A 57,343-nucleotide genomic window follows, 5' to 3' on the forward strand; every position below is an offset into this window, starting at 1 on the left:
TGCGCCGGGAGATGTCGATGGCGGCGGCCACGAGCGCCGGGTCGCCGCGCATGAGCGTGACGCCCGCGGCATGCATGGCGACGTCGGTGCCGGTGGCCATGGCGATGCCGATGTCGGCGGCGGCCAGCGCGGGCGCGTCGTTGATGCCGTCGCCGGCCATCGCGACCACCGCGCCCGTGCGGATTTTCAGGTCGCGGATCGTGCGCGCTTTGTCGTCGGGCAGCACTTGCGCGTGAATCTCGTCGATGCCGAGCTGCGCCGCCACCGCGCGCGCGCTGCCCGCGTTGTCGCCGGTCACGAGCACGCTGCGGATGCCCATCGACTTCAGGCGCGCTACCGCTTCGCGCGCGGTGGGCTTCACCGTGTCGCCGAAGGCGAGCAGCGCAAGCACCGCGCGGGGCGAAACCGGCTCTGCGCTCGCATGGTTCGCTGAACCCCTGGAGTCGCCCATCAGCCAGGACACCGTATTGCCCTCGGATTCGAGCGCCTGCGCGCGCGCCGCGAGCGCGGGCGGTACGGCGAGTTCGAGTTCCTTGAGCCAGCGCGCGCTGCCGATCGCCAGGTAGCGGCCATTCACCTCGGCTTCCACGCCGCGTCCGGGCACCGCGCGCGCATGCGCGGCGGCGGGCAGCGTCACGTTCGAAGCCTCCCCAGCGCCCCCAGCTTCCGCGGATTGCGCGCTGAGTGTCTTCACTGCGGCCTTCACCACAGCCTTCGCGAGCGGATGATCGCTGTGCTGCTGCACGGCGGCGGCGAGCATGAGCGCTTCGTCGCGCGCGATCTCGCCGGCCGTTTCGAACGCCGTGAGCGAGGGCTGGCCGAGCGTGAGCGTGCCGGTCTTGTCGAACGCCACGATGCTCACGTCATGCGCCGTTTCCAGCGCTTCGGCGTCCTTGATCAGCACGCCGTGGCGCGCGGCCACGCCGGTGCCGGCCATGATCGCGGCCGGCGTTGCGAGCCCGAGCGCGCAGGGGCAGGCGATCACGAGCACGGCCACGGCGTTGAGGATCGCGGTTTCGGCGCTCGCGCCCGCGAGCAGCCAGCCGCCTAGCGTGATCGCCGCGATCACGAGGATCGCGGGCACGAACACGGCGCTCACGCGGTCGACGAGACGCTGGATCGGCGCCTTCTCGGCCTGGGCGCTTTCCACGAGGCGGATGATGCGCGCGAGCGTCGTCTCCGCGCCGATGGCGGTGGTGCGCACGGCCATCAGCCCTTCGCCGTTGATCGAGCCGGCGGTGAGACGGTCCTCGGGGGCCTTCGGCACGGGCAGGCTTTCGCCGGTAATCAGCGATTCGTCGACGTGGCTGCGGCCTTCGAGCACGACACCGTCGGTCGGCACGCGCTCGCCTGGCCGCACCACGACCACCGCGCCCACGCGCACTTGCGCGAGCGGGACTTCGTGCTCCACGCCGTTTTCGCGGATGCGCGCGCGCTCGGGGCGCAGCGCGTTGAGCGCGCGGATGGCGTCGGTGGTCTGGCGCTTCGCGCGCGCTTCGAGCCACTTGCCGAAGCGCACCAGCGTGATGACGACCGCCGATGCCTCGAAGTACAGATGCGCGGTGCTGCCGGGGTGCGCGAGCATCGCGTAGACGCTCACGCCCCACGCCGCGGTGGTGCCGAGCGCCACCAGCAAGTCCATATTGCCGGCGCCCGCGCGCACGGCCTTCCAGGCGGCGCGATAAAAGCGCGCGCCAAAGCCGAACTGGACGATCGAGGCGAGCACGAGTTGCGCGGCGGCCGGCAGCATCCAGTGCCAGCCGAGCCAGTGGCCGAACATCGGCACCACGAGCGGCGCGGTGAGCGCGGCGGCGATCAGCACGTCGCGCAACTCGCGGCGCGCGGCGGCCTCGGTTGCGGCGGCGCGCGAGGAGGGGCTGCGCGATGGGGCGGCGCCGGTTGCGCTTGCGTCTGGTGTGGCGTGGGATCCGGTGGAACCGGCGGTTGCGGCGGCGGGCGCGTCCTCGACCAGCGGCGTGGCCTCGTAGCCGGCCTTCTGCACAGCGGCCACGAGGCGCTCGCGCAGGTCGCTATCTAGCGGCCCTTCGAGCCGCACCGTGGCGTTTTCGGTCGCCAGGTTGACGGTGACGCCCGCCACGCCCGGTACCTTCGCGAGCACCTTTTCCACGCGGTTCGCGGAGGCCGCGCAAGTCATGCCGCCGATGGCGAAGCTCGCGGTCGGCGCTGCGTTTGTCTCGGCGGAGGCGGTCCCGGCGCTGGCGTCCACGACGGCTTCGGCTTCATAGCCGGCCTTTTCCACGGCCGCCACGAGTTCAAGCGCGAGTGCTTCCGCCGTGCTTCCGCCTGCTTCGGGATTGGCTTCGACGGTGGCCTTTTCGGTGGCGAGATTGACCGACGCGCGCGTCACGCCTGGCACCTTCGCGAGCGCCTTCTCGACCCGCATGGCGCACGACGCGCAAGTCATGCCGCGGATTTCGAGTTCGGCCACGCGGTGCCCGGCACGCTCGCCGGTTTCTGCAACGAGGGGATCGTTCATGGTGATGATGCGCAAATGCGATAAGTATTCGACGTTACGCAGTATCTACGTTCCCATGATGGGAAGGTCAAGGGCAATACTCGCGGCAAGGCAGAATTCCATCCGGCAGACTGTTCAGGGGCGAATACGGACGATACGATACGACTCGGCGGCATTGGCACCATGCTGCGCGCATCGGACTGCGGCCCGGGGGGGCCGGCGCGCAGCGTCGGAAGCCGGTCGACGTCAATTCATGGACCGCCTGCTTCGCACATAATCAAGAAATGAAAAAAATACGCCGCACCATTCCTTTGTTCCGCGCCTGCGCCGCACTGGCCGGTGTCGCCCTCATTGCCGGATGCGCGTCGGCGCCTCAGGGCGCCGGGTCGAAGGGCAATGGCTGGGTCAAGGACGAAGTGTCCGACTCCTATGTGTTCGGTTATCCGCTCGTGCTGATGGATATCTCGCGCGAAGCCGCCACGGGCAACGCGCCGGGCCAGGCCGCGCTGAATACGCTGCGCCACGCGCAGTCGCTGCCGCCGGTTGGCGCCACGACGCCGCCCGAACCCAATCTCGACACGCTGGCCTCTTCCGGCTGGCTCGACGTAAGCCGCGAGCCCGTGCTCATCGCGCTGCCCGACACGCACGGCCGCTATGCGGATGCGCGCGCGCTCGACATGTGGACCAACGTGCTCTGGTCGACGGCGGCGAAAGGCAATGAGCGCGTGAACGGTCTGAAGGCGCAAACGATTGCGTTCGTGCCCGCGGGCTGGAAGGGCACGCTGCCCGCGCGCGCGAAGCGCGTGGACGTGACCACGCGCTACGTCTGGTTCCTCGCGCGTATCGAGACGCGTGGCGGCGGCGACCTTGCAACCGCGCGGCGCGTGCAGCGCGGCATTCGCGTGGCGCCGCTTTCCGCATGGAACGGGAGCGGCAAGCGCGTCGCGCAGGCAGATCCGCAAACGGGCGCGGGCCTCGCTGGCGACCCGGTGGCGGCTGGCACCCCGGCTGCGCAGATTGCTGCGCTCGACGCCAACGGCTTCTTCAACCGTCTCGCGCTCGCGCTGGAAGACAACGCGCCGTCGCCCGAGGACCCGCACGCGCTCAAGATTCTCGGCGACATCGGCGTGCATCCCGGCGATTCGGTACAACTGCCGTCCGGCACGAAGGATGCCGCTGGCGTGAGCACGGGTTTCGCCGACGGCCGCGCGCGCGTCGCCACGCCGCCTTCGAATCTGCTCGCCGGCAACGGCTGGCTGTGGGTGGGCGACGACGCGGGCAACTACGGCACCGACTACGCGCTGCGCGGCTACGCGGCCTACGCGTCGCCGGGCCTGCCCACGATCCGCGACGAAGCGCGCGCCCGCGTGGCCCAGGACAGCGACGGCCACACGCTGAACGGCGCGAACCGCTACGTGATCCATTTCAGCGCAAAGCAGTTGCCGCCGGTGCGCGGCTTCTGGTCGATCACGGCCTATACGCCCGAGGGCGCGCTCGACAGCGACGCGTCCGTGCGCGTCGCGTTCGGCGACCGCAACGGCGCGCGGCGCAACCGCGATGGCTCGCTCGACGTGCAGGTGAGCGCGGAGCGGCCGCGCGGCGGCGCCAACTGGGTGCCGGTGCCGAAGGGCGACTTCCGCCTCGTGCTGCGCATGTACGCGCCGAAGCCCCAGGCTACGGACGGCTCCTGGCAGCCGCCGGCGGTCGAGCGCCAGTAAGCGGCTAGAGCCGCAATAGCAGCAATAACGGCGGATCCGCCGCCCTCCGGGCGTGCCAAAACGGCGGCGCCGGCGTGCGCCGCCTCCACACCAGCCCCTGCATCCTTCCGACGTTTTGTCGACGCGCGATGGATCATCGGGCCTATACTTTCGGCTGTCGGACCCTCCGGCATTCCATCCGGTTTCACTATCCGCGGCGGGCCTTTCGCCGCGTCATTGGCCAGCAAGCATGGCAAGCCTCAACAAAGAATCGCTGACGACTTCATTGCAATCGGTGCGCGCCGTGGCGCGCGCCCCGCGCACACGGCGCATCTTCACCGGCATCGCGATTTTTCTCGTGGTGTTCGGCCTGCTCGGCTTCTTCGCCGCGCCGCCGCTGATCCGCCACATTGCCGAACAACAGTTGAGCAAGCAGCTCGACCGGCCCGTCTCGATCGCGCACATCGGGCTCAATCCTTACACGCTGCGGCTCGAAGCGGACCGCGTGCACATCGGCGAGCGCGGCGGCCAGGGCGACTTCTTCGACGTCGAAAAGCTCGTCGTGCAGGCGTCGTGGTCGTCGATCTTCCGCGCGGCGCCCATCGTCGACGAAGTGCGGCTCGACTCGCCGCGCGCGACCATCGTGCGGCTCGACGCGCAGCGCTTCAACTTCTCGGACCTCGTTGAGAAGTTCTCGAAGCCTTCCGAAAAGCCCAGCAGCAAGCCCGCGCAATTCGCGGTGTCGAACATCCACATCGAGAACGGCAAGATCACCTTCGACGATCGGCTGCTCAACGAAAAGCATGTGATCGACCGCTGGTCGCTGGGCATTCCGTTCATCGCCACGCTGCCTTCGAAGACCGATATCTTCGTCCAGCCGATGCTGCGCGCGCGCATCGACGGCGACAGCACGCTTGCCATCGACGGCAAGACCAAGCCGTTCGCCGCGTCGCGCGAGTCCGAGGTCGAACTGCGTCTCGCCGATCTCGATCTGCCCAAGCTGCTCACTTATGCGCCCACCAAGTTGCCGGTGACGCTCAAGAGCGGCAAGCTCTCCACCAACCTCAAGCTCGATTTCGTGATGTCGGGCGAGAAACCCACGCTGCGCGTTTCCGGAACGACCGACCTCAACGACATCGACGCCACCGACAACGCCAACGCGCCGCTGTTCGGCGCGCGCAGCCTGCATGTGGCGGCGGCGTCGCTCGAGCCGTTCAGCAACGTTTATCGCTTCGACACGATCCGCATCGACGCGCCCAAGGCCTGGATCGCGCGCGACAAGGCCGGCGTGCTCAGCGTCGAGAAGCTGGCGGGCGCACCGGCGGCGAAGGCCGAGGCAGCCAAGTCCAATGCCACGGCGCCGTCTCCCGGGAAGGGCGCCGCGAGCGCCGTCGCGGCGGTGCCGCCCGCGGCGTCGGGCGCCCAGGCCGAGTCCGCGGCAGAAACCAAGGCGCCGCCGCTCGATCTGTCGATTCGCCAGTTCGCGATCGTGGATGGCACGGTACATGTGCATGACGAAGCGGCGTCGAGGCCTGTGGAACTGGATCTCGACAACGTCACCACGACGCTCGCGAACTTCTCGACCGTCGCCAAGGCGCCCGCCGACTACACGCTCGCGTTCGGCGCGCCCGACGGCGGCACGGCGCAGGTCTCGGGCCGCTTTGGTCTCGCCGCGAAGAACGCCGACGCGAAAGTCGTCCTGCACAACTTGACGCTGCCGCAAGTGCAGCCGTATCTCGACGGCGTGAGCGCCGCGCAGATCCTCGACGGCAAGCTGAGCCTCGACTCGACCATCAAGGCCGATTGGGCGCAAGAGCCGGCCGCCGTGAAGGTGGAGGCGAGCACGCTGAATCTGGAGGCGCTCAAGCTCGCCGCGCGCGGTTCGAAGGCGCCGATCGTGGCGCTCGCGAAGGGCACGGTGCAAGTAAGCGCGGTCGATCTCGCGGCGCGCACTGCGCAGATCGCGTCGGTGGATACGAGCGGTCTCGCCGTCAACGTCGAACGCAAGAAAGACGGCAAGATCGATCTACTGGAGCTTGCGCAAGGCCGCCAGGCCGCGCCTGAGCGCACGGCGATTCGCGCGGCGCAGAAGTCGGTGAAGGAAGGCCCGGCGTGGCGCTACAAGATCGATGCGCTGAACGTGAACGGCGGCTCGATCAACTTCACGGACAGCACGACGCCGCGCCCGGTCACGCTTGCCGTCGCGCCGCTCGACCTCAAGGTCCAGCAGATCAGCGACGACATGAAGCACGCGCTGCCCATCGACCTGAAGGCGACGATCAACAAGAAGGGCACGCTCGCGCTCAGCGGCGACCTGAACCCTACGCCGCTCACGGCGAAGTTCAAGATCGACGCGAACCGGCTGGACGCCGCCGCGTTCGAGCCGTACTTCGGCAGCCAGCTCAACGCGGTGATCGCGAGCGCGCTGCTCAACATGAAGGGGCAGCTTGCCGTGGAGCAGGGCAAGGCGCTCAAGGCGAACTATCGCGGCGACGCGGCGCTCGTGGACGTGCGCATGCTCGACAAGGCGACCTCCGACCCGTTCGCGGGCTGGCGTTCGCTCGCGCTCTCGAACCTGAAGGCGAGCTACGACGACGCGCGCGGCACCGACGTGGACGCGAGCCGCGTGACCTTCAGCGGCTTCTACGGGCGCGTGCTGCTCGACGCGCAAGGCAAGCTCAATCTCAAGGACGTGGTGGCGCACGAGAGCGGGCAGGCGCAGTCGCTCACGCGCGACACGAGCGGCCACGAGCCGGTGCCGCTGTCGCCCCAAGCGGCTAGCGCGCCCGTTGCTGCGGCTTCCGCGCCCGCGCCTGCTTCCGCGCCGGCGACGGTCACCGCCGCGCAGCCGCCGAAGCATCCCGTGCGCCTGCATTTCGGCGAGCTCGTGCTGCAAAACGGCCGCGTGACTTATACCGACAACTTCATCAAGCCGAACTACAGCGCCAACCTCGTGCAGATCCAGGGCACGGTGGGCGCGTTCGGCACCGAGTCGACCACCTCCGCGCCCGTCGACGTGTCGGCCAAGCTCGCGGCGAACGGGCCGATCGCCATCAAGGGCTCGGTGAATCCGCTCATCGCGAAGCCGGCGCTCGACATCACCGCGAGCGCGCACGACATCGAGCTCACCAATCTCACGCCGTATTCGGCCAAGTACGCGGGTTATCCGATCACGAAGGGCAAGCTCAACGTCGACCTGCACTACCAGCTCGCGAACGACCAGCTCTCGGCCAACAACCATATCTTCATCGACCAGCTCACGTTCGGCGATCACGTCGAGAACGACACCGCCACCAAGCTGCCCGTGCGTCTCGCGATTTCGCTGCTCAAGAACCGGCGCGGCGAGATCGACGTGAACATTCCGGTGTCGGGCTCGCTTTCGAACCCCGAGTTCAGCCTTGGCGGCCTGATCTGGAAGGCGGTGCTCAACCTGATCGCGAAGGCCGTGACCGCGCCGTTCACGCTGCTCGCGAACGCGTTCGGCGGCGGCGGAGAGGAGCTCGGCTACGTGGAGTTCCCGGCAGGCTCGGCCGAGCTCTCCGACGCCGACAACAAGAAGCTCGACACGATTGCGAAGGCGCTCGACGACAAGCCGTCGATCAAGATCGACCTGATCGGCCGCGTGGACCCGGCCGTGGACACGCCCGCGCTGCGCGAGAAGTATGTGGACCGCCTCGTGCGCAGGCAGAAGGTGAAGGACACCGTAGGCAATGGCGAGAGCGTGGATATCTCGCAGGTGCAGGTCGATCCGAAGGAGTACGAGAAGTACCTCACGAAGGCCTATAAAGATGCCGACTTCAAGAAGCCGCGCAACATGGTGGGCCTCACGAAGACGCTGCCCGTCGACGACATGAAGCAGGCGCTCGCCGATCACGCGCCCGTGGACGACGCCACGCTGCGCGATCTGGCGCAACGGCGCGCGCAGGCTGTGCAGCAGTACTTCGAAGGCAAGGTCGACTCGAGCCGCGTGTTCGTGGTGGCGCCCAAGCTCGACGCGAAGGGCATCGACGACAAGGGCGCGACCACGCGCGTGGACTTCGGGCTTAAATGACGGTGCGCATGCGGGGCCTGGTTTCCAGCCCCGCATGCTTTTCACGCCGCAGGTTTTTACGCCACGCGTTCTCGCGCACCCTTCGCCCCGAACGCATGCTCTTCGATCACGCGCGCGAGTGTGGTGAACGCCGGCGCGATGTTCTCGTGCGCAACGCACGCATAACCCGTTAGCAATCCTTTGCGTTGCTGCTTGCCCAGGTAATACGACGCCAGCGGCCGCACGATCACGCCTGCCTCATACGAGGCCGCGGTCACCATGCGGTCGTCGCAATGCTCGGGCAGACCCAGCACGAAGTGCAGGCCCGCTTCGTCGCCCATGACGGGCAGCGCGTCGCCGAAGCGTTGCGTCACGGCGTCGATCAGCAGTTGCCGCCGTTCGCCGTAGAGCGTGCGCATGCGGCGCACGTGCGAGGTGAGATAGCCGTCCAGGATGAACTCGGCGAGCACGGCTTGCTGGATCAACTGGCCTTCGCGATAGAGCTCCGACACGCCGGTGCGGAACACCTCCACGAGCCGCTCGGGCACGACCATATAGCCCACGCGCAAGCCCGGAAACAGCAGCTTGCCGAGGCTGCCCACATAGATCACCCGGTCCGAGTCGTCGAGCCCTTGCAGCGAGGCGAGCGGGCGGCTGCCGTAGCGGAACTCGCTGTCGTAGTCGTCCTCGATGATCCACACCTTGTGCTGGCGCGCGTATTCGAGCAGCGTGCGGCGGCGCGCGAGGCTCATCACCATGCCGAGCGGGTACTGGTGCGAAGGCGTGACGAGCGCGATACGCGGCGGATGGCGCAGGTCCGACTCGCGCGGATTGAGCCCTTCGCCGTCCACCGGAATGGGCGCGAGCTTGATGCCGGAGGCTTGCAGCACGCTGCGCGCGCCCCAATAGCAGGGTTCCTCCACCCACGCGCGGTCGCCGACGTCGGCAAGCAGACGTACCGCAAGATCAATCGACTGATGAATGCCGGTCGTGATGATGATCTGATCGGGTGTGCAGCGCACCGAGCGCGCCACGCGCAAATAGTCGGAGAGCGCGCGGCGCAAGGGCCGATAGCCGCCGCCCGGCGCATAGGTGAGCAGTTCGGGATTCACCGATTTCCACAGCCGCGATTGCAGGCGGCTCCAGGTGCGCGAAGGAAACTCGGCTACGTCCGGCACGCCAGGCATGAACGCGCCCCATTGCCGGGCGGAAACGCCGGCCTCGTCGATGAGGCGTTGCCCGCGCATCGACATGTCGCCGCGCGGGCTGGGCTCGGGCACGGCGCGGGTCGCTGCGTTCGGGCGCGCGCCCACGGCGGCCGAGTCGGGGCGCGTGTCCGCGACATAGGTGCCGCTGCCGGTGCTCGAGAGCACGTAGCCTTCCGCGCTCAACTGGTCGTAGACGTGCAGTACCGTGTTGCGCGCGATACCGAGGTCGCCCGCGAGCAGGCGCGAACTGGGCAGCTTCGTGCCGGGTGCGAGCTGGCCGCTCAGGATGGCTTGCTGCGTGAGTTGCAGCAACTGACGGTAGACAGGCTCCGCCGAGGCCTTGTCGAGTTGGGCGGCGAGCCAGTCGGACAGGATGACCATGGCAAAGTGGTTCCATCGATAATAATGAAATGGCTCCATTCAATAGAGCCGGGAGCGTCTATAGTAATCCGCACGTTAGATTCGGTTAAGTTCTATGTGAGAATCAATTTAGCCGCGCCGGATCTGACCAAGAAATAAAACGCAGCAAGAATCTGCATGGAACGCAGCCAGTAGGAGACAGAACGATGAAGACATCGGAGGCGATCGTCAGCTTTCGGGGCGTGCGCAAGACGTACGACGGCGAAACACTGGTGGTCAAGCAGCTCGATCTGGACATTTACCACGGCGAGTTTTTGACGCTGCTCGGGCCGTCCGGCTCCGGCAAGACCACCTGCCTGATGATGCTGGCGGGCTTCGAATTCCCCACCGGCGGTGAGATTCGCCTCGACGGCAAGCTGCTCAACAACGTGCCGCCGCACAAGCGCGACATCGGCATGGTGTTTCAGAACTACGCGCTGTTTCCGCACATGACCGTTGAGCAGAACGTGGCGTATCCGCTCGGCGTGCGCAAGGTGCCCACGGCTGAGCGCGCCGCGCGCGTGAACGACGCGCTCAAGATGGTGCGCATGGAAGGCTTCGCCAAGCGCTATCCCGCCCAGCTCTCTGGCGGCCAGCAGCAGCGCATCGCACTTGCCCGCGCGCTCGTGTTCCAGCCGAAGCTCGTGCTCATGGACGAGCCGCTCGGCGCGCTCGACAAGCAACTGCGCGAACATATGCAGTACGAACTGAAGTCGCTGCACGAAAAGCTCGGCGTCACGTTCGTCTATGTCACGCACGACCAGGGCGAGGCGCTCACCATGTCCGACCGCGTGGCGGTGTTCGACAAGGGCATCGTGCAGCAGCTCGACACCGTGGACCGCCTCTATGAGTCGCCGTGCAATGAGTTCGTGGCGAACTTCATCGGCGACAGCAACCGGCTGCGCGGCAAGATCGCGGCGGTGGACGGCGAATTCTGCGAAATCCATCTCGCCGACGGCACGCGCCTCAAAGGCCGCAATGTGGCGGGCGCGCAGGCCGGCGCGGACGCGGTCGCCTGCATCCGGCCCGAGCGCATGAAGCTCGCGTCCCGCGCTGGCGGCAACGGCTCGAACGCGCTCGCGGGCGAGGCGCGCAGCCTCATCTATTTCGGCGACCACGTGCGCATGCGCTGCGGTCTGCCTCACCAGGACGAGTGCTTTGTGAAGGTGCCGCTCGGCACCGAGGCACTCGAAGCCTTCGCGCCCGGCCAGCCGGTCGCGCTCGAGTTCGCGCCGGAGCATCTGCGCATCTTCGCGTGAACTGAAGCACCGTAGCGCCGAAGCGCGCGAAAACAAACCATCCAGGATCCAGGAGAAGGGGACTACACCATGAAGCAAATCGGCAATTTGCGCGTTGCAGCGGCTGCGGCCGCGTTCGCACTTTCGTGTGGCGTGACGCACGCCGCGGAACTCACGGTCGTGAACTTCGGCGGCGCGAACGGCGACGCGCAGAAGGCGGCCTTCAACGGCCCGTTCCAGACTGAGAGCGGCAACAAGGTCACGGTGGTCGAGTACAACGGCGAGCAGGCCAAGGTCAAGGCCATGGTCGAGGCGAAGCACGTGAACTGGGACGTGGTCGAAGTGGAGACCGGCGATATCGCGCGCGGCTGCGACGAAGGTCTCTATGAGAAGCTCGACTGGTCGAAGCTCGGCAACAAGGCCGATTATCTGAAGGCGGCGGTGCAGCCGTGCGGCGCGGGTTTTTTCGTGTGGTCCACGGCGCTCGCCTATAACGCCGACAAGCTGAAGGCGGCGCCCACGAGCTGGGCCGACTTCTGGGATGTGAAGAAATTCCCGGGCAAGCGCGGCATGCGCAAGGGCGCGCGCTACAACATGGAGTTCGCGCTGATGGCCGACGGCGTTGCGCCGCAAGACGTCTACAAGGTGCTCGCAACGAAGGCGGGCCAGGACCGCGCGTTCAAGAAGCTCGACGAACTCAAGCCGAACATCCAGTGGTGGGAAGCAGGCGCGCAGCCGCCGCAGTTCCTCGTGGCGGGCGACGTGGTGATGTCGACGGCCTATAACGGCCGCATCGATGCCGCGCAGCGCGAAGGCAAGAACCTCAAGGTCGTGTGGAACGGCAGCATTTACGACCTCGATTACTGGGCGATTCCGAAGGGCTCGCCGAACAAGGCGCAGGCCCTGCAGTACATCGCGTACACGCTCTCGTCGAAGCCGCAGCAAGAGTACGCGAAGCACATCGCCTACGGTCCGGTGAACGCAGCGGCGATTAAGGCGCTCGACGAGAAGACGCTCGAGAACCTGCCGAATTCGCCGAAGAACGGCAAGACCGCGATCCAGGAGAACCTCACGTTCTGGACCGATCACGGCGACGAGCTCGAGCAGCGCTTCGGTTCGTGGGCCGCGAAGTAAGCCGCGACGATGCGATAACGGAGGAAGGCCGCATGCGCCGCCACGGGGCGGCGCATGCGGTATGGCGCCTCGGGGCAAGCGCTCCCGGGGCGACTGCAGGAGACTGAGTTGACATCAACGACAACCGCGAAACACGCAGCCGATCAACCTCGCAACGGCGGAGGCAACAGCGCAGCAGACGCAAGCGAGTCGGTTGCGCGCCTGAAGCGCGAACTGCGCCTCGCGCAGGCCAAAAAGCGCACGATGGCGCTCTTGCTGATTGCGCCGCTGGCGATCTTTTTGCTGCTGATTTTCGTTGTGCCGATCGCGGCGCTGCTCACGCGCGCCGTGCAGAATCCCGAGGTGGCGACCGCGCTGCCGCATACCGTGGCGGCGCTGAGCAGCTGGGACCGCAAGAGCGCGCCGCCCGACGCGGCCTACGCGGCACTCGCGCAAGACCTCACCGCGGTGCAGGATGGCGACGCCATGGGCGCGCTCGCCCGCCGCCTGAACGTGGAGATCGCGGGCTACCGCTCGCTCGTGGCGAAGACCGCGCGCGCGATGCCGCTCGCCGACGACGACGGCCACCCGCTCAAGCTGACGCCCGCGCAAACGCGCGCCAAAATCGTCGAGCTCGACGACCGCTGGAACGACGTGACGTACTGGCAGGCCATCGCGAAGAACAGCGGCCGCTACTCGCCGTTCTATCTGCTCGCCTCGCTCGATCACAAGCAGGACGCGTTCGGCAGCATCATTTCCGCCGACCCCGACCAGCAGATCTATCTCGCCGTGTTCGGCCGCACCTTCGTGATCAGCGTGTTCGTGACGCTGTTCGCGCTTGCGCTCGGCTATCCGCTCGCGTACTGGATTTCGACGCTTCCTGAGCGCCGCGCCAATCTCGTGATGATCCTCGTGTTGATTCCGTTCTGGACGTCGATTCTCGTGCGCGTGGCCGCGTGGATCGTCATTCTGCAGAGCGAAGGATTAGTCAACAAGGCGCTGATCGGCACGGGCATCATTTCCACGCCGCTCACGCTACTCTTCAACCGCGTGGGCGTGTACATCTCCATGACGCACATTCTGCTGCCGTTCATGGTGCTGCCGCTCTATAGCGTGATGAAGTCGATTCCGCCCACCTACCAGCGCGCGGCGGTCTCGCTCGGCAGCCATCCGTTCGCGGCTTTCTGGCGCGTGTACGTGCCGCAGACGTATCCGGGCATCGGCGCGGGCGTGCTGCTCGTCTTCATCCTCTCGATCGGCTACTACATCACCCCCGCGCTGCTCGGCGGACCCGCCGACCAGATGGTGAGCTACTACGTGGCGTACTTCACGAACGTGTCGATCAACTGGGGCATGGCGTGCTCGCTCGGCGCGCTCCTGCTCGCGGCGACCACCGTGCTGTACTTCGTCTACGGGCGCTTCACGCGCACGCAACTGAGCCTCGGCTAACGGAGGCCACCGACATGAAATTCGCCAAGCCTCTGTTTGCGCCGCATACCTCGGCCATCGAACGCGTGTGGTACTTCACGCTGCGCGGGCTCGCCGTGCTCACGCTGCTTTATCTGATTCTGCCTGTGCTCGCGATCGTGCCGCTTTCGTTTTCGTCGAGCACGTTTCTCGTCTACCCGATTCCGGGCTGGTCGATGCGCTGGTACCAGAACCTCGTGATGTCCGACGAGTGGCGCATGGCCGCGAAGAACAGCTTCATCGTCGGGCCGGCGGCCACGCTCGTGGCCACGGTGCTTGGCACGCTTGCGGCCATCGGCATCACGAAGGCGAATTTTCGCGGCAAGGCATTGCTGATGGCCGTGCTGATCTCGCCGATGATCGTGCCCGTGGTGGTGGTGGGCGTGGGCATGTATCTGTTCTTCGCGCCGCTTGGGCTCGCCAATACCTATCTGGGCTTGATTCTCGCGCATGCGTCGCTGGGCGTGCCGTTCGTGGTGACCACCGTGTCGGCCACGCTGCAGGGCTTCAACTACAACCTCGTGCGCGCGAGTCTCTCGCTCGGCGCGAATCCGGTTTCGACGTTCTTCCGCATCACGCTGCCCGTGATTGCGCCCGGCGTGATTTCGGGCGCGCTGTTCGCGTTCGCGACTTCGTTCGACGAAGTGGTGGTGACGCTGTTTCTCGCCGGCGCCGATCAGACGACGCTGCCGCGCCAGATGTTCACGGGCATTCGCGAGAACATCAGCCCCACGATCGCTGCGCTCGCAACGATATTGATCGTGTTTTCGACCAGCCTGCTGCTGGCGCTCGAATGGTTGCGCGGCAGGAATGCGGCGCGCGCGGTGAAGGCTTGATCAACGCCTGATCAACGCTTGAAGTGCAAAGCGGCGTTAGCGCGCCGCTTCGTCGGGCAGCGCGGCTCCGCCCAGCGCCTGATAGAGCGCTGCCGTATCCGTGAGCCGCGTGGCCTGTGCTCGCGTGCGATCGAGCGCGGTTTGCAGCGCCTGACGTTGCGCGTCGATCAGATCGAACTCGCTCACACCGCCTGCCGCATAGCGATCATGCGCGATCGTGGCGCTGGCTTGCGCTTCGTGTGCGGCGTCGTCGCGAGTTTGCAATTCCAGCGCGTCGTCCTGCAACGCGTGCAGCGTGTCGGCGACTTGCTGGAGCGCTTGCAGCACCGTCTGCTTATAGTCCGCAAACGCGGCTTCATACGCGGCTTGCGACGCGCGCCGCTTCGCGCGCAGCTCGCCGCCATGAAAGATCGGCTGCGTGAGGCCGAGCCCTACATTCCAGATGTTGAGCCCCGTTATCACGTCTTCGATGCGCGTGCGCTCAGAACCCACGCCCGCCGAAATCGAAATCTGCGGAAACAGATTGGCCGTCGCCACGCCTACGTTCGCGCTCGCCTGATGCAATAGCGCTTCGGACGCGCGAATGTCGGGGCGTTCACGCGCGAGCGTGGAAGGCAACGTGAGCGCGAGCGTATCGGGCAGCGGCAACGTGTCGAGCGTGAGCGCATCGAGTTGGGGCGCGAAGGCCGGACTCGATGGCTCCACCCCCAGCAGAATCGCGAGCAGGTGATCGGTCTGGGCAAGCTGCGTGGTGAGCGGCGCAAGCGTGGCGCGCGTTTGCGCGAGCAGCGTGCGCTGGCTGTGCACGTCGAGCCGCGCGACGCCGCCCGCCTCGAGCCGCGCCTCCATGATCGATAACTGTCGCGTTTGCGCGGCGATCAGCCGTTGCGTGAGGTCGATCTCGCTGCGCAGCGCGGCCCGCCGGATTGCCGTGGCGACCACATTGCCCGCCACGGTAAGCTGCACCGCTTCAAGTTCGTATTCCTGATAATTGACTTGTGCGAGTGTCGCTTCGAGTGCGCGGCGGGTGGCGCCGAACAGGTCGAACACATACGAGACGCTGACCGAGGCGTTGTAAAGCGTGAACGGCGCCGGATTCGGCACCTGGGTGATGCCGAAGGCGGCCAGATCGATCTTCTGGCGTGTGCCGGAAAGCTTCAGGTCGACGGACGGAAACAGCGCCGCGCCTGCTTGCGCGTTGTAGTTCTCGCGCGCCTCGACGAGCTTCGCGCGAGCGGAATCGAGCGTCGGGCTGGCGTGCAGCGCTTCGTCCACGAGACGATCGAGCGCGGGGCTGCCGAACTGCTTCCACCAGGCACGCGGCGCATGCTCGGTCGTCGCGAAGGTTTGCGCGACGCCGCCGGGGCCGGGCGCGCTGGCGGTGGCGGCGGGCAGCGGCGTGCGCGTGTAGTCGGGTGACTGCGGTGCGGCCGGCGTGTGAAAGTCGGGGCCGACCGTGCAGCCCGCGAGCGCTGTAACCAGCAGCAGTGGCAAAAGCGATGACAAGAGCGGTGGCATATGGCGTTTCATCGTCGCGGCCCTAGTCCAGCGTGCGCCGGTAGAAGCGCACCGCGATCGCCATCACGACCGCCGCGAACACGGCGAGCGGCCACACGGAAGGCCACAGATCGGCCCAGCCATTGCCCTTGAGCAGGATGCCGCGGACGAGCCGGTTGAAGTAGGTGAGCGGCAGCAGGTCGCCGATCCATTGCGCCCAGCGCGGCATGCCCGCGAACGGAAACATGAAGCCCGAGAGCAGCAGGTTAGGCAGGAAATAGAACACCGCAAGCTGCATGGCCTGCAACTGGTTCTGCGCGAGCGACGAGAGCGTGATGCCCACGGTGAGATTCGCAGCGATGAACAGCAGCGCCGAAAGATAGAGCGCGACGAGGCTGCCCTCGAACGGCACGCCGAACACGAAGCGCGCGGCGACCACGATGATAGTCGCCTGCACGAGGCCGATCGCCACGTAAGGGACGATCTTGCCCGTCATGACTTCTATGGGCAGCACGGGCATGGCGAGCAGGTTTTCCATCGTGCCCCGTTCGCGTTCGCGCGTGATGGCGAGACCGGTCATCATCACCATCGTCAGTGTGAGGATCACGCCCATGAGGCCCGGCACGACGTTGTATTGCGTGATGCCCTCGGGGTTGTAGAGGCGGTGGACCTGCACGTCGAAGGCGGCGGGCGCGCCGTTCAGGTGCGCAAGCGGCCCGGTCAGATCCTTCGCGGTCACGGGGGCAATGAGACCGGGCAGCGCGGCCAGCGCGGTGGTGATGGCGGTGGGATCGGTGGCGTCCGCTTCCACCAGCAGCGAGGGCCGCTCGCCGCGCAACAGGCGCCGCGAAAAATCCACGGGAATGCTCAGCACGAACTGCACGCTGCCGCGCGCGAGTGCATGCCGCGCCGACGCCTCGTCGGGCAGCGTCTCGATTACGTCGAAGTAGGCCGAATTCTTCATGCCCGCCACGAAGCTGCGCGAGAAGGGGCTGTCCTCGCTCACGACGATGGCGGTGGGCAGGTGCTTCGGATCGGTGTTGATCGCGTAGCCGAACAGCGTGAGCTGCATGATCGGCAAGCCGACGATCATCGCGAAGGTCACGCGGTCGCGCTTGAGCTGCAGGAACTCCTTGAGCACGATGCTCCACCAGCGGGACACGGAAAACGCGAGGTTCAGCTTCAGCATCAGGCCTTGCCCCCGTGGTTGCCCCCGTAGTTGCCACCATAGTTGTCGCGCGTTTGGCTCATCAGATGGATGAAGACGTCCTCGAGTCCTGTGTCTATACGTTGTGCGCGCAACGATGCGTCGGCGGCTACGTGTTCGACCGAGGCCGCGAGCGCTGCGTGATCGCGGCCGCTTGCGTGCAACACCGAGCCGAACACCACCGTTTGATCGACGCCCGGCATGGCGCGCAGTTGCGTCGAGAGCGTGGTGAGCTGATCGCCGTGAATCGCCCATGTTTCGAGGTTTTGCGAGGCGATCACTTCGGCGGCAGTGCCTTGCGCGAGCAGCTTGCCCCACGCGATGTACGCGAGCTTGTGGCAGCGCTCGGCTTCGTCCATGTAGTGCGTGCTCACGAGCACGGAGATGCCGCGCGCGGCGAGCCGGTGCAGTTCTTCCCAGAAGTCGCGCCGCGCATTGGGATCGACGCCCGCCGTGGGTTCGTCGAGCAGCAGCAGCCGAGGCTCGTGCAGCATGCAGGCGGCAAGCGCGAGACGCTGCTTCCAGCCACCCGAAAGCGCGCCCGTGAGTTGGTTCGCGCGGCTCTCGAGCCCCAGTGATTCGAGCGCGCGGTCGACGCACTCGCGCCGTCGCGGCATGCGGTAGATGCGCGCGACGAAGTCGAGATTCTCGCGGATCGTCAGATCGTCCCAGTACGAGAAGCGCTGGGTCATGTAGCCCACGCGCCGCTTGATCTGCTCGCTCTCGCGCACGATGTCGTAGCCGAGGCAGGTGCCCGATCCCGAATCGGGCGTGAGCAGGCCGCACATGAGCCGGATCGAGGTGGTCTTGCCACTGCCGTTGGGCCCGAGAAAGCCGAAGATCTCGCCGGGCGCGACGCGCAGCGAGACGTCGTTGACCACGTGCTTGTCGCCGAAATGCTTGTTGAGATTGCGCACGTCGATGGCGTAGCGCGGCCCGTCGCCCGTTGCGCTTAATGTGCTCATTGCAGCCGCACCTCCACCGGCTGGCCGGGATGGAGCTTCGCGGCGTCTTGCGTGGCCGGGTGCGCCTCGATCATGAACACGAGCTTCGCACGTTGCTCGTTGCTGTAGATGACGGGTGGCGTGTACTCGGCGGCGTTCGAGACCCAGGTGATGGTGGCGGGCACGTCGGCAGCGCAGCCGTCGCAATGAACGAGAATCTTGCGTCCCGGCGCGAGCGAGCCCACTACGGTTTCGGGCACGAAAAAGCGCAGCTTGACGTTTTGCGGCGGCAGCATCTGCACGACCGGGTTGCCGGCCTGCACCCATTCGCCCACGCGATAGAGCGTGTCGTAAACGAGCCCCGCGGCTGGCGCGGTCACGCGTTTCTGATCGAGCTTCCACTGCGCCTGGGCGAGCGTGGCTTGCGCCGCCTCGACATCGGCGGCCTGCGCCGCGATCTGCGCCACGCGCCCGGGCAGGTTCGCGACGCGCACCTGATTCTGCAACTCGCGCACTTGCGCGGCGCTCGATGCGGCCTGCGCGCGCGAGTCGTCGAGTTGCGCCTGCGAGATGCCGCCCGCGCGCAACTGCGCCTCGTCGCGCGCAAGCTGGAGCGCCGCCTTGCGCGCGGTGGCCTCGGCCTGCGCGAGCTGTGCTTCGGTCACGCGCACCTCGGGCGGCCGCTTGCCGGTTTGCAAGTCGTCGAGCAGGGCCTGCGCGGCGGCGAGACGGTGGTGCGCTTCGTCGCGCGCGGCGGTTTCGTCGACGGCTTCGAGCGCGAACACGGGCGCCGAGGCGGCGACAGTCTGGCCGCGCTGCACGTCGAGCTTCGCGAGCGTGCCCGATTGCGACGACGCGAGATAGACGTATTCGCCTTCGACGTAGCCTTGCCAGACCGGCGCTTCATGGCGCGAGCACGCGCTAAGCGCGGCCAGGCCGACAAGGGCGATGCACAGCGGCAAGGCGTTGCTGCGCGAGGTGCGTGCCGGTTCGATCCGCCCGCTCATGACGTGCTTCCATCGGTATTTTCAGGCGCGCTCATAGACGCGCTCACAGACGCGCTTGCGGGCGCCCGCATCGCGCCTGCGAGCAGCGCGGTGACATGGCGGCGCAGCGCCTCGCGCTCGACCTTCGGCAGGCCACGCGTGTTCTGCCAGAGCCTGGAGGTCGCGAGCGGCAGCATCACGAGCGCGAGGATCGACATAAACAGCAGCGGCGCTTCCAGTGCGGGATTCACGGTGCCCTCGCGCTGTGCGGAACCGATATGCATAACGAATCGTTGCAGTTGTTCGACGGGCAGGCGCTTGAGCATGCGTTCGCGCAGCAGACCGCCTTCGTTGACGATCTCGCGCAGCCATAGCGGCGGTAGCCACGGCAGGTGTTCGGTGACTTCAAAGAGCCTTGCGACGAGTTCCTGCACGAGCGCGTGCGGGTCGGCTGCGGCTTCGCTATCCGCGCTGCCCCATACGTACGCGATGGAGCGCGCGATGCGCTCCTCGACGACGGCATCGAGCAATCTTTCCCGATTGGTGAAGTAGTAGTGAACCATGGCCGACGTGACGCCGGCTGCGGCCGCGATTTGCGCCATGGTTGTGGCGGCGATGCCCTGTTCGGCGAAGAGCTGCGTCGCGCAGGCCAGCAGCCGCTCGCGCACATCGAGATCGGTGTCGGCGCGGCGGCGTCCGCGCGGCCTGCGGGTTTCGGCCGCGACGGGCGGGAGAGGCGAGCGGGGCATAGCGCGATGTGGATTCATTGATCCAGTCTAATTCACGCGTTAGTTAGATTCAAATACGCGCGACGCGGGTTAACGATTGTCAGCCGGACTGCATCCTTTCAGACCTTTCCTATACACAAAGGTGGGGTAGTCATTCAGGCTGTCATTCTCGTACCGAAAGGTTCATCCGATCACGCCCCTAAAAATGGAAGAAAAAATGAAGCGCATCGTGGTTATTGACGATCACCCCATCGTCCTCAAGATGCTTGCAAACGTTTTGCACACCGAATATGAACTGGTGGGCGAATGCAGCGATGGGGAAGAAGGGCTGCGCATCGTGCAGGAATTGCAGCCGGATCTCGTCATTCTCGATCTTGAATTGCCGAAACTGGACGGGCTTTCAGTCATTCGCGGTATCCGCGCACGGCAATCGGCCACGCGTGTCCTCGTGCTCTCCGCGAAGCCCGAGCAGGTCATGGCGAATCACACTCGCATCGCGGGCGCGAACGGTTACGTGAGCAAGAGCCGTGGCGTGGAAGAGTTGTGCGGCGTGGTGAAGGCGGTGCTGCTCGGGTACGACTGCTTCCCGGCGGGCAGTTGCGGTGGCGGCCGCGACGTGGCGCTCAACGGGCTTTCGCCGCGCGAAGTGGAGGTGCTGCAATATCTCGCGCGTGGCATGAGCAACAAGGGCGTGGCGGCGCGGCTCGGGCTTTCCGACAAGACGGTCAGCACCTACAAGACGCGCGTGCTCGACAAGCTCGGTGTTTCATCGCTGGCGGCGCTGATCGAGTTCGCCACCTTGAACAAGCTCATCGACTGAAGCCGGGGCACGGGGCAAAAAAAACCCCAGCCGCGAACGACCGGGGTAATGAGAATACACCGTGCGCTCCGGGGAACGAAACGCCCCATAACGTTACCTTCCGGCTGCGTGCGAAGCAACGCGCGCACATTACGCACTGTTACTGTCGATAGGCTTTCGGCACGGTTCCGCTGAATTTGATTCGCATATCGAATTAATTCGGCAGGAATGTAGCGAGGGGCGGACGCACGGTTCTGCGTCATCAAATCAGTAGCGCGGCGGCGGCGGGGGAGGCGGGCGATGATCGTCGTAACGCGTGTCGTGACGGTCGCCGTGCCAGCCCGGAGGGCCCGGGTCGTGCGGATGATGGCGCATCCACTCGTCACGCTCCCAGTAGCGGTGGCCGTCCCAGTAACGGTTTTCGTGCCAGCCGATCGACACTCGCGTGTCCACCTGCACCATGTGCGGTTCGCCATTGTGCGGCGCGTATTGGGCGAAGGCGCTCGATGCGCTCATCAGCGCACCGCCTGCGAGCAGCGCGGCGGCGAGAACGCGGGCGGGGGTTTTCCAGCTCTTCGTATTCATATGCTTCCTCCTCTTCGGGTACGTCGTCATGCACACATTGCGTTGCATTCGACATGGAACGAAGCTTATCGGGGACAAGACGATGAATACGTGAGCACTTGTAATGTTTCATTTCGAGCGCTCTGCCGCACGAAAATTGCGCGTTTAATAGTTGGCCCTTGATGCGTAAAGGATTACGGCCCGTTTCTGAAGATTGCTGAAACAATTTAACGGACCCGGTTGTCAAGAGCCGTAACATAAGACCGCGCGGCGGGTGCCCGGACCCGCCGATTACCGCGGACTATTTCTTCATATCGATTGCGCTTTTCGACCCCACCTGCGCGCGCAATTCGTATTTCTGGATTTTGCCCGTTGCGGTGCGTGGCAACTCGCCGAACTTCACGAGGCGCGGCACCTTGTAAGCTGCGAGAAAGAGTCGGCAATGCGCGATGATCTCCTCGATCGTTGCGCTCGCACCTTCCCGTAATTCGACGAATGCGCACGGCACTTCGCCCCACTTCGCGTCGGGCATCGCCACGACCGCCGCGAGCGCGACCGCGGGATGGCGATACAGCGTGTCTTCCACCTCGATGCTCGAAATGTTCTCGCCGCCCGAGATGATGATGTCCTTGCTGCGGTCGGTGATGCGTACATAGCCGTCGGGAGTCATCACGCCGAGATCGCCGGTATGGAACCACCCTCCGCGAAACGCTTCTTCCGTCGCGCGCTCGTTCTTCAGATAGCCCTTCATGCAGATATTGCCGCGAAACATGATTTCACCGAGCGTTTCGCCGTCGTTCGGCACGGGCTCCATCGTCGCGGGATCGCGCACGCTGATACCGCTTTGCAAGTGATAGCGCACGCCCTGGCGCGCGGCGAGCCGCGCCTGTTCGTCTTCGGGCAGCGTCTTCCAGCTGTCCTGCGTCGCACATACCGAGGCGGGACCGTAGACCTCGGTGAGCCCGTACACGTGCGTGAGCTCGATGCCGATGGTCTTCATCTTCGCGATCACGGCGGGTGCGGGCGGCGCGCCCGCCACCATCGTGCGCACCGTGTGAGCGATGCCCGCGCGATATTCGGCGGGGGCGTCGGCGAGCGCGCCCTGTACGATGGGCGCGCCGCAATAGTGCGTGACGCCCTCGGCGCGGATCAACTCGAACACGAGCTTCGCGTCGAACTTGCGCAGGCACACGTTCACGCCCGCACGCGCCGCCACCGTCCACGCGAAGCACCAGCCGTTGCAGTGAAAAAGCGGCAGCGTCCACAGATATACCGCGTGCTTGGGCATATCCCATTCGAGGATATTGCTCACCGCATTCAGGTACGCGCCGCGATGGTGATAGACCACGCCCTTGGGGTCGCCGGTGGTGCCCGAGGTGTAGTTCAGCGCGATGGCGTCCCACTCGTTCGCGGGTAGTTGCCACGCGTACTCGGGGTCGCCTTGATCGAGAAAGGCTTCGTAGTCGGTGCCGCGCGGAAAGTGCTCCGGATCCGCGGGCGCGACATCGGCCACGGTGATGATCTTCAGCGCCGGAAATTCGAGCGCCGCGCGTTGCGCGAGCGTCGCGAACTCGGTGTCGACGATGAGCACCTTCGCTTCGCCATGCCGCAGCATGAACAGCATGGTCGCGACGTCGAGCCGCGTATTGAGCGTATTGAGCACCGCGCCCGCCATCGGCACGCCGAAGTGCGCCTCGACCATGGCGGGGATGTTGGGGAGCAGCACCGCGACGGTGTCGCCGCGCGCTACCCCTGCGCGTTCAAGTGCGCTCGCGAGGCGCCGCGTGCGCGCGTATGTCTCGCGCCAGTTGCGTCGCACCTTGCCGTGAACCATGGCGAGACGCTCGCCATAAACTTCGGCGGCGCGCGCAATGAAGTCGATGGGTGTGAGCGGGACGTAATTGGCTTCGCGTTGCGCGAGCCCTTCCTCGTACGGGTGCGACATGGTGCTGTCTCCTGATGCGGTCCGTGCAGGGGCCGGTTGCCGGTTTGTCGGTATGATTCGCGCTACCGTAGCAGGACGGCACGCGCGAGTCTGTCGTCGGCGCGACAGAGCGCGCGCTCCCTGCGCCACGGCCGTCCCACTTCGAGGTAAGCGCGATGACGCAGCCCATTATGCCCCCGGATAAAGACCCCCTTGCCACGGCTGCCACGGGCCGGATCGACGCGCGCAATGCAGCGCAACTCGCGGCGCTGTTCGAGCGCTGCGCGTGGTTTCGCACGCTTGCGCCCGAGCACCGCGCGTGGGTGCTCGAAACCTCGCACGCGCAGGCGTGGGCCGCGGGCGCGATCGTGGCCGCGCGCGAAGCGCCGTCCGCTTACTGGCTGGGCGTGAGCAGCGGGCTCGTGAAGCTCGCCATCTTCAATGCGTCGGGGCGCGGCTGCACCTTCTCGGGCGTGCCGCACGGCGGCTGGTTTGGCGAGGGCAGCGTGATCAAGCGCGAGCCGCGCAAGTACGACGTGATTGCGCTGCAGCCCTCGCTCGTGATGGCGGTGACGGCGGATACGTTTCATCGGCTCATGGACAGCAGCCTGCCGTTCAACCGCTTCGTGATTCATCAACTGAACAACCGCATGGGCGAGTTCATCGCGCTGATCCAGAATAGCCGGCTGCTCGATGTCGACGCGCGGGTGGCCCAAGCGCTCGCGCAGATGTTCAACCCCGACCTGTATCCGGAAACGGGCCGTGCGCTGGAGATTTCGCAGGAGGAGATCGGCATGCTCGCGGGGGCGTCGCGGCAGCGCGTCAATCAGGCGTTGCAGACGCTCGAGCGCGAAGGGCTCGTCACGCTTTCGTATAACCGCGTGGATGTGGTGGATCTCGGCGCGCTGCGCGCGTTTGGACGCGACCAGATTTGAGTGGCGGCAAGCGGGACGCCGCCGGCGCGATTACGCGTCCGGCGGAACGCCCAGCAATTGCAGCGTGCCCTGCATGACGCCCGAGAACACGGGCCCCGCCACCGTGCCGCCGTAGAACGAGCCGCCTGCGGGGTCGTCGATCATCACCGCGACGACCACGCGCGGCGCGCTCATTGGCGCCATGCCGACGAACAGTGCGCGATAGCGGTTCTTCGCATAACCCGCGCCGACCTGCTTGCGCGCGGTCCCGGTCTTGCCGCCAATGCGGTAGCCCTCGACGTTGGCCGCGCGGCCGGTGCCGCCTTCGCTCGTGGCCATTTCCAGCATCTTGCGCATCGACGCCGCCGTGGCGGGCGTCGTCACGGCACGCGGCGCGGCGTTCTGCGCGCTCTCGCTCAGCAGCTTCGCGGGGTACATCGTGCCGTCGCCGGCAAACGCGGTGTAAACCTGCGCGATCTGCAGGAGCGAAGTCGAGAGGCCGTAGCCGTAAGCCATGGTCGCCTGCTCGATCGGCCGCCAGCGCGCCCAGGGCCGCACACGGCCCGCGGCGGCGCCAGGGAAAGTCACTTCGGGCCGCATGCCGAGGCCGTAGTCCTGATACTTGCTCCAGATAGTCTGCGCGGGCAGGTTCAGCGCCATCTTCGCGAGTGCGATGTTGCTCGACATCTGGATCGCTTGGGCCACCGTGATGCGGCCATGGTTCGAGGTGTCGTGGATCACCGCGGGACCGATGCGATACGTGCCAGGCGTTGTATCGATGATCGTGTTGGCGTTGACCTTGTGCAGATCCATCGAAAGCGCCGCGACGAGCGGCTTGATGGTCGAGCCCGGCTCGAACGTGTCGATCACCGCGCGGTTGCGCAACTGGCGTCCCGTGAGGCGCGCGCGATTGTTGGGATCGAATGACGGCCAGTTGGCGAGCGCGAGAATCTCGCCGTTCTGCGCGTCGAGCACCACCACGCTGCCGGCTTCCGCGTGATGCTTCGCGACGGCCGCCTTCAACTGCGTATAGGCGAGCTGCTGGACGCGGCGGTCGACGGTGAGCTGCACCGTGTCGCCGTTTTTCGGCAGCACGCGCTCGCTCGGCTCCGAAATCACGCGGCCGAGCCGGTCGCGGATCACCTCGCGCTGGCCGGGCGTGCCGCGCAGGCGCGCGTTGGCCGCGAGCTCGACGCCTTCCTGGCCTTGGTCCTCGATGTCGGTGAAGCCCACCACGTGCGCCGCCGATTCACCTTCGGGGTAAAAGCGCTTCGAATCGGCGATCAGCGTGATGCCGCCGGTGGCCATTTCGTCGATATGGGCAGCGGTCTCGGCATCGACCTGGCGCTTGAGCAGCACGAACGAGCGCTCGTGCGGCAGGCGCCGGCGCAGTTCGGCGAGCGGCATGTCGAGCAGCTTCGCGAGCGGCGCGTAAGCGGCTTCATCGAGCACCTTGGGATTGGCCCAGATCTCGAAGGTTTCGAGGCTCACGGCGAGCAGCGCGCCGTGGCGGTCGACGATGCGCCCGCGCATGGCGTCGAGCTCGAGCGTGCGCTGATAGCGCTTTTGCCCCTGCTTCACGTAGAAGTCGTGGTTGACGATCTGCACCCAGAGCGCGCGGCCGGCGAGCGCGGCGAAGGCCGCGAACAGGACGAACACGACGAACTTCGAGCGCCACGCGGGCAGCTTCGGCGACAGCATCGGATGGCGGGTCGCCGTGGCGTGCGGGTCGCGCGGCGGATTCCTGGAGCGGATCATCGGGGCGGGGGCGGGGATTTAGCGATGCATTATTGTAAGCGCTATGTAATTGAATTGAAATTTTCGCGGCCTTTTGCTGCCGTGAAGCGCCAGGAGGATGAGCGGGCGCAGGGAAATGGGGGATAGGTCCGTATTCCTGCCTTACCCCTCCACCGGCAGCCTGAAACTCGCAATCGATTCGCGCAGCCCCGTCACCTGGTCCTTGAGCGAATGCGCCGCAGCAGCAGCCTGCTCAACCAGCGCCGCATTCTGCTGCGTCACCTGATCCATTTCCCCGACGGCGCGGTTCACCTGTTCGATGCCCGCGCTCTGCTCGCGCGACGCATGACTGATTTCTTCGAGTATTTCGTGTACGCGCCGCACCGACTGCACGATCTCGTTCATCGTCGAACCCGCGCTGGTCACGAGGTGCTGTCCTTCGGCCACCGTGCCCGTCGATTTTTCGATCAACGCCTTGATCTCCTTGGCCGCCGCCGCCGAACGCTGCGCGAGGCTGCGCACCTCCGCCGCGACCACCGCGAAGCCCCGTCCCTGTTCGCCCGCGCGCGCGGCTTCCACCGCCGCGTTCAACGCCAGGATGTTGGTTTGAAAAGCAATGCCGTCGATCACGCCGATGATGTCGCCAATCTGCTGCGAACTCGTGGTGATGTCGCCCATCGTGCGCACCACGTCGCCGACGACGGTGTTGCCGCGCGTGGCGACTTCGGCGGCCTGGCTCGCGAGCGTGGCGGCGTGCTGTGCGCTATCCGCGTTCTGGCGCACGTTGGCGGTCATCTGGTCCATGCTCGATGCGGTTTGCACGAGCGCCGCCGCCTGTTCCTCGGTGCGCTGCGAAAGATCGGTGTTGCCGGCGGCAATCTCGTTGGCGCCCACGTTGATGTTCTCCGCGCCACTGCGCACGCGCGAAACGGTTTGCACGAGCGCGCCCTGCATGGTTGCGAGCGCACGCATCAGGCTTTTCGCGTTGGCGCCCTGAACCTGAATGTGCGAGGTGAGATCGCCGTGGGCGATGCGGTTGGCCGTTTCGACGGCGACTTCGAGCTCGCCGCCGATGCTGCTGCGAACACTGCGCACCACCAACACCATCACGATCGTGGCGGCCGCGCCGAGCACGAAGGTCACGAGCAGCCAGCGCATGAGGCTCGTATAGAACGCGGTGCGCACGTCGTCCATGTACATGCCGGTCACGATCACCCAGTCCCACGGCGCGAAGCGGTAGGCGTAGCTCAGCTTCGGCACGGGTTCGGTCTGGCCGGGCTTGGACCACAGATAGTCGACGAAGCCGCCACCCGGCTGGCTCGCGATCTCCGAGAGTTCGACGAAAAGGTGCTTGCCCGAAGGGTCGCTGAAGTCGGTGAGCTTCTTGCCGTTGAGCTCGGGCTTGATGGGGTGCATCAGCATGACCGACTGCGAGTCGTTGATGCTCAGGTAGCCGTCCGTCCCGTAGCGGATCGCGGCTAGCGCGGCGAGCGCCTGCTTTTGCGCGTCGGCTTCGGGGAGCGCGTTCTGCTGCGAGAGTGTGTAGTAGTGCTTGGCGATGCTGGTGGCTTCCTGGACGAGCGTGACGAGCTGCGCGCGCCGTTCGCGGATCATGCCGTCGCGGCTTTGCCACGCACCAAAGGCAACGATGAGGAGCAGGCCGATCCAGAGGATCGCGATCATCGAGCGGAGTTTCTGGTTGAGGGTCATCTTCTGATTGGTCGGTCGAGGGCTGCGTTGGGCTGCGTTGGGCTGTTTCGGGGCGGCAATTGCGGCAAAGGGGGCAACGCCCGCCTGTGATTACGGCGCGTACGAGCGTGCGCACGAGTCAGGATGAACCCTGTGTGCGCCAGCTGTTCGCGCAAAAGTGCGCGGAAAACGCCCTTTAAAGCCACAGATTTCACTGTATTTACATAATTTGCCACTTCCTGCTGTAATTGAAGACGGATAAGAATCATTTCCGTTATAGTCGCCGCTTCGGCCCCATACCGCCGCCGTGGACCATCGGCGGCTCGACGCATGTTTCGCGGCCAAAAACCGATTTCCCAACGATGCGACGCGCGGCGCAGCCACAGCTGCCGACGCGGCGTCGTCCCATGGAGCGACAAGATGAACGCACGCGAACCCGCCATGTTTTCCGCTGCGGTTCCCGCCGCTGGGTCCACGTCCCGCAGCGCACGGCTGCGCCAGATGCTGGTGAGCAACGAACTCGAATTCCTGATGGAAGCGCATAACGGCTTGTCCGCGCGGATTGCGCGCGAGGCGGGTTTCAAGGCGATCTGGGGTTCGGGCTTGTCGATTTCGGCGCAGTTCGGCGTGCGCGACAACAATGAAGCGAGCTGGACCCAGGTGGTCGACAACCTCGAATTCATGGCCGATGCGAGCGATCTGCCCATCCTGCTCGACGGCGACACCGGCTACGGCAATTTCAATAACGTGCGCCGTCTCGTGCGCAAGCTCGAGCAGCGCGGCATCGCGGGTGTGTGCATCGAAGACAAGCAGTTTCCGAAGACCAATAGCTTCATCAAGGGCGAGGCGCAGCCGCTTGCCGACATGGACGAGTTCTGCGGCAAGATCAAGGCCGGCAAGGACTCGCAACTCGACGAGAATTTCTCGATCGTGGCGCGCGTGGAAGCGCTGATCGCGGGCTGGGGCATGGACGAGGCGCTCAAGCGCGCCGAGGCCTATCGCCTCGCGGGCGCGGATGCGATTCTTATCCACAGCAAGCTCTCGAAGCCCGATGAGATTCTCACGTTCGCGCGCGAGTGGGCGGGCCGGGGTCCGCTCGTGATCGTGCCCACCAAGTACTACAGCACGCCCACCGATGTGTTCCGCAAGGCTGGCATCAGCGTCGTGATCTGGGCGAATCATTTGGTGCGCGCTTCGGCGTCGGCCATGCAGGCCGTCGCGAAGACGATTCACGAGTCGCAGACGCTCGTTGATGTGGAAGACCGCATCGCGCCTGTCAACGAAATCTTCCGTCTTCAGGACGCCGATGAATATTCGGAAGCGGAAAACCGCTACCTGAACGCATCGCGCACGGCGGGCTCGGCAATCGTGCTGGCGGCAAGCCGTGGCTCGGGCCTCGATGCCTTCACGGAAGACAAGCCCAAGGTCATGCTGCCGGTGGCGGGCAAGCCGCTGTTGCGCTGGCTCGTCGACGCGTTCAAGAAGCAGTCGGTCAACGACATCACGGTGGTGGGCGGCTATCGCGCCGACGCCATCGACACGGCAGGCGTGAAGCTCGTGCGCAACGAGCGCTATGGGCAGACCAACGAACTCGCCTCGCTCGCGTGCGCCATCGACACGCTCAAGAACGACACGGTGATCTCGTATGGCGATCTGCTGTTCCGCAGCTACATCCTGCGCGATCTGGCGGAAAGCGAGGCGGACTTCAGCGTGGTGGTCGATTCGTCGCCGGAGTCGGAAAGCAGCAGCACGCGTGATTTCGCGTGGTGTTCGTCGGGCGACGATCGCGGCCTCTTTGGCAACAAGGTGCTGCTCGCGCGCATCGCGAGCGAGCCCACTGCGAATGGCGAGGCGCCGCACGGGCGCTGGATCGGCCTCATGAACGTGCGCGGCGCGGGCCGCGAAAAGCTCGCGAACAAGCTCGCGCAACTGCAAACGCGTGACGACTTCGACACGCTCGATATGCCTGCGCTTCTCAATGCGCTGATCGCGGACGGCGAGCAGGTCGAGGTGCAATACGTGCGCGGCCATTGGCGCGGCGTGAACGATCTCGAAGATTTCCGCCGCGCGGGGGATTTCGCGCAGGGGGTCCTTACGCAGGGGGTTGTTGCGTCGAGCGTCGCCACGCCGGGCGTCGCCACGCAGTCGAAGCCGGAGGGCAAGGCATGATCGAAGCGGCCCAGTTTGTCGAAGCGGCGCGCTCGCGCGGCTTCGAATGGTACGCGGGCGTGCCGTGCTCGTTCCTCACGCCGTTCATCAACTACGTGTTGCAGGACGAGTCGCTACATTACGTGTCGGCGGCGAACGAGGGCGATGCCGTCGCGCTGATTGCGGGCGTGGCGCTTGCGGGCAAGCGCGGCATCTCGATGATGCAGAACTCCGGGCTCGGCAACGCCGTGAGCCCGCTGACTTCGCTCACGTGGACCTTCCGCCTGCCGCAACTGCTGATCGTGACGTGGCGGGGCCAGCCTGGCGTTTCCGACGAGCCGCAGCATGCGCTGATGGGCCCCGTCACGCCGCAGATGCTCGATACGATGGAGATTCCGTGGGAGTTGTTTCCGACGCAAGTGGAAGCCATCGGCCCGGCGCTCGATCGCGCGCTCAAGCACATGGACGAAACGGGCCGCCCCTATGCGCTCGTGATGCAAAAGGGCAGTGTGGCGCCGTTCGAGCTGAAGGGGAGCGGCGCGATGCCCGAGAAGCATGCGCTGTCCGTTGCCCGGTCGACGTGGACGGATCGGCATCCTGATCAATTGCCTACGCGCCAGCAGGCGCTCGAACGCGTGATCGCGGCCACGCCCGCGCAATCGTCGGTCGTGGTGGCATCCACAGGTTTCTGTGGCCGCGAACTTTACGCACTCGACGACCGTGCCAACCAGCTTTACATGGTGGGCTCGATGGGTTGCGTCACGCCGTTCGCGCTCGGGCTCGCGCTCACGCGTCCGGACCTGAACGTGGTCGCGCTCGACGGTGACGGCGCGGCGCTCATGCGCATGGGCGCTTTCGCCACGCTGGGCGCTTATGGCCCGTCGAACCTCACGCATGTGCTGCTCGACAACGGCGCGCACGATTCGACCGGCGGCCAGGCGACGGTTTCGCCGCAAGTGTCGTTCGCGGGCGTGGCGGCCGCTTGCGGTTATGCCGATGCCGTGGAAAGCGACGATCTCGCGGTGCTTGACGCCGTGCTAGGTGGCACAAACGGTGCGTCCGGCACCCGATTCGCACGCCTGACTATTCGTCGCGGCACGCCCGACGGGCTGCCGCGCCCGACCGTCACGCCGCCCGAGGTGAAGGCGCGTCTCATGCGCCACATCGGCGCGCCCGCTCATGCAGCGGACCATGCTGTTGAACGATAAGGAATTGCCGATGCTGTTGCTCAATCCCGGTCCCGTCACGCTTACCGAGCGCGTGCGCCGAAGCCTGCTGCAAGAAGACCTGTGCCACCGCGAAAGCGAATTCTTCAACATTCAGGAAGAGGCGCGCACGCGCCTCGTGGGTGTCTACGATCTGGACCCCGCGCAATGGCAGGCGGTGCTCATGACCGGCTCCGGCACAGCCGCGGTCGAGAGCATGATTGCCTCGCTCGTGCCCGCCAACGGCAAGCTGCTGATCGTCGAGAACGGTGTGTATGGCGAGCGCATCACGCAGATCGCGGCGCAGTACCACATCGCGCACGAGGTGGTGAAACACGAGTGGATGCAGGCGCCCGATCTCGCGCGCATTTGTGCGGCGCTCGACGCGGACCGTGCAATCACGCATGTCGCGATCATCCACCACGAAACCACCACGGGACGGCTCAACGATCTGCGCGCGCTGGGCGAGGCGTGCCGCGCACGCGGCGTGCAGATGCTCGTGGACGGCGTGAGCAGCTTCGGCGCGGAGGCCATCGATTTCGCCGACACCAGCATCGCAGCCGTGGCCGCGACCGCGAACAAGTGCCTGCACGGCGTGCCGGGCGCGGCCTTCGTCGTGGTGCGCCGCGCCGCGCTCGCGAATGCATCGAGCCGCACGTACTACCTCGACCTCAAGCGCCTCGCCACGCTCCAGGATCAGCGCAATACGCCGTTCACGCCTTCGGTGCACGCGTACTATGCGCTAGTCGAAGCGCTGCGCGAACTCGCGGATGAAGGTGGTTGGCAAGCGCGTCACGCGCGCTATGCAGCGCTTTCGGAGCAGGTGCGCGCGGGGCTTGCCGCGCGCGGGATGGCAAGCGTGTTGCCGAAGGACGCGTCCTCGGTGGTGTTGCGCGCGTTCCACCTGCCGGCTGGCGTCGACTATCCGACTTTGCACGACGCGCTCAAGGCGCGCGGCTTCGTGATTTATGCGGGGCAAGGCGGCTTGTCGAAGGAACTGTTCCGCATCTCGACGATGGGCGACATTCACGCCGCCGATGTCGAGCGTTTGCTGGCGGCGTTCGACGCAGTCGCGAAGTAACCATCACGATTCAAGCCGCGCCGCTCACCCCGCCGCGCGTTCTTCCGCGCTCACCGACGTGGCCTCTCTCGCGGGCTTGCTTGCGCTCTTGCGGCGCGCCCGCGCCTTCTTCAGCCAGATCAGCACGCCCGTCACGCTGAGCGTCGCGACGGCCACGCCCATGAGGCTCATGGCAATGCGCCCCGGCAATCCGGCGATCCGTCCCGAGTGCAGCGGAAACTGCGCCTGGATGAAGAGGTCGCCGGCGCTACCGCGTCCGGGGATTTGCCGGGCGATGACCTCGCCCGTGCGTGCGTTCATGACAAGCCAGGGATTGCCGAGACCGGCGTCGCCGTGATCGTTGCCCGCCGCGAAGTAGCCCACGCCGTACGCGCCGAGCGCGGGCATCGCGAACAGGCCGCCCGGCGGCGCTGCAATGCCTTCGCTGCGGCCCAGCGCCGGGGCCATGGCGGCGATGCGTGTGCGCGCGGAGGCGGTTTCGGCGGGCGTTAGGGACGGGCCGGGCGCAGCGGTTCGGAACGGATCCGGCGCGAGCGTCGAGAACAGCGACACCACGGGGCGTACGACCTGCGTGCCGAGATTCATCGAGATCGATGTGAGTGCAACCATTATCAGCAGACCCCAGAGCCAGACGCCGCCCGAGCGGTGCAGGTCGAATGTGAGCGCGTAGCCGCCGCGCTTCACGCGAAATGCGAGCGATTTGCGCCAGCTCTTGAGGTTCGGAAAGGCCAGCACGATGGCGATGAAGCCGTCCAGCAGCCAGACCATGCCCACGACGCCCATGGTCCAGACGCCGAGGTCGATGCCCATTTTCGTGGGCAGAAACAGCGTGTAGTGCAATTGATAGAGGAACGGGATCAGGTTCAGGCGCGCGAGCGAGGGCGCGCCCCACATGCGGCGGCCTTGCTCGACGCCGGTGACCGGGTCCATCGCGACCTGGTTGTAGCCGAGCGCAAATGGCTCGCCAGTCTTCGGGTCGAGACGCGGTTCCACGCGCACGACGAACGTGTGGCCGGGCTCGACCGAAAGCGGCATATAGCTGATCTGCGCGCGCGGGTCGGCGGCCTCCACGCGGTTGGCGAGCGTCAGCGCGGGCAGCGGCGCGCCGGCCGTATCGGCGCGATAGAAAGAGGGATTGAGCGCCGCATCGAGCTCGTGATCCCAGGCGATCACGGCGCCTGTGAGGCCGGCGAGAAACAGAAATGCCGCCGTCCCGAGTCCGAGCCAGCGGTGCAGGCGGACCAGCAGGGCTCTCATGCGGGTGCACCGGGAAGGGCGCGAGCGCGGCGAACGCAACGAGTGTGTCGGTCCGCGCGGGCGAGCGCGGTCGGGGAGACGGTCACGATGGCTTGGGTGAATCCGGTTAAATGAAATATTGATTGCAAATACGAATCGTTCGCATTCTATAAAGAGGGGCGCGCGAATGCAAGCTTCGCGAAAGTAGGAGAACGCGGAGGTGGGTGGGAAATACCGCTGGCGGCTGGCGGCGAGTGCCGCGCGGCCGGCGCCTTGCGCGCTTCGCTACACCGGATCTTTGTTCGGCGGACCGTCCGGGCGTTGCGGCTCCTCGCCGTGATGTCCGGGTGGCGGCGGCGTGAGCGGATCGCGCTCGGGGTCGCGGGTGGGATCGGCGAGCGGGTCGGGCAGCGGATTGGTGTGCGAGCAGATCATCGCGGGTACCTCGTGCGCAGGCGTGGCCAATCGGGCGCGATGTGTGGATGGTCCTTATAGCCTAGGCGATCGGCGCGCCTCGTGCGGGATTTCGCTTGCGCGCGCCAGACCTTGGAGGCGGCGAGAGGCGAGAGCCTAGAGGCCGTTCAGATCGGCAGGGGTATCGACGTCGCGCAGGATGCCGGGGTCGTCCACGTCGATGCGGGCGAGCGCAGGCGAATTCAGCAGCGCACGCGCGCCGGTGTCGCCGTCGAGAGCGAGCAGCGCCGCGCGATGTGCGAGCCCGAATCCGACCGGATGGCCGCGCTGCCCGCGATAGAACGGGGCGACTAGCGGCTTGTCCGCATCGAGTTCGCGCGCGACGGCCTCGATGGTCGCGGGCGCGATGCGCGGCATGTCCGCGAGCGCCACGATCCAGCTTTCTCCTTCGGAGTCCGCTTCGATAGCTGCGGCGAGGCTCGCGCCCATGCCTCTCACGGCGGCTGCGGCGAACACCACGTCGCAGCCGGCGTCGTTCAAGACGTGGGCGAGCGCTTCCGCACCGGGGCGCACCACGGCGATCACCTTCGGCGTGACCATCAGGAGCCGGTGCGCGGCCTCATGAGCAACGCTGACGCCGCTGGGTAGCGGCGCGAGAAGCTTGTTGCGCAAACCTTGGGGATCGAAGCGCGATCCTGTGCCGGCGGCGAGCAATACGCCGGTGGCGAGCGATGCATAGGCCATGGGGGGCGCCGCGCGAGAGAGGGGAGGCGTTGATTGTGCGGTGCAACCGCGCGCGAGGCAAGCCCCGGGAAGACGCGCGGGGCACCTCGCTTTGCGTACGGTTCCTGGTCACGCGAGCCTGTCATGCGATCGTCACGATCGGGTCACGCGCGGGTTACGTGAATGCGTGACGCGGCAGCATCAGCTTGTCGAGCGTGATCGGCAGATCGCGCACGCGCACGCCCGTGGCGTGATAGACCGCGTTGGCGATCGCCGCGGGCACGCCGGTGATGCCGATCTCGCCGATGCCGCGCACGCCGAGCGGATTGAAGCGCAAGTCCGGCGTGCCCACGAACAGCACGTCCAGATCGGCGATGTCGGCATTCACTGGCACGTGATAGTCGGCGAGATTGCCGTTGGCGAAGCGGCCCGTGCGCGCGTCGAGCTGGGCGTCTTCGTGCAGCGCCGTGCTCACGCCCCAGACCATGCCGCCCATTAGCTGGTTGCGCGCTGTTTTTTCGTTGAGCACCTGCCCCACGTCGTAAGCGCCGACGATGCGCGCCACGCGCACCGTGCCGAGTTCGGCGTCCACATGCACCTCGGCGAAGACCGCGCCGAACGAGTGGAACGCGTACTGCTGCCGCTCCGCGCCCGGCTTTTCCGTGGCTTGCGCTTCGATCGGCTTGCCGCCCGCGCGCGCGATGATGGCGGCGGCCGGGTCGCGGCGCGCGGCGTCGCCAGTCGAGACGACCCAGCCGTCGGTGACCGTGACCTCGCTGCTCGCCGCGCCATGGACCGGCGAAGCGGGATCGGCGATGGCGAGCGCGATCAGCTTGTCGCGCGCGGCGCGCGCCGCCGCCTGCACGGCGGGCGAGACGCTTGCCGCCGATTGCGAGCCGCCCGAGCCCGGCGCGTGCGGCAGCGTTGAATCGCCGAGCGCGAAGCGGATACGGTCGGGCGGAAAACCAAGCGCATCGGCGGCTACCTGGGTCATCACGGTATAGGTGCCGGTGCCGATGTCCTGCGTGCCGGAGGCGACCATCGCGGTGCCGTCGGGCAGGATGCGCGCGAGGGCCGCCGCTTCGCTGCGGTTGGCCGGATAAGTCGCGCCCGCCATGCCGAGGCCGATTAGCGTGTTGCCCTCGCGCATCGCGCGTGGCGCGTTCACGCGGCGCGCCCAGCCGAAGCGCTGCGCGCCGGCCGCATAGCATTCGCGCAGCGCCTTCGACGACCATGGCTTTCCGTCTTGCGGTTCCACCTCGGCGTAGTTTTTCAGGCGCAGCGCGATGGGGTCCATCTTCAGGCGCCAAGCCAGTTCGTCCATTGCGGATTCGAGCGCGAACGAGCCGGTCGTCTCGCCGGGCGCGCGCGTGAAGGTGGGCGTGCCGACGTTGAGCGGCACGACGCGATGGCTCGTGCTCAGGTTCGGGCACGCGTACATCATGCGCGTGACGAGACCCGACATCTCGGTCCAGTCCTCGAACGCCGAGGTGTGCGAGAGCGTGTCGTGACGCACGCCGGTGAGCGTGCCGTCCGCGCGCGCGGCAATCGAGAGATGCTGCTCCGTGTGGGGTCGCGAACCCACCAGCCCGAACATCTGCGGCCGTGTGAGCGCGAGGCGCACGGGGCGGCCGGTCTGCTTCGCGGCCATCGCGCACAAGCTCACGTGGGACCATGAGGATCCCTTACAACCGAAGCCACCGCCGATGAACGGCGAGATCACGCGGATGTTATCCGCCGGGATGCCGAATACGGCGGCCACGGCGGCGCGATCGTTCGTCACGCCCTGGGTGGAGTCGTAGAGCGTGAGTTCGGGGCCGTCCCAGCGCGCCATCGTCGCGTGCGGCTCCATCGGGTTGTGGAACTGCGTGGGCGTGGTGTAGACCGCATCGATGCGCAGCGCGCCCTCGTGCATACCCGCTTCCACATTGCCGCGCTGCGAATCGATCGGTCGCCCGGGCATCGCGACCGGTGTGTGCGCCTGCGCTTTCGCACGCGCGAAGTCGAGCGTCGCCGGCATGGCGGCATAGGTCACGCTCACGTGCTGCGCGGCGTCGGCGGCGTGTTCGAGCGTGTCCGCCACCACGACCGCGACAGGCTCGTTGCTATAGCGCACGACGTTGTCCTGCAGCAGCGTGAGGCGTCGCACTGCGGGCGGCGAAACAGGTGGGCGTCCCGCGTTGGGCAGGCGCATCGCGTTCTGCGAGGTCATCACGAGCAGCACGCCGGGCATGGCTCGCGCGCGGCTCGTGTCGATCGACGCAATCGTGCCGCTCGCCACCGTGCTCGTCACCAGCACGGCATGTGCGAGACGCGCCTCGGGAAAATCGGCCGCGTAATTCGCGCCGCCGGTGACCTTGAGCATGCCGTCGATGCGGTCGACCGGCTGTCCGATCAGCTGGTTCATGCGTGTTCTCCCGTGACGCTTGTGCCCGTCACTGGGCTGCCGGCGGCCAGCATTGCGGCGCGCACGATCGCGCGTTGCGCGAGTTCGACCTTGAACGCGTTGCCGGAGAGCGGCTGCGCTTGCGCGAGTTCCGCGGCGGCGGCGCTGCGCAACGTGGCTGCTTCGAGCGTGTGCCCGGTGAGGTGTTGCTCGGCGCGGCTCGCACGCCACGGCTTGTGCGCGACGCCGCCTAGTGCAATGCGCGCGGCGCGCACGCGCTGGCCATCGAGTTGCAACGCCACCGCCACGGAGACCAGCGCGAACGCATAGCTCGCGCGGTCGCGCAGCTTCAGGTAGTGCGTGTGATCGCTGAACGCGGGCGGCGGCAGATCCACCGACGTGATCAGTTCGCCGGGCGCGAGCGTCGTGTCCTGATCGGCGTGCTCGGCGGGCAGCCGGTGAAACTGCGCAATCGGAATCGCGCGTGCGCCGCGCGGGCCGCGCACTTGCACCGTGGCGTCGAGCGCCGCGAGCGCCACGCTCATATCGGACGGATTCACCGCCACGCATTGCGCGCTCGCGCCGAGAATCGCGTGCATCCGGTTGAAGCCTTCACGTGCGGCGCAGCCGCTGCCGGGCGCGCGCTTATTGCATTGCGCGAACGCGGTGTCGTAGAAGTACGCGCAACGCGTGCGCTGCATGAGATTGCCGCCCACGGTGGCCATGTTGCGCAATTGCGGCGACGCGCCCGCGAGCAAGGCCTGCGTGAGCAGCGGGTAGCGCGTGCGTATGAGCGCGTGATTCGCTGCGTCGCTATTGCGCACGAGCGCGCCGATGCGCAGGCCGCCATCGGGCAAGGTCTCGATGTTCCCGAGCGCGGCAATGCGCGTGATGTCGATGAGCTTGAGCGGATGCGCGACACCGCCTTTCATGAGATCGAGCAGATTCGTGCCGCCGCCGATGAAGGCCGCGCCCGGCTGCTGGGCGGCGGCAATCGCGGCGTCGATGTCGTCGGCGCGCTGCCAGGAGAAGGCATCCATGGCCGTGCTCCTTTCTTTCAGGCGCTGGCCGCGTGCGCGTCGCGCACTGCCGCCACGATGTTGGCATAGGCGCCGCAGCGGCAGAGGTTGCCGCTCATGCGCTCGCGAATCTCGGCGTCGCTCAGTTGCGCGGGGGGGCTGCGCACGTCGGCGGTCACGGCGCTTGCCGCACCGGCCGCGAACTCGGTGAGGCAGGCGGTGGCCGAGCACACCTGGCCGGGCGTGCAGTAGCCGCATTGCAGCGCGTCGCGTTCGATGAAGGCGCGTTGCACGGCGCTGGGTGCGTCCGCGCCCGCGAGGCCCTCGACGGTGGTGATGCGCTGGCCCTCGTGCATCACCGCGAGCGTGAGGCAACTGTTGATGCGGCGGCCTTCCACAAGCACCGTGCAGGCGCCGCACTGGCCGCGGTCGCAGCCTTTCTTCGTGCCGGTCAGGCCGGCGTAATCGCGCAGCGCATCGAGCAGCGTCACGCGAGGCTCGATATGGAGCACATATTCGCGGCCGTTGATGTCGAGCTTGACCGGCTGGGCGGGCGCGAGCGAGGGTGGCGGCGTGGCCGTATCGGCGGGGGACGGCGCGTTTTGCGACGGCGCGTTCTGCGCGTGCAGATGAGGCACGCTGCCCAGTGCGGCTGCAGCGGCGGCCGATTGCAGGAAGCGGCGGCGCGTGAGGTCGGCGGGAGCGGGGGTGGCGCCGTCGCGTTCGCGCGATGCGTCGACAGGGTGATCGTTGGACATGGCGTTCGACAGACTCCATAACGAAGACGGAACGTGAGGCGCGCAGCTTCGTGGCGCGGCTGTCCGCATGCAGCAAATCTGATGCCGCGTTCAGTCGGGCATGGCCTCCCTGCGTCCGCCATCAGAACAGCACGTTGCGCTTGTGGAACGTGAAAGTAAAGCGCTTGCGCGCGTGTTTCGAGGTGTGAATTGCTTGCTGGCACAACGCTGTCGCGGGGCTGACGCGAGGCCGTCACGAAGCTGGCGTGGTGGACAGAATTGCGCTGCCATACAGAAGTGACGCCGAGGAACGGCACCGCTTTTCAATAAGCCAATAAGCAGGATCGCTAATCGATCGAACTGGGCTGCGCTTCTTCCAGCACCGGCGCCAGTGCGCTCACCGTCTCGCGCAGCCACGTCAGCGCCGGGTCCGCGTGGCTGCGCGGATGCCAGGCCGCATGCATGGAAAAGCCGCGCGCCTCGAACGGCAATTCGAACAGATCCACGCGGTCCAGGCTGCGCATGGCGAGCCGGCAGGGCAGCGTGGCCACGTAGTCGGTGCGCGCGAGCACGTCGGGCACGAGCGTGAAGTGCTGCACCGAGAGCGCCACGCGCCTGCTCCGCCCGAGTGCTTGCAGATGCTCGTCCATGAAGCCGAAGAAGCCGCCGCCACTGGTCGAGACCAGCACGTGCCCGAGCGCGCAGTAGCTGTCGAGATCGAAGGCGGCGGTGCCGCGCGGGTGCCCCTTGCGCTGCGCCACGACGAAGCGCTCGTCGTAGAGCTTTCTCGCCTTGAGCGTGGGCGGTACCTGTTGCGCGGAACCGAGCAGCAGATCGATTTCGCCGCGTTCGAAGCGCTGCGCGAGCGAACCCGACTCGATGGCGACGAACGCGAGCTGCACGCCCGGCCCGGCGAGGCGCGCCCACTCAATCATCAGCGGCAGGCCGAGCACGGCCACGCACTGATCGCTCGCGGCGACCACAAAGCGCCGCGTGCCGGTAAGCGGGTCGAATGCGGGCTGGCGGCGCACCACCGTTTCGAGCGTCTGCAAGGCCGCGTGCAGCGGTTCCATCAACTCGAGCGCGCGCGTCGTGCACGTCATGCCACGGCCGTTGGCGGCGGGAATCAGCAGCGGGTCGTCAAAAAGCTGGCGCAGCCGCGCAAGCTGGGCCGAAACGGCCGGTTGCGTGAGGTTCAGGCGCGCGGCGGCGCGCGTCACGTTCGACTCCGCGAGCAGGGCGTCGAGCGAGACCAGCAGGTTCAGGTCGATACCGGAGAGATCGATCACGGTGATGGGTGCTATGCGTGGGATCGATTTCAAGAATACGTCCGCGTCACCTACAGTTCAATCCGTCAGATGAACCGTGCAACCTTATCTTGCCGGACCCAAGCAATGGACCAAGGAGAACGAAGCCATGAAAGCCTGGATACTCGATCGACCCGGCCAGCCGCTCGCGCTGCGCGACGTGCCGCAACCCGACCCGCGCCGCGGTGCGCTGCTGGTCGGCATGGAGGCCGTGCCGCTCCTGAGCTACACGCGCCAGTACGTCGAAGGCAAGCTGCCGTTCGGCTATCCGGACCGGCCGTTCTCGCCGGGCACCAACGGCATTGGCCGCGTGCTCGCGGTTGGCGAGGGCGTGTACGGCTATCGCGTGGGGCAGCGCGTCGCACTGAGTCCCTACTGGGTCGCCGACGAGGCGCTGCGCGAACCCGCACAGGCGCTGCTCGGCCTGACCGCGATCAGCCCCGACAGCGCGCCCATGCTTGCCGACTTTGCGCACGGCACCCTGCGCGAGGCGGTCGAGTTTCCGGCCTCGACGGTGTTTCCGCTCGATGGTCTGGACGATATGCCGTCCGTGCGGCTCGCCGCGCTCGGCAAGCTCGTGGTGCCGTTTGGCGGGCTGCGACGCGGCCGGCTGGCCGCGGGCGAAACGGTGGTGGTGAATGGGGCAGCCGGCGCGTTCGGCGCGGCGGCGGTGCTCGATGCGCTCGCGCTGGGCGCGAGCCGGGTCGTGGCGGTGGGGCGGCGCGCTGCGGCGTTGGCGCCGCTCGCGAACCTGGGCGGCGGCCGCGTCGCGACTGTCGCGCTCAGCGGCGACAGCGCGCGCGATAGCGGGGCAATCCGCGATGCGGCAGGCGGCGGCGCCGATCTCGCCTTCGATATGGTCGGCCACGCGAGCGACCCGAACGCGACGCTCGCCGCGCTGCGCAGCCTGCGCCGCAATGGCCGCATGGTGCTGATGGGCAGCATGGAGGTGGATCTGCCCATCGTCTATCGGGAAATGCTGATCAACAACTGGGAGCTGATCGGGCATTTCATGTACAGCGGCGCGGATTATCGGGCGCTGATCGCGCTCGTGCGTTCGGGTCAGGTGCCGCTCGACGCGATCGAAATCGAGCGCTATCCGCTCGATGCGCTGGAGGCCGCGATCGACGCGGCGCAAGAGGCGCAGGGGCTCACTTGCGTGACCGTCTGCATGCCCGGCGTGCCTCAGTCGATGCCGTGAAACACCGCGTCGTCCGGGCCGAGGTAGGCAGGCGGACGCCACACGGCATCGCGCATCGAGTGCTGCACGAGGTTCTCGACGCCCAGCAGCACTGCGAAGATCGCCATGCGCACCGGAATGCCGTTGTCGGTCTGCCGGAAGATCGCGAGGCGCGGGTCGTGGTTCAGGTCGGTCGAGAGATCGTTCGCGCCCGGGCGGCTGTCGCGCGGCAGCGGGTGCATGACGAGCGTTTCGGGGCTGCAGCACTCGTCCATCAGCGCCTGGTTGATCTGGAAGTCGGGCGTGTAGCCTTCGAACGACTCGTCGGCGAAGCGCTCCTTCTGGATGCGCGTGGCATACACCACGTCCGCGCCGCGCAGGCCTGCGCGCAGGTCGTGCGTCTGCTCCACGACGTGGCCGTTGGTTGAGATCTTGTCGACGATGTACGCGGGCATTTCGAGCTGCGGCGGCGAGATCAGCGTGAACTTGATGCCGCGATAGAGCGCGAGCAGCTTCACGAGCGAGTGCACCGTGCGGCCGTACTTGAGGTCGCCCACGAGCGCGATATGCGCGCCGTCGACGATCTTGCCGAGGCGCGAGAATTCGCGCTGGATCGTGTAGAGGTCGAGCAGCGCCTGGCTCGGGTGTTCGCCGGGTCCGTCGCCGCCGTTGATCACGGGGATGTTCACGGCGCGCGCGAATTCGGCCACCGAGCCTTGATCAGGATGCCGAATCACCATCGCATCCACGTAGCCGGCCATCACGCGGCTCGTGTCGTAGATCGATTCGCCCTTGGCCATGGAAGAAAACGTGAAGCCCGTGGTGTCGCACACCGAGCCGCCGAGGCGGCAGAACGCGGCGCCGAAGCTCACGCGGGTGCGCGTGCTGGCCTCGAAGAACAGGTTGCCGAGCACCGCGCCTTCGAGCACGCGCGAGATTTTCCGGCGGCGCGCGATGGGCTGCATGATGTCGGCCACGCGGAACAGGGCTTCCACGGAGTCGCGCGAGAACTGGTCGACCGACAGTAGTTGCGGCTTGCCTTCGAACTCCATCTGGCTGGCCAGCGAGCGTGACTCTACGCTTTGCGTATAGACTTCGCGCGGCTCGCCGCTGCCCACGATTTCCGAGACGAACCGTTCGACGATCTCGGGCATGGCGCGCGACTCCTGCGACTCCTCCGGCAGCAACCAGGTGTCGAGCGCCCGGCGTGACACGCCGATGCGGCTCGCGAAGGCGTCGCGGGTCATATTCAGACGCCGCATGGCGTCGCGGAGGAAGGCTTGTTGCGGAACGCTCATGGCGGGCACCCGTGATGTCTGATTAATGTACGCGGTGCGTATATTAGTGTGGCAGCGCGAGAAGTCAAGGGCTTTCGCGCGGCAGAGGAGCCGTACGGGATGCGACAACGTAGCGCAGCGTCTTGGCGATGGCGCTGCCGGGGGCGCTGGGCGTGCTGTGGCGCAGCAAATTGATGGCCTGACAGGCCGCGCTGAGCGCGGCTTTCCTCGAACGTCCCCTTTTATCGGGATGGGCATTTTTGAGGCGCCACCATAATCGCGGTTTCGATTTTGGACGGGCAGGCGCATGCCGGTTCCCGCAGCCTGAGATGTATGCATTGTTCTGTACCCTGGTGTCGTGCGACGCGCGCTTGCGCGCGAAGCGGCAGCGCCGGAGCCCGCCATGAAGATGCCGTGGTCCAGCTCGGTCGACGAGCTTTCCAGCGGCGAAACCCGTTTCGTCACGCACCGCGCCGCGCGCCGCACGGCGATGGCCGCTGCGTGCGTGGCGACGGCCATTGCGCTGGCTGGCGGCGTGGCCATCGGCCGTTATAGCGGCACGGCGGCCGCGCCCGCGAGCACAGGGGCCGGATCGGGAGCAGCCGGCGAGGCCACGCACCATTACGTGGTGGGCGAGATCGGCCGCATGAACGCCTCAATTGCGCTGCTCGATCCGCGCATCGAGCGCCTGGTCTCGCGGATTGCCGAATTGCGCCAGTTCGATCAGCGTTTGCGCGCGCAAACGCCGCGCGGCGCAGCAGCGCCGCCGGCCGCGCCCGCCACGCGCTCCGGCGACGATGAAGGCGGCGAGGGCGGTCCTGCGCTCGCGCCGCGGCGCTGCGTCGAGGCGTCCGCCGCCCGCGCCAACGCTCACGCCATCAACGGCGAGGTCGACTGCATGGCCGCCACGCTTGCCGCGCTCGAGCGGTCCGTGGCGGAGCACGAGGCCGCATGGGATGCGTTTCCCGGCCGCCGTCCCACCACGGCGGGCCGGCCCGGCTCGCCGTTCGGCAACCGCCTCGATCCGTTCACGCAGCGCCTGAGCTTTCATCCGGGGCTCGATATCGTCGCGCCCACGGGTACGCCGATTCTCGCCGCTGCGGGAGGCCGCGTGATCTTCGCCGGGGTGAAGTCGGGCTATGGCAATGCGGTGGAGATCGATCACGGCAACGGCTTTGTCACGCGTTACGGGCATGCGTCGAAGATCGACGTGCAGGTGGGGCAGATCGTGCTGCCGCGCGAGCATATCGCCGACGTAGGCTCGACCGGGCGTTCGACGGGCCCGCATCTGCACTTCGAAGTGATCGTGAAGGGCGTGCAGGTCGACCCCGACGACTATCTCGCGCTGTTCGGCGCCTATCGGGCTGAAAGCGCCGCTGGAAAGGGCAATGGCTGACACTCGACGTTACGCGCACCCGCATCGCGATACGCAGCGCGCGTTCGAATTGCAGCCGGTGCGCTCGCGCGCATGGCGCTGGGGCGTGGCGCTCGCATGGACCGCCGCCGCGGCGTCGGCAGGCGCGGGGCTCACCGCGTGGGCGCTCTATGCCGGCGACGCCGGGCAGTGCCCCGCCGTCGCGCCCGATGTGCTGCAAACGCGGCTCTCCAATGCGGAACTCGCGCTGGAGCAGGAGCGCGCGGAGCGCTCGGCCTTGCAGAAAGCGGCGGACGCGGCGCAGGCCGAGACCGTGAAGCTGCAGGCCGACCTGGTGTTTCTGCGCAACCATGGCGCGCGCCCGAACGCGCGCTGACGCGGGTGTCCGGTTCACGCCGCCGCTGAGCGCGTCTCTTCCCAACCTCGACAAGACCACAAGACCATCTGGAATCAACCGCAACGGTACGACTCATGTTCAACAAGAAGAAACCCCAGCCGGGCATTGCCCAAACCAAGCTCGCGACGCTGATCGCCGAGGATGTCCATATCACCGGCAATCTGGAATTCGCCGATGGGCTGAGGCTCGACGGCAAAGTGAGCGGCAACGTGACGAGCAAGGCGGGCGCGCAGACGCTGTTCGTGCTGAGCGAGCACAGCGCCGTGCAGGGCAACGTGCATGGCTACGACATCGTGGTCAACGGACGCATCGTGGGCGACGTGATTGCCGATCATTTCGTCGAATTGCAGTCGAATGCGCACGTGGTCGGCAACATCTACTACCAGCAATTGCGGATGGATTGCGGCGCGAGCGTGGACGGCAAGCTCACCAAGCGCGACCCGAGCGAGGCGCCGAGCCTGCTGCTCGATACGTCGGCTACGTCGGTCTCGTCGGTCACGGACGTCGAGGTGCACGACTGAGCGCCAGGGCGCGCGCGATTTCCAGTACACTGCACGACATGCCACGTCAGCCGAGTCCCTTCGTCACGCCATTCGCCGTCGCCGCTTCGCGCGCGATGCTGGCGCGCGCGCAGGCCTCGTGCGTGTGCGTGAAAGCCAAAGCCAAAAAACAGCCGCTCATCTGACCGGAGCATGCTGTTCCGTCGGATGGTGCGATGGAACGGCCTGCCGGCGGCGCCCCGCCTCTTTCTCCCTCCTGGCTTGCCCGACTCCCGCGTACGGTTCGACGGACCTTTCACACGGTCGCGTACAAGGGAAAAATATGTTTTCGTTTTCGGGTATCTGGATTCCGCTCGTCACGCCATTCAATCGCGGCGCCGTCGATCATGAGGCGCTCGATGCGCTCGTGCGCCACTACGCGCAAGCAGGCGTAGCGGGATTCGTCGCGCTTGGCACGACCGGCGAGCCAGCCGCGCTCGACGAGCGCGAGCAGGACGCCGTGCTTGCCACCGTGCTCGCGAGCGCGGGCGGTCTGCCGGTGGTCGCGGGCGTGAGCGGCAATCACACGCAGTCGGTGTGCGAGCGGATTGCCGCGCTCAACGAGACGCCTGTTGCAGGCGTGCTGGCGGCCGCGCCGTATTACATTCGCCCGTCGCAGGCCGGCGTGGCCGGCCACTTCGCGGCGCTGGCCGACGCGAGCCGCAAGCCCGTGATCGTCTACGACATTCCCGCGCGCACAGGTGTGCAACTCGAATTGCCGACGCTGCTCGACCTCGCGGGCCATGCGCGCATCGTCGCGGTGAAGGATTGCGGCGGCTCGCTTGCGAAAACGCTCGCGCTGATTCTCGACGGCCGCCTGCAGGTGCTCTGCGGCGAGGACATCGAGATGTTCGGCGCGCTATGCGCGGGCGCGAGCGGCGCGATTGCGGCATCGGCGCATCTGGCGCCGGAGCGTTTTGTGGCGATGGAGCGCGCGTTGCGCGAAGGGCGTCTCGCCGATGCGCGCGCGCTCTGGCACTCGCTCGTGCCGCTCGTGCGCGCGGCGTTCGCGGAGCCGAATCCGGGACCGGTGAAGGCAGCGCTCGCGCGGCGCGGGCTTATTCGCAATGAGCTGCGCGCGCCGATGACTTGCGCGAGCGCTGCGCTGGAAGACGCGTTGGGAAAGATGGTGGCGTGAACGGCGGAAAAGCGCGCGCCGTGTGCGCGGTGAAATTCGCAGAGCAGGGGCAGGCGCGTCCCGAAGTATGGGACGCGCGCGAGCTTTTAGCCCGCGATGTGCGCGCTTGTGCCTGCGTTCGCGCGGCTGCGCGAGCGGCGCCGCGTGCGCGGACGTTCGGCGTCCACCGTTTCGCCGTTGAGCAGGATTCGGCGCCCGGGCACATGCTCTGCCACGAGACGCGCAATATCGAGCGCTGAACTTTCGGCGGGCACGACCTGGCGGCGCGCGTCGTCGTCGAGCAGCGTGGTCCATTCGACGAGCCGATACGCACGGCCCCACGGATTCTGGAGCGGCGTGGAAACGCGGCACGACGCGATGCGGGTAGTCGAGCCGTCGCGCAGCAGGGACTGCAAGTGCATCAACACATCGTCGTTTTCAACCATGACCTCGCTCCTCCTCGGCTAACTGCGCGGCTTCTGCGCAAAAAAACGCCGCCGATGCTCCGGCGGCTCAACAGGGGTGAGCGTATGTTTGCAGCGAAGAATTAAACCAGACTTAAGAGCCGCGTCAGGCGTATGGGCGCGGCGCTCTAGCGGAGCGCGCGCCGCCATCAGTGCGGCTTGCTGGCGTTTTGCCGCAGGGTTGCGCGAACCTTGCGCGCGGCGAAGAGCGGGAGGTAGTCGAGGATGCGCGCGTCGGCGCGATAGGTGTCGAGCGCGTCGGCGTAGATGCGGGCTACGGTTTCCTCAGGCGTATTGGTCTCTTCGGCGATGCTGTGGACGATTTTCTCGGCGTCGACTTGGGGCATGGCGGTTCTCCAGTCAGCGAGTGAGCGGGGCGGGCGGAGTACGAATTCAAGGACAAACTCACGCACCGCGCCAATTGAATCGACCTATCGGAATCGCCGAAAAAAATACCGGAAAACATCGTTCGTGCAGACGAATGACGACCGGGCGGCTTGGTGGCCGCCCGTGGTCAGCGGTAGTTTACGCCACGCTTTCCAGCGACGGATAGTCCGTGTAGCCGGTTTCGCCGCGCGCGTAATAGGTCGACGGATTCGGCGCGTTGAGCGGCGCATTCAATGCGAAGCGGCGCGGCAGGTCCGGGTTCGCGATGAAGAGCTGACCCCAGGCGACGGCGTCGGCTTCGCCCTCTGCGAGCACGCGTTGCGCCGATTCCAGCGTGAATTTCTCGTTGGCAATGTACGGCCCGCCGAATTCAGCCTTCAATTGCGGACCGAGACGGTTTTCGCCGAGCGACTCGCGTGCGAACAGGAACGCGATCTTGCGCTTGCCGAGTTCGCGCGCCACGTAGCCGAAAGTGGCAGCGGGGTTGGAGTCGCCCATGGTGTGTGCGTCGCCGCGCGGGGCGATATGCACGCCCACGCGATTTGCGCCCCATACGTCGATGCAGGCGTCGGTGATTTCGAGCAGCAGGCGCGCACGATTTTCAATCGAGCCGCCATAGGCGTCGGTGCGCTGATTCGTGCTGTCTTGCAGGAACTGGTCGAGCAGATAGCCATTGGCGCCGTGAATCTCGACGCCGTCGAAGCCCGCGGCTTTCGCGTTGATCGCGCCCTGGCGGAACGCGGCGACCACAGCGGGGATTTCGTCGGTGGCGAGTGCGCGCGGCGTGACATACGCGCGCTGCGGACGCACGAGGCTCACGTGGCCTTGTGCCGCGATTGCGCTTGGCGCGACCGGCAGTTCACCGTCGAGAAAGAGCGGGTCCGAGACGCGGCCCACGTGCCATAGCTGCAGGAAGATGCGCCCGCCCGCGGCATGCACGGCTTCGGTCACGACTTTCCAGCCCTCGACCTGTTCCTGCGACCAGATGCCCGGTGTTTCTGCGTAGCCCACGCCCTGCGGCGTGACCGAAGTGGCCTCGCTGATGATGAGGCCGGCCGTTGCGCGCTCCGCGTAGTACTGCGCCATCAGCGCATTGGGCACGCGCGCAACGCCCGCGCGTTGACGCGTGAGCGGCGCCATGATGACGCGATTGGACAGCGTGAGGTCGCCAATCTGGATGGGGTCGAAAAGCGTTGCCATATATTCACCTTGTTGCGGGCACGGCCCGCTGCGTTAAAGACTTGAATGAAAAGAGGACGATGCTTGCGCTCACAACTGTTTGTTCGCATGCGCGAGAAATGCCTCGATGACCGCTTCATTGCGCTTGAAAAACACCCACTGGCCTACGCGCTTCGACGTCACGAGCCCGGCTTTTTGCAACGCGGCCAGATGCGCCGATACCGTGGACTGCGACAGTGCGCAGTGCGCGTCGATCTGGCCCGCACAAACGCCGTGTTCGAACGGGAGTTCCTGGCCGGGGAAATGCATCTTCGGTTCGCGCAGGCACGCGAGAATCTCGCGCCGCACGGGATTGGCCAGCGCTTTGTAGATGGCGTCGAGGTCGAGCTTTAGGGTCGGTTGAGATTTCTTCATCGCGATTGCATCGTTACTGTGCGAATCATATATCGCACTTTAACGATATGGGCGATGACACCGATTTCAATAGGGATACCTGGAGGCGCCACACAAAAAAGGTGCGCGATAAGGATCGGCGTACGCGTTGCGCTCAGTGACGGTACAGGTCCGCGAGGAATTCTGTCGATGCACGGCGTGCGATGGCCTTTCTCGTCTTGAAGGACGTGCCAATGCGCCGATAATTGCGCCCCCTTTCATAAGGCGCGCTTACCTGATCTGCCACTCTCAGGCTTCCGGCGTGGCCGATACCCGCGGGTCTGGCAACCGTCGTGCGAGATGACACCCACACTTCGTTGGCGCTGGATTGAGCGAGCAGCGTTTGTGCTACAGGCGGTGCTCGAGGCGGCATTTCGAGTGCATTGCCGCGCAACGCGAGAGCCGTGTGCGTTGCCGCATTCACGCAATCCCATTGACTGGCCTGTGCGCAGTCGTGTGCCTGATCGAGCAGAACCCTGACCGAACTGATCGCTTTGAATGGCATCAGCGGAAATGACGGTGCGCGCACGCGGGCCAGCCAATTTGCGGTGGATGTGTCAGGCGGATCAGATCGTGGACTACGCAACCGATGCGCGTGATCGTAGCCAATGCCTGTCGCAAGGACGATCAGGTAGAACACGACACTCAGTGCAACGGTGAATCCGGCTCCCGTGGTAGTAGGAGGAGGGGTGTCGCCGGATTCGAATGCGTGCTCGCCGGAAGCAGGTTTGTCGATCGACCGGTCTTCGGGCGGGTTTGGTTTTGCCATGGCTGAGGTGGGCTTTTCAAGCTTGTCTGACACTCACCACTTGATCTGGGCATTCATGGTGCCGGTCTGGACGATTTCGAATTTCATCTCGCCCCGGTAAGTCCCTTCGATGCGGTAGTCCGCATCCGGCACGGAAAACAAGCAATGCGGCCCCGCTGCGATGAAATCCATCAGCACGCGGCCATGCCGTCTTACCTTGACCGAAACTTCGGTCAATGGCGCATTGCCCGACGAGGAGATAAACGAGACGCCAAGGTTGAACGGATGCTGCGGATCAGGCGACGTCACATGGCCGTCGATGTTCATATTTCCGCAGACGTAGTAGAGCATTTGCTGCGACGCGCCTGGCGTTGTCGTGTGAGCAGCCGCAGTGGTGGAGGTGGGCGGCGCGGTTGGCGCCAAGGGGGCCGATTGACCGGGCGCGGCCATTGGCGCGGTGGGTTGTGCGTATTGTGTTCCAACGGGTCTCGCGATTTGTGCCCAGGCAGATACCGCATACGTGCCAGCGATGAGCAGCATGCTCGTGGACACAAGCAGACCTCGTTGCTTCAAGGTCCCCATGATTGCCTCCCTCTTTTGATGTGCAACTAGCATAGGAACCGTGAGGGCGAAATGCAACCGTTCACGGTTCGTCGGTAATTTATGCGGCGTTTTTGGGCCTGAGAAAAAAATCCCGTACCCATAGCAGAATAGTTTCGTTAACTAAATGAAGAAGAGCCTGCAGTTGTAACGGGTTGAAACGTGCTCATGGATTACGCATAAGCGTGATCTAGAGTGTTGTCATGCGCCGCACGAGTTCCGTAGCAATTGAAGTGCGCGCACGTACCACACGTACGTAAGGCACGAAACATCTCTACATCGCTTCGATGCCCCGGTTCAACGGGCGCACCGGAGCGTTTGATTGTCCAGGGGGTGCTGACGAACTCTTCTCTGCTGCAAACGCGTTGAGCGGACCGGTCGAGTCTGGAACCGGATTCAAAACTGATTGAGTCCGCAATAACAATCGCTTCACCGATCAAATATTCGTACACAGAAAACGGTACGGCATTTGCGGCAGCCGCGTGCGTGGTAGTCAACGACAACGTACAGAGGGGCATAAGAATATGGACGAGAACAAGCGTTTGTACACGTCGCCTCGCCGGCGCCCTCTCTGTGTGTGCGCACCGGCAGCGGTCATGCTTTTGTCAGCCTATGCGGTGTTTGAAAGCAAGGATGGTTTCGCGCAGGAAACCGATGCCGCGAAGCCGGTGGTTTTCATGGTCGCGCTCGCGGACAACATTGCGAGCAGCGATCCCGTCGCCCACCCTGTGATGACCGATGCTTCGGGAAGCACTGTCTATGCCGTCATGGCGTCGACGGACGTGCCCCAAAACACCGTGAGCGACACCACGGGCGTGCCGGTGACATCGCCCCCAGAGCCCACGCCGGCAGCGCCCGCCGCGACGGTGGCCCAGGCGCCGAAGGGCGAGCCGATGGTCGCACCCACGCCTGCACCTGCGCCCACGCTTGCCCCCATGCCCGCGCCGCAAGTGCCGCAAGCACCGGAAAACAATCCCACGCAACCGGCGCCGGAAATGGCGCCTGCACCTGTCACGCCGCAAATGCAATTGCCCACTACGGGCAATGGCCCGCAGCCTGGCGAAGATTTGCGTCATCAGGTTTTCGGCCTTGCAACGAGCGGTGGTGCGAACCGCGCGCTCGACGAAGCCAAGAAGCATCCCGATGTGTTTTCGCCAGTCGATCTCGCGGAGATCGAAGAACTCGCCATCCGGCAGGAGGTGCGGGGCGGCCGCTCGAAGGTTCGCGCGATGACCGGCACGGACCGCTTCGATGCACTCGATGCCGCTATTCGTCATGCGGAAGAATTCGACAAGCGTTTGCCGAATACGCCTGAGTATGCGCAAGTGCGCGCGTCGCTTGCTGGCGACCGCACCGTTGCGTATGCCGCGCGCGGGCGGATGGAAGAGGCCGTTGCCGTGTTCGAGACCATTCCGCAGAACGCCGAGGTGTCGGCCGAAGCGCTCGCATCAGTGGGCGACGCGTACTCCTACCTGCAGCAACCGGCGAAGTCGGAAGCGGTTTATCGGCGCGCTATCGATGAGACGCGCGCAAAGCCCACCGATGCAGCAACGCTTGGTTATCAGTATGGCTCGCACACGCGTCTGATCGATTTGCGTGAAGGCCTGTTCTATTCGCTTACCGACCAGAACAAATATACCCAGGCTCATCAGGTGCTCGACGACATTCACAATGCGTTGCCGCCGGCCGACAAGATGCTTCCGGGGGATCCCGCGACCGACGATTATCTGCGCTACTACCGTTTGCTCGCGCAGTACCAGATTTACATTGGTCAAACGAATGAGGGCATGGCCGGGTTGCAGAAACTCGAAGAGCAGGTGCCGTTCAGCGCGGAGGTGCGCGATGCAAAGGCAGACGCGGTGCTCGGCATGGGGCATACGCGGCAGGCGCGCGACATGTACGTCGCCACGCTGACCGATCACCCGGACAACATCGAGGCGCTGGCCGGCCTCGGCCGTGCATCGCTTGCGCTGGAGGATTATTCGAACGCGCACCGGATCAACACCACGTTCGACGAGACGTTTCCCGAGAACGGCTCCGTGCGCTCCTTCCAGCGCGACTATAAAGCGTATCGCGCGCCAGTGCTGACGGTCGACGTCAACGGCGAACACGGCGCATCGGCGCTGGCGGACAACCAGTTCACCATCGACACGACCCTGTATTCGCCGCCAATCTTCGACAACTGGCGCGTATTTGCCCACACGTTCTACGGTCATGCGGTGACGGACATCGGCAATGTCAGCCGTACGCGCACCGGCGTTGGCGGCGATTATCGCAATGGCTCGTTGAGTGTGACCGGCGAGGTAACGCGCTCAATGGGCAGCGACGGTCGCACCGGCGGCAATGGCGAAATCTCCTATGCATTCAACGATTATTTGTCGGCCAGCGCCGGCGTCGACAGTGACAGCAACTCGCTGCCCTTTAAGGCCTACCTCAACCACATTTGGGGGAAGACTGCGCAGGCGAGTCTTAATTTCAACGATGGCGACCGGCGTTCGGCGTCGTTGTCCTACTCCGCGGCGCGCTACAGCGACTCGAACTTCAATCAGGATATTGCGTTGAGTGGAACGCAGCGCGTATTTACGGCCGCGAATCAACTGGTGAATGTTTCGCTGAATCTCGACACCGGCAGCAACACGATACGGAATGCGGCGTACTACGCGCCTTCACGCGATTACACCGCCGAATTGGTCGCCATGCATCAATGGGCGATCTGGCGCAGCGGCGAGAGGTCCTTGGTGCAGCGCTTTTATCTGACCGCGGGCGCGTATAACGAGCGCGGCTTTGGCACGAGTCCGGAGTTTGGAGCCCGCATCGAACACAACTGGACATTCAGTCATGACGTCACGCTCAGGTACGGCCTTGGCGTGCTCGATCACGCATACGACGGCAAGCGCGAATTCTCGGAACTGGCCTACGCCACGCTCACGGTGCCGTTCTGACTTTGAAATCTGGGAGGAGGCGGGCGATGCAATCTCGTCGACATTTTATTTGTAGCTGTCTGGGTGCGATGGCAGGCTGTTCGCTGTTTCCATCTCTCGCGTCAGCCAAGCTGATCGACATTCTCCCGCCGGCCGACCCCGCCGATGGCAAGACTTTTCGCGTGATCTGCTTTCACGATGTGCGCGACAACCTGCGTGCCGAGTTCACCGCGAACAATGTGATCGATCCGTTCGCAGTCGACACCGGCACGCTGACATCGATTTTTTCCTGGCTCGATACGAACCACTACAACCCGGTCACCTTCGGTGCGATCGTGGCGTCGCGCAACGGCGGCAAGCCGCTGCCGCCGCGCGCGGTGCTGCTGACTTTCGACGACGGCTTCAAGAGCCATCATGACAAGGTGCTGCCGCTGCTCAAGCAGTTCAAATATCCCAGTGTCATGGGGATCGTGACTTCGTGGATCGATACGCCCAGCAACACGGGCATCCGGCTTTCTGACACCGTGGTCGTGCCGCGCGACACGTTCATGTCATGGGACGACGTGCGCAATGTGGCTGCGTCGGGGCTCGTCGAGTTGGCATGCCATACGCACGACCTGCATCACGGCGCGATCGCGAATCCACAAGGCAATGAATTGCCGGCGGCCACCTCCCATCTGTATCTGAAGGACCAGCAGCGCTACGAAACGGATGCCGAATTCGAATCGCGCGTGCGCGGCGACCTCGGTAATTGCATGCGTCAGGTGAAGCAGCAGACCGGCGTGCCGATTCGCGCGATGGTGTGGCCTTACGGGGCGCAGAACCTCACCGTGCGCAACGTGTCTTCGCGCCTTGGCATGCCCACGCAATTCACGCTCGAATCGGGCCCGAATACCCCCGACATTCCGCTCGATCGCTTGCGCCGCATTCTTGCGACCTATGACATCGACGTGGGCGACTTCGAGCGCTCGGTGCGCGAGCCTGCGCAAAATCGCGGCCAGATCAATCCGGTGGAGCGGGCAGTGGTGGTGTCGCTCGACGATGTCTACGATCCTTCGCCCGACATGCAGGAAAGGAAACTCGGCGTGCTGATCGAGCGGATGTATCGAATGAAGCCGAGTTCGGTGTACCTGCAGGCCTATTCGGATCCCTCGCGCTCGGGGCTTGCGCGGGCGCTGTACTTTCCGAACCGGCATTTGCCGATGAGATCAGATTTGTTCTGCCGCGCGGCGTGGCAACTGAATACGCGCGCGAACGTGGAAGTTTATGCATGGATGCCGGTGCTCGCATTCGCGGTGCCGGAGAATCTCAACGGACGTGTCGAATTCGTCACGGCGGCCGCGGGCAGCACCTTGCCGCCCGGTGCATCGGGCGTGCGGCGGCTCAGTCCTTTCGATCCGGCCGCGCGCACCTATGTGCGCGAGCTCTATGAGGACCTCGGAAAATACGCCGCATTCAATGGCGTTCTGTTCGGCGAAGACGCCATGCTCAGCGATTTTGAGGACGATGGCCGGCACGCTCGCCAAACCTATGCCAGTTGGAATTTGCCAGGCGGCGTTGAACAGATTCGCGCCAATCCCGAGGCGATGAAGCGTTGGGGCGTCCAGAAAACCCGCTATCTGATGGAGTTCACGAAGGAGCTCCGGCAGATCGTGCTCGACAGCCAGAACAGCGACGAAGTGCTGACCGTGCGCACGATCTTTCCCGATGCCGTGCTGGACCCCAGCAACGACGCGCGCTATGCGCAAAGCTATCCGGCCTTTGTTAGCGCATACGATTTTGTCGGGCTGCTCGCCATGCCGTCGCGACAGGGCATCACTTCTGTGGACGGCTGGCTCGACAAGCTCGGCCGGGTGGTGCAGGCCGCGCCAGACGGACCGCGCCGGACAGTTTTTTTGCTCGAAGCAACCGATTCGCGCACGGGCGACAGCGTGCCGGGCACGCGCCTTGTCGATCAGATGCGTCATCTGCGCGAGCTGGGGATGGTCAGCTACGGGTATTACCCCGATAACTTCGAGCACGACTTGCCGAGTGCGGTCGCATTACGCGACGTCATGTCGACGCGTCAGCGTCTCGACCCCGCGTCGATCAATGCGCTGCTCAAGAGCGCCCCAGGTGGAGGAAAGCAGCAATGATGCATCTCGTGATCAACCGGCTGCAGGACTTTATTTTCTTCTACCCGTTCTTCATGTCGTATCTGTGGATGATCGGGGGAACGGTCCATTTCCTCGCGCTCGAACACGGGCGGTCGCGCTCGCCCAGCGCATTGAGAATGTCGGGCATGCCGAAGGTGGCGGTCATTGTGCCGTGCTTCAATGAAGAGATGAACGCGCGCCGCGTGTTTCGTCATCTGGCGACGCTCAAGTATCCCAACTACGAAATCATCGCGGTCAACGACGGCAGCCGCGACCGCACTGGCGAGGTTCTGAATCAGCTTGCCACCGAAATCGCGCATCTGACCGTGATCCACCATTCGAAGAATGAGGGCAAGGCGATTGGCTTGACCACGGCTGCGGCGGTCACCAACGCGCCGTACCTCATGTGCATCGACGGCGACTCGCTGCTTGGCGAAGATGCGATCGAATGGATGCTCGAGCATTTCATTTCCGATCAGAACGTGGGCGCAGTGACGGGCAATCCGCGTATCCGCACGCGCACGTCGCTGCTCGGACGCATGCAGGTGGGCGAGTTTTCGTCGATCGTCGGGCTGATCAAGCGCACGCAGCAGGTCTATGGGCGCATTTTCACGGTGTCCGGCGTGATCACGATGTTCCGCAAAAGCGCGCTCGCCGATGTCGGCTACTGGAGTTCCGACATGCTGACCGAGGATATCGACATCAGCTGGAAGCTGCAGTGCAACGACTGGCGCGTTGCCTACGAGCCGCATGCGCTGAGCTGGATTCTCATGCCGGAGACGCTCAAGGGGCTGTACAAGCAGCGCTTGCGGTGGGCCAAGGGCGGGATTCAGGTTCTGTTCCGGTACGCGGGAAGGCTCCTGTTCGGGCCGCGCGTGATGATGTGGCCGCTCTTCATCGAATACGCGCTCGGCATCGCATGGGCCTATTCGATGGCGTTCATCTTGCTGCTCGCGCTGCTCAATGCGGTTTACAAGTTGCCGCCGGACTGGCACGTATCGCTGCTGCCGCACTGGCACGGCATGCTGCTGGTGGCGACCTGCGTGCTGCAGATCATCGTCGGCTGCGTGATCGACCGGCGCTATGACGAGAAGCTGCTGCTCTATGTGATGGATACCGTCTGGTATCCGCTCGCTTTCTGGTTGATCAACATGGTCACCACTGTCGTCGCGCTGCCGGTCATCGCCTTCGGGCGCCGCGGCAAGCGCGCAGTCTGGACTAGCCCTGATCGAGGTATTCAACATGAACAACACGCCCGTCATTGACCTCTCCCTTCATGCCCCGCAGCAGATCATCTCGGACCAGGGCATCGTGCGCGGCGTCGTGCTGCTGCTGTGGTTCAGGCTGCTGCGGCCGGCTTGCGTCGGCTCGATGTGGGCGGGCATCACGATCTATGCATACCGGTATCTGTTGCCGTTCGAGCAGGGCGATCTCTCCTGGCCCGAACTGGTGTCGTATTTCGCGGCCATTGGCGCCATTGCCTCGGCTTTGACGATGTGGATGATTCTCGCGCGCGTGGCGCACCCGTTTGCTTCGAAGTCGCGTACGCAGCGCTTGCTGCGCCGCAAGGCCGGGCTTACGGTTGAGCCGGGTCCGTTTGCTGGGGCAGCCACTCGCGATTTGAATGCGGTAGCGCGCGTGTTCGTGGCGTCGCACGATGCCAATGGGCTCATTGCAGCGCTGCGCGTGCTGTCCGTGACGGGGCCGGCCGCAAACGGCGCGGGTGAGGGTAAGTCCACCAGCGGCGCATACGGCCATGCGAAGCCGCCGGTGTATTCGCCGCCGGTCTCATCCTCGCGCCGGACACCGCGGCAGTGAGTGGACGGCCTCGCGCCATTTCAGGGCATTCCAGGGCGAAGCGGACGCCGACATGGATCGCACCATCGCGCGTGCTGGGCGTCGCGGCCGCCTTGGCTGGCTGGCAGCGTTTGGTTTGGCCTTCGTGGTCGCGGCCAGCGCAGCCTACGCGGCGTCTGTCGATAGTGAGAGCGCCAGCGCGCAGGTGATCAGTGCGCGGCGGGCGCCGGCCGGAGCGGTTGTGGCGGTACCTGCGCCGGGCATGGGGGACGAGCGGCGCTTCATGCACGGCATCGGATGGGCCAGCGGCCCGGACGACGAGCGCTGGGTCTTTTTCAGCAGTTCGGGGTTGCCGCCGCGCGGTGCGAATCGTGACGGCAGCTGGCCTCACGATGTCTATGTCGGCGAATGGTCGTCAGCGCAAGCGCACCTGTCCAACGTTCATATATTCATCAGCCGGCCGGAAGCGCAGGAGCCCGTGTCGATTGCACAAAACACCGAGGGCAATATCTTCGTCAGCTTCGAGGACGGCTGGAATACGCCGAACGAAGTCAGCCAGCGCTATGGCGTTTATCGCTCGAACCTTGCGCCCATCAAGCCCTATCCGAACGATGTCGAATCGGGTGGCCATTCCGGTCACGTGGCTGCGGTGGGCGAGCACTTTGTCGTGTTTTATTCGGAGGACTGGATAAATGGCGGCGGCGTCGACAATCTCGGTACCGGTAACGGCGTTTATGTGAAGGTCTACAACGGTGCGGGCAAGCTGCTGCGGCACGAGAATGTGGCGGCGCATGTCCGGGAGTGGTGGCCCATGATTGCGGGCTCGCCAACGCGGGCGCTGCTCGTATGGCAGAAGTACATCCCCGGCAAGCTCGTCGCAGATCTGGAGTTCGCCGTGTACGACCCGGTGAGTGGCAAGCTCGTGCGAACGGATGAGGGCGTCAATATTTTCCGCGTGGAGTACTACACCTATGCAGCCGCGTGGGTGCCGGATGTTAACCGCTTCATTGTTGAAGCGACGCTGGAGAACGGGCGTTCTTCGATTCTGCTGATCGACGAAGCGGGACACGTCACGGCGAAACTCGA

At 65.6% G+C, this 57,343-nt stretch carries 45 protein-coding genes and 1 pseudogene (2 of these 46 only partly in view); 21 read left to right on the forward strand and 25 right to left on the reverse strand.

What is annotated here, in order from left to right:
• Positions 1-2,497 carry the 5' portion of a heavy metal translocating P-type ATPase gene (locus HV773_RS21610; RefSeq protein WP_175196636.1) on the reverse strand. 185 nt of this gene lie to the left of the window's left edge, so the window shows 2,497 of its 2,682 coding nt (coding positions 1-2,497); the start codon lies at positions 2,495-2,497; its stop codon lies off the left edge, out of view.
• Positions 2,498-2,760: 263 nt separating this feature from the next.
• Between HV773_RS21610 and HV773_RS21615 the strand changes: the two genes are divergently transcribed.
• Entirely contained in the window at positions 2,761-4,194 is a 1,434-nt protein-coding gene (locus HV773_RS21615) for a DUF1254 domain-containing protein (protein WP_175196638.1), read from the forward strand.
• A 229-nt stretch (positions 4,195-4,423) separates the two neighbouring features.
• A complete protein-coding gene (locus HV773_RS21620; RefSeq protein WP_175196640.1) occupies positions 4,424-8,224 on the forward strand; it encodes a DUF748 domain-containing protein in 3,801 nt (1,266 codons plus the stop codon).
• A gap of 56 nt (positions 8,225-8,280) precedes the next feature.
• On the opposite strand, the gene pdxR is transcribed toward HV773_RS21620, so the two are convergent.
• Positions 8,281-9,792 (reverse strand): MocR-like pyridoxine biosynthesis transcription factor PdxR, encoded by a 1,512-nt coding sequence (gene pdxR / locus HV773_RS21625; protein WP_175196642.1) that lies wholly within the window; start codon positions 9,790-9,792, stop codon positions 8,281-8,283.
• 185 nt (positions 9,793-9,977) lie between these two features.
• Here pdxR and HV773_RS21630 point away from each other — a divergent pair, with 185 nt between their 5' ends.
• The 4 genes from HV773_RS21630 to HV773_RS21645 all read left to right on the forward strand — a co-directional run bounded on the left by HV773_RS21630 (position 9,978) and on the right by HV773_RS21645 (position 14,464).
• Entirely contained in the window at positions 9,978-11,069 is a 1,092-nt protein-coding gene (locus HV773_RS21630) for an ABC transporter ATP-binding protein (protein ID WP_175196644.1), read from the forward strand.
• Between the two features lie 69 nt (positions 11,070-11,138).
• Complete coding sequence (locus HV773_RS21635; RefSeq protein WP_175196646.1) at positions 11,139-12,182, forward strand: ABC transporter substrate-binding protein; 1,044 nt, start codon at positions 11,139-11,141, stop codon at positions 12,180-12,182.
• 54 nt (positions 12,183-12,236) lie between these two features.
• Entirely contained in the window at positions 12,237-13,610 is a 1,374-nt protein-coding gene (locus HV773_RS21640; protein ID WP_175196648.1) for an ABC transporter permease, read from the forward strand.
• 14 nt (positions 13,611-13,624) lie between these two features.
• On the forward strand, positions 13,625-14,464 hold the full coding sequence (locus HV773_RS21645; RefSeq protein WP_175196650.1) for an ABC transporter permease: 840 nt from the start codon (positions 13,625-13,627) through the stop codon (positions 14,462-14,464).
• A 36-nt stretch (positions 14,465-14,500) separates the two neighbouring features.
• On the opposite strand, the gene HV773_RS21650 is transcribed toward HV773_RS21645, so the two are convergent.
• The 5 genes from HV773_RS21650 to HV773_RS21670 are packed head-to-tail and all read right to left on the reverse strand — an operon-like array spanning position 14,501 to position 19,847.
• Positions 14,501-15,982 carry an efflux transporter outer membrane subunit gene (locus tag HV773_RS21650; RefSeq protein ID WP_246282354.1) on the reverse strand — a complete coding sequence of 494 codons (1,482 nt, stop codon included), beginning with the start codon at positions 15,980-15,982 and terminating at the stop codon, positions 14,501-14,503.
• A gap of 22 nt (positions 15,983-16,004) precedes the next feature.
• The gene (locus HV773_RS21655; protein ID WP_175196654.1) at positions 16,005-17,150 is read right to left on the reverse strand and encodes an ABC transporter permease; all 1,146 of its coding nucleotides are present in this window, start codon (positions 17,148-17,150) and stop codon (positions 16,005-16,007) included.
• The gene (locus tag HV773_RS21660; RefSeq protein WP_175196656.1) at positions 17,150-18,133 is read right to left on the reverse strand and encodes an ABC transporter ATP-binding protein; all 984 of its coding nucleotides are present in this window, start codon (positions 18,131-18,133) and stop codon (positions 17,150-17,152) included. Before HV773_RS21660 ends, HV773_RS21655 begins: the two co-directional genes overlap by 1 nt.
• On the reverse strand, positions 18,130-19,119 hold the full coding sequence (locus HV773_RS21665) for an HlyD family secretion protein (protein ID WP_175196658.1): 990 nt from the start codon (positions 19,117-19,119) through the stop codon (positions 18,130-18,132). The genes HV773_RS21660 and HV773_RS21665 overlap by 4 nt, the downstream gene beginning before the upstream one ends.
• Positions 19,116-19,847: a TetR/AcrR family transcriptional regulator gene (locus HV773_RS21670; RefSeq protein ID WP_175196660.1), complete on the reverse strand. Its 732-nt coding sequence runs from the start codon at positions 19,845-19,847 to the stop codon at positions 19,116-19,118. Before HV773_RS21670 ends, HV773_RS21665 begins: the two co-directional genes overlap by 4 nt.
• 196 nt (positions 19,848-20,043) lie before the next feature.
• Here HV773_RS21670 and HV773_RS21675 point away from each other — a divergent pair, with 196 nt between their 5' ends.
• The gene (locus HV773_RS21675) at positions 20,044-20,646 is read left to right on the forward strand and encodes a response regulator transcription factor (protein ID WP_175196662.1); all 603 of its coding nucleotides are present in this window, start codon (positions 20,044-20,046) and stop codon (positions 20,644-20,646) included.
• A 246-nt stretch (positions 20,647-20,892) separates the two neighbouring features.
• Here HV773_RS21675 and HV773_RS21680 read toward each other — a convergent pair whose 3' ends face one another.
• Both HV773_RS21680 and HV773_RS21685 read right to left on the reverse strand, forming a co-directional pair.
• A complete protein-coding gene (locus HV773_RS21680) occupies positions 20,893-21,210 on the reverse strand; it encodes a hypothetical protein (protein WP_175196664.1) in 318 nt (105 codons plus the stop codon).
• Between the two features lie 280 nt (positions 21,211-21,490).
• Entirely contained in the window at positions 21,491-23,134 is a 1,644-nt protein-coding gene (locus HV773_RS21685; RefSeq protein ID WP_175196666.1) for an acyl-CoA synthetase, read from the reverse strand.
• A gap of 155 nt (positions 23,135-23,289) precedes the next feature.
• On the opposite strand from HV773_RS21685, the gene HV773_RS21690 reads away from it, so the two are divergent.
• Positions 23,290-24,048 (forward strand): Crp/Fnr family transcriptional regulator, encoded by a 759-nt coding sequence (locus HV773_RS21690; RefSeq protein ID WP_175196668.1) that lies wholly within the window; start codon positions 23,290-23,292, stop codon positions 24,046-24,048.
• Positions 24,049-24,078: 30 nt separating this feature from the next.
• On the opposite strand, the gene HV773_RS21695 is transcribed toward HV773_RS21690, so the two are convergent.
• Complete coding sequence (locus HV773_RS21695) at positions 24,079-25,785, reverse strand: peptidoglycan D,D-transpeptidase FtsI family protein (protein ID WP_175196670.1); 1,707 nt, start codon at positions 25,783-25,785, stop codon at positions 24,079-24,081.
• Positions 25,786-25,926: 141 nt separating this feature from the next.
• Positions 25,927-27,474, reverse strand: coding sequence for a methyl-accepting chemotaxis protein (locus tag HV773_RS21700; protein WP_175196672.1), 1,548 nt, complete (start codon positions 27,472-27,474; stop codon positions 25,927-25,929).
• Between the two features lie 399 nt (positions 27,475-27,873).
• Between HV773_RS21700 and aepX the strand changes: the two genes are divergently transcribed.
• Genes aepX through HV773_RS21715 form a run of 3 tightly spaced genes read left to right on the forward strand, consistent with a single transcriptional unit; the run spans position 27,874 to position 31,887 of the window.
• On the forward strand, positions 27,874-29,622 hold the full coding sequence (aepX, locus tag HV773_RS21705) for a phosphoenolpyruvate mutase (RefSeq protein WP_175196674.1): 1,749 nt from the start codon (positions 27,874-27,876) through the stop codon (positions 29,620-29,622).
• Positions 29,619-30,809, forward strand: a complete 1,191-nt coding sequence (aepY, locus tag HV773_RS21710; RefSeq protein ID WP_175196676.1) for a phosphonopyruvate decarboxylase — start codon at positions 29,619-29,621, stop codon at positions 30,807-30,809. Before aepX ends, aepY begins: the two co-directional genes overlap by 4 nt.
• Before the next feature lie 10 nt (positions 30,810-30,819).
• Positions 30,820-31,887 carry a 2-aminoethylphosphonate aminotransferase gene (locus tag HV773_RS21715; protein ID WP_175196716.1) on the forward strand — a complete coding sequence of 356 codons (1,068 nt, stop codon included), beginning with the start codon at positions 30,820-30,822 and terminating at the stop codon, positions 31,885-31,887.
• A 24-nt stretch (positions 31,888-31,911) separates the two neighbouring features.
• Here the strand turns inward: HV773_RS21715 and HV773_RS21720 are convergent, their stop codons facing one another.
• From HV773_RS21720 to HV773_RS21750, 7 genes are all read right to left on the reverse strand, one after another.
• Positions 31,912-33,144 carry a PepSY-associated TM helix domain-containing protein gene (locus tag HV773_RS21720; protein ID WP_175196678.1) on the reverse strand — a complete coding sequence of 411 codons (1,233 nt, stop codon included), beginning with the start codon at positions 33,142-33,144 and terminating at the stop codon, positions 31,912-31,914.
• A 264-nt stretch (positions 33,145-33,408) separates the two neighbouring features.
• Positions 33,409-33,558, reverse strand: a complete 150-nt coding sequence (locus tag HV773_RS21725; protein WP_165976784.1) for a hypothetical protein — start codon at positions 33,556-33,558, stop codon at positions 33,409-33,411.
• A 135-nt stretch (positions 33,559-33,693) separates the two neighbouring features.
• Positions 33,694-34,281: a nucleotidyltransferase family protein gene (locus tag HV773_RS21730; protein ID WP_175196680.1), complete on the reverse strand. Its 588-nt coding sequence runs from the start codon at positions 34,279-34,281 to the stop codon at positions 33,694-33,696.
• A 154-nt stretch (positions 34,282-34,435) separates the two neighbouring features.
• Positions 34,436-36,667, reverse strand: a complete 2,232-nt coding sequence (locus tag HV773_RS21735) for a xanthine dehydrogenase family protein molybdopterin-binding subunit (protein ID WP_175196682.1) — start codon at positions 36,665-36,667, stop codon at positions 34,436-34,438.
• Complete coding sequence (locus HV773_RS21740) at positions 36,664-37,686, reverse strand: FAD binding domain-containing protein (RefSeq protein ID WP_175196684.1); 1,023 nt, start codon at positions 37,684-37,686, stop codon at positions 36,664-36,666. Before HV773_RS21740 ends, HV773_RS21735 begins: the two co-directional genes overlap by 4 nt.
• A 17-nt stretch (positions 37,687-37,703) precedes the next feature.
• On the reverse strand, positions 37,704-38,423 hold the full coding sequence (locus HV773_RS21745; protein WP_175196686.1) for a (2Fe-2S)-binding protein: 720 nt from the start codon (positions 38,421-38,423) through the stop codon (positions 37,704-37,706).
• Positions 38,424-38,749: 326 nt separating this feature from the next.
• Positions 38,750-39,724, reverse strand: a complete 975-nt coding sequence (locus HV773_RS21750; protein ID WP_217481928.1) for a LysR family transcriptional regulator — start codon at positions 39,722-39,724, stop codon at positions 38,750-38,752.
• A gap of 94 nt (positions 39,725-39,818) precedes the next feature.
• On the opposite strand from HV773_RS21750, the gene HV773_RS21755 reads away from it, so the two are divergent.
• On the forward strand, positions 39,819-40,910 hold the full coding sequence (locus HV773_RS21755; protein WP_175196688.1) for a zinc-binding dehydrogenase: 1,092 nt from the start codon (positions 39,819-39,821) through the stop codon (positions 40,908-40,910).
• Here HV773_RS21755 and HV773_RS21760 read toward each other — a convergent pair.
• Complete coding sequence (locus HV773_RS21760) at positions 40,895-42,187, reverse strand: aspartate carbamoyltransferase (protein WP_175196690.1); 1,293 nt, start codon at positions 42,185-42,187, stop codon at positions 40,895-40,897. The genes HV773_RS21755 and HV773_RS21760 overlap by 16 nt on opposite strands.
• Positions 42,188-42,569: 382 nt before the next feature.
• On the opposite strand from HV773_RS21760, the gene HV773_RS21765 reads away from it, so the two are divergent.
• The 4 genes from HV773_RS21765 to dapA all read left to right on the forward strand — a co-directional run bounded on the left by HV773_RS21765 (position 42,570) and on the right by dapA (position 45,615).
• On the forward strand, positions 42,570-43,562 hold the full coding sequence (locus tag HV773_RS21765; protein ID WP_246282355.1) for a M23 family metallopeptidase: 993 nt from the start codon (positions 42,570-42,572) through the stop codon (positions 43,560-43,562).
• Positions 43,555-43,917, forward strand: coding sequence for a hypothetical protein (locus HV773_RS21770; RefSeq protein WP_175196692.1), 363 nt, complete (start codon positions 43,555-43,557; stop codon positions 43,915-43,917). The genes HV773_RS21765 and HV773_RS21770 overlap by 8 nt, the downstream gene beginning before the upstream one ends.
• Before the next feature lie 95 nt (positions 43,918-44,012).
• On the forward strand, positions 44,013-44,459 hold the full coding sequence (locus HV773_RS21775; protein WP_175196694.1) for a bactofilin family protein: 447 nt from the start codon (positions 44,013-44,015) through the stop codon (positions 44,457-44,459).
• Between the two features lie 301 nt (positions 44,460-44,760).
• On the forward strand, positions 44,761-45,615 hold the full coding sequence (dapA, locus tag HV773_RS21780) for a 4-hydroxy-tetrahydrodipicolinate synthase (RefSeq protein ID WP_175196696.1): 855 nt from the start codon (positions 44,761-44,763) through the stop codon (positions 45,613-45,615).
• Positions 45,616-45,806: 191 nt separating this feature from the next.
• On the opposite strand, the pseudogene HV773_RS21785 reads toward dapA, so the two are convergent.
• From HV773_RS21785 to HV773_RS21810, 6 genes and pseudogenes are all read right to left on the reverse strand, one after another.
• A pseudogene (locus tag HV773_RS21785) lies at positions 45,807-46,040 on the reverse strand (DUF2866 domain-containing protein); the annotation flags it as partial.
• Between the two features lie 167 nt (positions 46,041-46,207).
• Positions 46,208-46,405, reverse strand: a complete 198-nt coding sequence (locus HV773_RS21790; RefSeq protein WP_175196700.1) for a DUF3562 domain-containing protein — start codon at positions 46,403-46,405, stop codon at positions 46,208-46,210.
• Positions 46,406-46,583: 178 nt separating this feature from the next.
• Positions 46,584-47,645 carry an alkene reductase gene (locus HV773_RS21795; protein ID WP_175196702.1) on the reverse strand — a complete coding sequence of 354 codons (1,062 nt, stop codon included), beginning with the start codon at positions 47,643-47,645 and terminating at the stop codon, positions 46,584-46,586.
• A gap of 69 nt (positions 47,646-47,714) precedes the next feature.
• Positions 47,715-48,038, reverse strand: coding sequence for an ArsR/SmtB family transcription factor (locus tag HV773_RS21800; protein ID WP_175196704.1), 324 nt, complete (start codon positions 48,036-48,038; stop codon positions 47,715-47,717).
• Between the two features lie 133 nt (positions 48,039-48,171).
• Entirely contained in the window at positions 48,172-48,858 is a 687-nt protein-coding gene (locus tag HV773_RS21805) for a hypothetical protein (RefSeq protein WP_175196705.1), read from the reverse strand.
• Entirely contained in the window at positions 48,859-49,155 is a 297-nt protein-coding gene (locus HV773_RS21810) for a hypothetical protein (RefSeq protein WP_246282356.1), read from the reverse strand.
• 845 nt (positions 49,156-50,000) lie between these two features.
• Between HV773_RS21810 and HV773_RS21815 the strand changes: the two genes are divergently transcribed.
• The 5 genes in view from HV773_RS21815 to HV773_RS21835 are tightly spaced (at most 52 nt apart) and all read left to right on the forward strand, a layout consistent with a single transcriptional unit that may run on beyond the window.
• Positions 50,001-52,346 carry a poly-beta-1,6 N-acetyl-D-glucosamine export porin PgaA gene (locus tag HV773_RS21815; protein ID WP_246282357.1) on the forward strand — a complete coding sequence of 782 codons (2,346 nt, stop codon included), beginning with the start codon at positions 50,001-50,003 and terminating at the stop codon, positions 52,344-52,346.
• Between the two features lie 26 nt (positions 52,347-52,372).
• Positions 52,373-54,460 carry a poly-beta-1,6-N-acetyl-D-glucosamine N-deacetylase PgaB gene (gene pgaB, locus HV773_RS21820; RefSeq protein WP_175196707.1) on the forward strand — a complete coding sequence of 696 codons (2,088 nt, stop codon included), beginning with the start codon at positions 52,373-52,375 and terminating at the stop codon, positions 54,458-54,460.
• The gene (gene pgaC / locus HV773_RS21825; RefSeq protein WP_175196708.1) at positions 54,457-55,725 is read left to right on the forward strand and encodes a poly-beta-1,6-N-acetyl-D-glucosamine synthase; all 1,269 of its coding nucleotides are present in this window, start codon (positions 54,457-54,459) and stop codon (positions 55,723-55,725) included. Before pgaB ends, pgaC begins: the two co-directional genes overlap by 4 nt.
• Positions 55,703-56,278, forward strand: a complete 576-nt coding sequence (locus tag HV773_RS21830) for a Biofilm PGA synthesis auxiliary protein PgaD (protein WP_175196709.1) — start codon at positions 55,703-55,705, stop codon at positions 56,276-56,278. Before pgaC ends, HV773_RS21830 begins: the two co-directional genes overlap by 23 nt.
• A gap of 52 nt (positions 56,279-56,330) precedes the next feature.
• Positions 56,331-57,343: the 5' portion of a hypothetical protein gene (locus tag HV773_RS21835; protein WP_175196710.1), read on the forward strand. 325 nt of this gene lie beyond the right edge of the window; only the first 1,013 of its 1,338 coding nucleotides appear in the window; it begins with the start codon at positions 56,331-56,333; its stop codon lies off the right edge, out of view.

It is taken from the genome of Paraburkholderia caffeinitolerans (assembly GCF_902859945.1).
Taxonomy (GTDB): domain Bacteria; phylum Pseudomonadota; class Gammaproteobacteria; order Burkholderiales; family Burkholderiaceae; genus Paraburkholderia; species Paraburkholderia caffeinitolerans.

What these genes read in the sequence shown, in the direction of transcription:
- HV773_RS21615 (WP_175196638.1), top strand. Translation starts at nt 2,761, where the DNA reads ATGAAAAAAATACGCCGCACCATTCCTTTGTTCCGCGCCTGCGCCGCA.
- HV773_RS21620 (WP_175196640.1), top strand. Translation starts at nt 4,424, where the DNA reads ATGGCAAGCCTCAACAAAGAATCGCTGACGACTTCATTGCAATCGGTG.
- pdxR (WP_175196642.1), bottom strand. Translation starts at nt 9,792, where the DNA reads ATGGTCATCCTGTCCGACTGGCTCGCCGCCCAACTCGACAAGGCCTCG.
- HV773_RS21630 (WP_175196644.1), top strand. Translation starts at nt 9,978, where the DNA reads ATGAAGACATCGGAGGCGATCGTCAGCTTTCGGGGCGTGCGCAAGACG.
- HV773_RS21635 (WP_175196646.1), top strand. Translation starts at nt 11,139, where the DNA reads ATGAAGCAAATCGGCAATTTGCGCGTTGCAGCGGCTGCGGCCGCGTTC.
- HV773_RS21640 (WP_175196648.1), top strand. Translation starts at nt 12,237, where the DNA reads ATGCGGTATGGCGCCTCGGGGCAAGCGCTCCCGGGGCGACTGCAGGAG.
- HV773_RS21645 (WP_175196650.1), top strand. Translation starts at nt 13,625, where the DNA reads ATGAAATTCGCCAAGCCTCTGTTTGCGCCGCATACCTCGGCCATCGAA.
- HV773_RS21650 (WP_246282354.1), bottom strand. Translation starts at nt 15,982, where the DNA reads ATGCCACCGCTCTTGTCATCGCTTTTGCCACTGCTGCTGGTTACAGCG.
- HV773_RS21655 (WP_175196654.1), bottom strand. Translation starts at nt 17,150, where the DNA reads ATGCTGAAGCTGAACCTCGCGTTTTCCGTGTCCCGCTGGTGGAGCATC.
- HV773_RS21660 (WP_175196656.1), bottom strand. Translation starts at nt 18,133, where the DNA reads ATGAGCACATTAAGCGCAACGGGCGACGGGCCGCGCTACGCCATCGAC.
- HV773_RS21665 (WP_175196658.1), bottom strand. Translation starts at nt 19,119, where the DNA reads ATGAGCGGGCGGATCGAACCGGCACGCACCTCGCGCAGCAACGCCTTG.
- HV773_RS21670 (WP_175196660.1), bottom strand. Translation starts at nt 19,847, where the DNA reads ATGCCCCGCTCGCCTCTCCCGCCCGTCGCGGCCGAAACCCGCAGGCCG.
- HV773_RS21675 (WP_175196662.1), top strand. Translation starts at nt 20,044, where the DNA reads ATGAAGCGCATCGTGGTTATTGACGATCACCCCATCGTCCTCAAGATG.
- HV773_RS21680 (WP_175196664.1), bottom strand. Translation starts at nt 21,210, where the DNA reads ATGAATACGAAGAGCTGGAAAACCCCCGCCCGCGTTCTCGCCGCCGCG.
- HV773_RS21685 (WP_175196666.1), bottom strand. Translation starts at nt 23,134, where the DNA reads ATGTCGCACCCGTACGAGGAAGGGCTCGCGCAACGCGAAGCCAATTAC.
- HV773_RS21690 (WP_175196668.1), top strand. Translation starts at nt 23,290, where the DNA reads ATGACGCAGCCCATTATGCCCCCGGATAAAGACCCCCTTGCCACGGCT.
- HV773_RS21695 (WP_175196670.1), bottom strand. Translation starts at nt 25,785, where the DNA reads ATGATCCGCTCCAGGAATCCGCCGCGCGACCCGCACGCCACGGCGACC.
- HV773_RS21700 (WP_175196672.1), bottom strand. Translation starts at nt 27,474, where the DNA reads ATGACCCTCAACCAGAAACTCCGCTCGATGATCGCGATCCTCTGGATC.
- aepX (WP_175196674.1), top strand. Translation starts at nt 27,874, where the DNA reads ATGAACGCACGCGAACCCGCCATGTTTTCCGCTGCGGTTCCCGCCGCT.
- aepY (WP_175196676.1), top strand. Translation starts at nt 29,619, where the DNA reads ATGATCGAAGCGGCCCAGTTTGTCGAAGCGGCGCGCTCGCGCGGCTTC.
- HV773_RS21715 (WP_175196716.1), top strand. Translation starts at nt 30,820, where the DNA reads ATGCTGTTGCTCAATCCCGGTCCCGTCACGCTTACCGAGCGCGTGCGC.
- HV773_RS21720 (WP_175196678.1), bottom strand. Translation starts at nt 33,144, where the DNA reads ATGAGAGCCCTGCTGGTCCGCCTGCACCGCTGGCTCGGACTCGGGACG.
- HV773_RS21725 (WP_165976784.1), bottom strand. Translation starts at nt 33,558, where the DNA reads ATGATCTGCTCGCACACCAATCCGCTGCCCGACCCGCTCGCCGATCCC.
- HV773_RS21730 (WP_175196680.1), bottom strand. Translation starts at nt 34,281, where the DNA reads ATGGCCTATGCATCGCTCGCCACCGGCGTATTGCTCGCCGCCGGCACA.
- HV773_RS21735 (WP_175196682.1), bottom strand. Translation starts at nt 36,667, where the DNA reads ATGAACCAGCTGATCGGACAGCCGGTCGACCGCATCGACGGCATGCTC.
- HV773_RS21740 (WP_175196684.1), bottom strand. Translation starts at nt 37,686, where the DNA reads ATGGATGCCTTCTCCTGGCAGCGCGCCGACGACATCGACGCCGCGATT.
- HV773_RS21745 (WP_175196686.1), bottom strand. Translation starts at nt 38,423, where the DNA reads ATGTCCAACGATCACCCTGTCGACGCATCGCGCGAACGCGACGGCGCC.
- HV773_RS21755 (WP_175196688.1), top strand. Translation starts at nt 39,819, where the DNA reads ATGAAAGCCTGGATACTCGATCGACCCGGCCAGCCGCTCGCGCTGCGC.
- HV773_RS21760 (WP_175196690.1), bottom strand. Translation starts at nt 42,187, where the DNA reads ATGAGCGTTCCGCAACAAGCCTTCCTCCGCGACGCCATGCGGCGTCTG.
- HV773_RS21765 (WP_246282355.1), top strand. Translation starts at nt 42,570, where the DNA reads ATGAAGATGCCGTGGTCCAGCTCGGTCGACGAGCTTTCCAGCGGCGAA.
- HV773_RS21770 (WP_175196692.1), top strand. Translation starts at nt 43,555, where the DNA reads ATGGCTGACACTCGACGTTACGCGCACCCGCATCGCGATACGCAGCGC.
- HV773_RS21775 (WP_175196694.1), top strand. Translation starts at nt 44,013, where the DNA reads ATGTTCAACAAGAAGAAACCCCAGCCGGGCATTGCCCAAACCAAGCTC.
- dapA (WP_175196696.1), top strand. Translation starts at nt 44,761, where the DNA reads ATGTTTTCGTTTTCGGGTATCTGGATTCCGCTCGTCACGCCATTCAAT.
- HV773_RS21790 (WP_175196700.1), bottom strand. Translation starts at nt 46,405, where the DNA reads ATGCCCCAAGTCGACGCCGAGAAAATCGTCCACAGCATCGCCGAAGAG.
- HV773_RS21795 (WP_175196702.1), bottom strand. Translation starts at nt 47,645, where the DNA reads ATGGCAACGCTTTTCGACCCCATCCAGATTGGCGACCTCACGCTGTCC.
- HV773_RS21800 (WP_175196704.1), bottom strand. Translation starts at nt 48,038, where the DNA reads ATGAAGAAATCTCAACCGACCCTAAAGCTCGACCTCGACGCCATCTAC.
- HV773_RS21810 (WP_246282356.1), bottom strand. Translation starts at nt 49,155, where the DNA reads ATGCTCTACTACGTCTGCGGAAATATGAACATCGACGGCCATGTGACG.
- HV773_RS21815 (WP_246282357.1), top strand. Translation starts at nt 50,001, where the DNA reads ATGCTTTTGTCAGCCTATGCGGTGTTTGAAAGCAAGGATGGTTTCGCG.
- pgaB (WP_175196707.1), top strand. Translation starts at nt 52,373, where the DNA reads ATGCAATCTCGTCGACATTTTATTTGTAGCTGTCTGGGTGCGATGGCA.
- pgaC (WP_175196708.1), top strand. Translation starts at nt 54,457, where the DNA reads ATGATGCATCTCGTGATCAACCGGCTGCAGGACTTTATTTTCTTCTAC.
- HV773_RS21830 (WP_175196709.1), top strand. Translation starts at nt 55,703, where the DNA reads ATGAACAACACGCCCGTCATTGACCTCTCCCTTCATGCCCCGCAGCAG.